The 56,985-nt window shown below is 67.5% G+C and carries 52 protein-coding genes (2 of these 52 only partly in view); 37 read left to right on the top strand and 15 right to left on the bottom strand.

Translation table 11 applies throughout. The features are described 5' to 3' along the window. Positions 1–758, bottom strand: the beginning of a protein-coding gene (locus P5F91_RS14395) for a peptidylprolyl isomerase (RefSeq protein ID WP_277907480.1). The gene continues 1,126 nt to the left of window position 1, outside the view; 758 of the gene's 1,884 nt are visible here — the first part of the coding sequence; its start codon is at positions 756–758; its stop codon lies beyond the left edge, outside the window. A gap of 314 nt (positions 759–1,072) precedes the next feature. Between P5F91_RS14395 and tpiA the strand changes: the two genes are divergently transcribed. The 4 genes from tpiA (at position 1,073) to kdsA (ending at position 5,009) form a co-directional block, all read left to right on the top strand. Next, on the top strand, positions 1,073–1,822 hold the full coding sequence (tpiA, locus tag P5F91_RS14390) for a triose-phosphate isomerase (protein WP_277907478.1): 750 nt from the start codon (positions 1,073–1,075) through the stop codon (positions 1,820–1,822). A 124-nt stretch (positions 1,823–1,946) separates the two neighbouring features. Further along, positions 1,947–2,354 (top strand): preprotein translocase subunit SecG, encoded by a 408-nt coding sequence (gene secG / locus P5F91_RS14385; protein WP_145609307.1) that lies wholly within the window; start codon positions 1,947–1,949, stop codon positions 2,352–2,354. Positions 2,355–2,459: 105 nt separating this feature from the next. Then, positions 2,460–4,091: a CTP synthase gene (locus P5F91_RS14380; RefSeq protein ID WP_145609308.1), complete on the top strand. Its 1,632-nt coding sequence runs from the start codon at positions 2,460–2,462 to the stop codon at positions 4,089–4,091. Positions 4,092–4,169: 78 nt separating this feature from the next. Next, a complete protein-coding gene (kdsA, locus tag P5F91_RS14375) occupies positions 4,170–5,009 on the top strand; it encodes a 3-deoxy-8-phosphooctulonate synthase (protein WP_277907477.1) in 840 nt (279 codons plus the stop codon). A 69-nt stretch (positions 5,010–5,078) separates the two neighbouring features. Here kdsA and P5F91_RS14370 read toward each other — a convergent pair whose 3' ends face one another. Further along, positions 5,079–6,704, bottom strand: coding sequence for a DUF6438 domain-containing protein (locus tag P5F91_RS14370; RefSeq protein ID WP_277907476.1), 1,626 nt, complete (start codon positions 6,702–6,704; stop codon positions 5,079–5,081). 308 nt (positions 6,705–7,012) lie between these two features. Here P5F91_RS14370 and eno point away from each other — a divergent pair, with 308 nt between their 5' ends. From eno to P5F91_RS14315, 11 genes are all read left to right on the top strand, one after another. Continuing rightward, complete coding sequence (gene eno / locus P5F91_RS14365; protein WP_277907475.1) at positions 7,013–8,293, top strand: phosphopyruvate hydratase; 1,281 nt, start codon at positions 7,013–7,015, stop codon at positions 8,291–8,293. Between the two features lie 196 nt (positions 8,294–8,489). Further along, on the top strand, positions 8,490–8,861 hold the full coding sequence (locus P5F91_RS14360; protein ID WP_004272474.1) for an FtsB family cell division protein: 372 nt from the start codon (positions 8,490–8,492) through the stop codon (positions 8,859–8,861). 207 nt (positions 8,862–9,068) lie between these two features. Continuing rightward, positions 9,069–10,082, top strand: a complete 1,014-nt coding sequence (gene pdhA / locus P5F91_RS14355; protein WP_145609313.1) for a pyruvate dehydrogenase (acetyl-transferring) E1 component subunit alpha — start codon at positions 9,069–9,071, stop codon at positions 10,080–10,082. A gap of 22 nt (positions 10,083–10,104) precedes the next feature. After that, on the top strand, positions 10,105–11,517 hold the full coding sequence (locus tag P5F91_RS14350; RefSeq protein ID WP_277907474.1) for a pyruvate dehydrogenase complex E1 component subunit beta: 1,413 nt from the start codon (positions 10,105–10,107) through the stop codon (positions 11,515–11,517). Positions 11,518–11,631: 114 nt separating this feature from the next. Next, positions 11,632–12,960, top strand: coding sequence for a pyruvate dehydrogenase complex dihydrolipoamide acetyltransferase (locus P5F91_RS14345; protein ID WP_277907473.1), 1,329 nt, complete (start codon positions 11,632–11,634; stop codon positions 12,958–12,960). A gap of 120 nt (positions 12,961–13,080) precedes the next feature. Further along, complete coding sequence (gene lpdA, locus P5F91_RS14340; RefSeq protein ID WP_277907472.1) at positions 13,081–14,481, top strand: dihydrolipoyl dehydrogenase; 1,401 nt, start codon at positions 13,081–13,083, stop codon at positions 14,479–14,481. A gap of 237 nt (positions 14,482–14,718) precedes the next feature. After that, the gene (lipA, locus tag P5F91_RS14335) at positions 14,719–15,711 is read left to right on the top strand and encodes a lipoyl synthase (protein WP_277907471.1); all 993 of its coding nucleotides are present in this window, start codon (positions 14,719–14,721) and stop codon (positions 15,709–15,711) included. Positions 15,712–15,716: 5 nt separating this feature from the next. Further along, positions 15,717–16,178, top strand: coding sequence for a type II toxin-antitoxin system RatA family toxin (locus P5F91_RS14330; RefSeq protein ID WP_088871565.1), 462 nt, complete (start codon positions 15,717–15,719; stop codon positions 16,176–16,178). 8 nt (positions 16,179–16,186) lie between these two features. Further along, a complete protein-coding gene (locus P5F91_RS14325; protein WP_145609318.1) occupies positions 16,187–16,432 on the top strand; it encodes a hypothetical protein in 246 nt (81 codons plus the stop codon). A 138-nt stretch (positions 16,433–16,570) separates the two neighbouring features. Beyond that, positions 16,571–18,724, top strand: a complete 2,154-nt coding sequence (locus P5F91_RS14320) for a S9 family peptidase (RefSeq protein WP_277907470.1) — start codon at positions 16,571–16,573, stop codon at positions 18,722–18,724. Positions 18,725–18,830: 106 nt separating this feature from the next. Next, the gene (locus tag P5F91_RS14315; protein WP_277907469.1) at positions 18,831–19,559 is read left to right on the top strand and encodes an SDR family NAD(P)-dependent oxidoreductase; all 729 of its coding nucleotides are present in this window, start codon (positions 18,831–18,833) and stop codon (positions 19,557–19,559) included. A 216-nt stretch (positions 19,560–19,775) separates the two neighbouring features. On the opposite strand, the gene P5F91_RS14310 is transcribed toward P5F91_RS14315, so the two are convergent. Next, complete coding sequence (locus P5F91_RS14310) at positions 19,776–20,438, bottom strand: hypothetical protein (RefSeq protein WP_277907468.1); 663 nt, start codon at positions 20,436–20,438, stop codon at positions 19,776–19,778. Positions 20,439–20,442: 4 nt separating this feature from the next. Continuing rightward, entirely contained in the window at positions 20,443–21,444 is a 1,002-nt protein-coding gene (locus P5F91_RS14305) for an MBL fold metallo-hydrolase (protein ID WP_277907467.1), read from the bottom strand. Between the two features lie 207 nt (positions 21,445–21,651). Here P5F91_RS14305 and P5F91_RS14300 point away from each other — a divergent pair, with 207 nt between their 5' ends. Next, entirely contained in the window at positions 21,652–22,428 is a 777-nt protein-coding gene (locus P5F91_RS14300) for an alpha/beta hydrolase (protein WP_145609321.1), read from the top strand. Between the two features lie 7 nt (positions 22,429–22,435). On the opposite strand, the gene P5F91_RS14295 is transcribed toward P5F91_RS14300, so the two are convergent. Then, a complete protein-coding gene (locus P5F91_RS14295) occupies positions 22,436–22,939 on the bottom strand; it encodes a CinA family protein (protein WP_145609322.1) in 504 nt (167 codons plus the stop codon). Positions 22,940–22,943: 4 nt separating this feature from the next. Beyond that, positions 22,944–24,119, bottom strand: coding sequence for a bifunctional 2-C-methyl-D-erythritol 4-phosphate cytidylyltransferase/2-C-methyl-D-erythritol 2,4-cyclodiphosphate synthase (locus P5F91_RS14290; RefSeq protein ID WP_277907466.1), 1,176 nt, complete (start codon positions 24,117–24,119; stop codon positions 22,944–22,946). Between the two features lie 264 nt (positions 24,120–24,383). On the opposite strand from P5F91_RS14290, the gene dusB reads away from it, so the two are divergent. The 14 genes from dusB to P5F91_RS14220 all read left to right on the top strand — a co-directional run bounded on the left by dusB (position 24,384) and on the right by P5F91_RS14220 (position 42,522). Beyond that, the gene (gene dusB, locus P5F91_RS14285; protein ID WP_277907465.1) at positions 24,384–25,475 is read left to right on the top strand and encodes a tRNA dihydrouridine synthase DusB; all 1,092 of its coding nucleotides are present in this window, start codon (positions 24,384–24,386) and stop codon (positions 25,473–25,475) included. Continuing rightward, positions 25,475–26,599 (top strand): two-component system sensor histidine kinase NtrB, encoded by a 1,125-nt coding sequence (locus P5F91_RS14280; protein WP_277907464.1) that lies wholly within the window; start codon positions 25,475–25,477, stop codon positions 26,597–26,599. The genes dusB and P5F91_RS14280 overlap by 1 nt, the downstream gene beginning before the upstream one ends. 3 nt (positions 26,600–26,602) lie before the next feature. Continuing rightward, on the top strand, positions 26,603–28,057 hold the full coding sequence (gene ntrC, locus P5F91_RS14275; protein ID WP_004271807.1) for a nitrogen regulation protein NR(I): 1,455 nt from the start codon (positions 26,603–26,605) through the stop codon (positions 28,055–28,057). 336 nt (positions 28,058–28,393) lie between these two features. Then, entirely contained in the window at positions 28,394–30,745 is a 2,352-nt protein-coding gene (locus tag P5F91_RS14270; RefSeq protein WP_145609326.1) for a sensor histidine kinase NtrY-like, read from the top strand. 17 nt (positions 30,746–30,762) lie between these two features. After that, the gene (gene ntrX, locus P5F91_RS14265) at positions 30,763–32,166 is read left to right on the top strand and encodes a nitrogen assimilation response regulator NtrX (protein WP_145609327.1); all 1,404 of its coding nucleotides are present in this window, start codon (positions 30,763–30,765) and stop codon (positions 32,164–32,166) included. Positions 32,167–32,230: 64 nt separating this feature from the next. Continuing rightward, complete coding sequence (locus P5F91_RS14260; RefSeq protein WP_277907463.1) at positions 32,231–33,103, top strand: D-amino-acid transaminase; 873 nt, start codon at positions 32,231–32,233, stop codon at positions 33,101–33,103. Positions 33,104–33,105: 2 nt separating this feature from the next. Beyond that, on the top strand, positions 33,106–33,801 hold the full coding sequence (locus tag P5F91_RS14255; RefSeq protein ID WP_277907462.1) for an HAD family hydrolase: 696 nt from the start codon (positions 33,106–33,108) through the stop codon (positions 33,799–33,801). Positions 33,802–33,946: 145 nt separating this feature from the next. Then, the gene (gene hfq / locus P5F91_RS14250; protein WP_040843434.1) at positions 33,947–34,195 is read left to right on the top strand and encodes an RNA chaperone Hfq; all 249 of its coding nucleotides are present in this window, start codon (positions 33,947–33,949) and stop codon (positions 34,193–34,195) included. A gap of 112 nt (positions 34,196–34,307) precedes the next feature. Then, positions 34,308–35,687 carry a GTPase HflX gene (hflX, locus tag P5F91_RS14245; protein ID WP_479684993.1) on the top strand — a complete coding sequence of 460 codons (1,380 nt, stop codon included), beginning with the start codon at positions 34,308–34,310 and terminating at the stop codon, positions 35,685–35,687. Positions 35,688–35,816: 129 nt separating this feature from the next. Further along, positions 35,817–36,104 (top strand): co-chaperone GroES, encoded by a 288-nt coding sequence (locus P5F91_RS14240; protein WP_145609330.1) that lies wholly within the window; start codon positions 35,817–35,819, stop codon positions 36,102–36,104. A gap of 150 nt (positions 36,105–36,254) precedes the next feature. Further along, entirely contained in the window at positions 36,255–37,913 is a 1,659-nt protein-coding gene (groL, locus tag P5F91_RS14235; RefSeq protein WP_145751214.1) for a chaperonin GroEL, read from the top strand. Between the two features lie 166 nt (positions 37,914–38,079). Beyond that, positions 38,080–38,931 carry an inositol monophosphatase family protein gene (locus P5F91_RS14230; protein ID WP_277907460.1) on the top strand — a complete coding sequence of 284 codons (852 nt, stop codon included), beginning with the start codon at positions 38,080–38,082 and terminating at the stop codon, positions 38,929–38,931. A gap of 112 nt (positions 38,932–39,043) precedes the next feature. Next, complete coding sequence (locus P5F91_RS14225; RefSeq protein ID WP_277907459.1) at positions 39,044–40,057, top strand: hypothetical protein; 1,014 nt, start codon at positions 39,044–39,046, stop codon at positions 40,055–40,057. Positions 40,058–40,107: 50 nt separating this feature from the next. After that, a complete protein-coding gene (locus P5F91_RS14220) occupies positions 40,108–42,522 on the top strand; it encodes a S9 family peptidase (RefSeq protein ID WP_277907458.1) in 2,415 nt (804 codons plus the stop codon). Here the strand turns inward: P5F91_RS14220 and P5F91_RS14215 are convergent. Then, on the bottom strand, positions 42,519–43,220 hold the full coding sequence (locus P5F91_RS14215; protein ID WP_277907457.1) for a glycosyltransferase family 32 protein: 702 nt from the start codon (positions 43,218–43,220) through the stop codon (positions 42,519–42,521). The two genes, P5F91_RS14220 and P5F91_RS14215, sit on opposite strands and share 4 nt — an antisense overlap. Positions 43,221–43,223: 3 nt before the next feature. Then, complete coding sequence (locus tag P5F91_RS14210) at positions 43,224–44,024, bottom strand: glycosyltransferase family 2 protein (protein ID WP_277907456.1); 801 nt, start codon at positions 44,022–44,024, stop codon at positions 43,224–43,226. A 373-nt stretch (positions 44,025–44,397) separates the two neighbouring features. Here P5F91_RS14210 and P5F91_RS14200 point away from each other — a divergent pair, with 373 nt between their 5' ends. The 3 genes from P5F91_RS14200 (at position 44,398) to P5F91_RS14195 (ending at position 45,871) form a co-directional block, all read left to right on the top strand. Beyond that, positions 44,398–45,423 (top strand): alpha/beta fold hydrolase, encoded by a 1,026-nt coding sequence (locus P5F91_RS14200; RefSeq protein ID WP_186454591.1) that lies wholly within the window; start codon positions 44,398–44,400, stop codon positions 45,421–45,423. After that, positions 45,420–45,668 (top strand): DUF6265 family protein, encoded by a 249-nt coding sequence (locus P5F91_RS29880; protein ID WP_422394465.1) that lies wholly within the window; start codon positions 45,420–45,422, stop codon positions 45,666–45,668. Before P5F91_RS14200 ends, P5F91_RS29880 begins: the two co-directional genes overlap by 4 nt. A 62-nt stretch (positions 45,669–45,730) precedes the next feature. Beyond that, positions 45,731–45,871, top strand: a complete 141-nt coding sequence (locus tag P5F91_RS14195) for a hypothetical protein (protein WP_186454592.1) — start codon at positions 45,731–45,733, stop codon at positions 45,869–45,871. A gap of 153 nt (positions 45,872–46,024) precedes the next feature. Here P5F91_RS14195 and P5F91_RS14190 read toward each other — a convergent pair whose 3' ends face one another. From P5F91_RS14190 to P5F91_RS14180, 3 genes are all read right to left on the bottom strand, one after another. Beyond that, complete coding sequence (locus P5F91_RS14190; protein WP_277907455.1) at positions 46,025–46,801, bottom strand: SDR family NAD(P)-dependent oxidoreductase; 777 nt, start codon at positions 46,799–46,801, stop codon at positions 46,025–46,027. A 12-nt stretch (positions 46,802–46,813) separates the two neighbouring features. Next, positions 46,814–47,650 (bottom strand): nucleoside triphosphate pyrophosphohydrolase, encoded by an 837-nt coding sequence (gene mazG / locus P5F91_RS14185; protein WP_277907454.1) that lies wholly within the window; start codon positions 47,648–47,650, stop codon positions 46,814–46,816. Positions 47,651–47,743: 93 nt separating this feature from the next. Beyond that, positions 47,744–48,583, bottom strand: a complete 840-nt coding sequence (locus P5F91_RS14180; RefSeq protein WP_040843582.1) for an isopenicillin N synthase family dioxygenase — start codon at positions 48,581–48,583, stop codon at positions 47,744–47,746. A 252-nt stretch (positions 48,584–48,835) separates the two neighbouring features. Between P5F91_RS14180 and P5F91_RS14175 the strand changes: the two genes are divergently transcribed. Next, on the top strand, positions 48,836–49,378 hold the full coding sequence (locus P5F91_RS14175; RefSeq protein ID WP_277907453.1) for a hypothetical protein: 543 nt from the start codon (positions 48,836–48,838) through the stop codon (positions 49,376–49,378). Positions 49,379–49,381: 3 nt separating this feature from the next. Here the strand turns inward: P5F91_RS14175 and P5F91_RS14170 are convergent, their stop codons facing one another. After that, positions 49,382–49,729 carry a TfoX/Sxy family protein gene (locus P5F91_RS14170; protein WP_277907452.1) on the bottom strand — a complete coding sequence of 116 codons (348 nt, stop codon included), beginning with the start codon at positions 49,727–49,729 and terminating at the stop codon, positions 49,382–49,384. A 99-nt stretch (positions 49,730–49,828) separates the two neighbouring features. Here P5F91_RS14170 and P5F91_RS14165 point away from each other — a divergent pair, with 99 nt between their 5' ends. From P5F91_RS14165 to P5F91_RS14155, 3 genes are all read left to right on the top strand, one after another. Next, positions 49,829–50,266: an EamA family transporter gene (locus P5F91_RS14165; RefSeq protein WP_145616364.1), complete on the top strand. Its 438-nt coding sequence runs from the start codon at positions 49,829–49,831 to the stop codon at positions 50,264–50,266. Between the two features lie 78 nt (positions 50,267–50,344). Next, entirely contained in the window at positions 50,345–51,622 is a 1,278-nt protein-coding gene (locus P5F91_RS14160; RefSeq protein WP_277907451.1) for a hypothetical protein, read from the top strand. A 118-nt stretch (positions 51,623–51,740) separates the two neighbouring features. Next, positions 51,741–53,003 carry a hypothetical protein gene (locus P5F91_RS14155; RefSeq protein WP_277907450.1) on the top strand — a complete coding sequence of 421 codons (1,263 nt, stop codon included), beginning with the start codon at positions 51,741–51,743 and terminating at the stop codon, positions 53,001–53,003. Positions 53,004–53,056: 53 nt separating this feature from the next. Here P5F91_RS14155 and P5F91_RS14150 read toward each other — a convergent pair whose 3' ends face one another. The 3 genes in view from P5F91_RS14150 to P5F91_RS14140 are tightly spaced (at most 49 nt apart) and all read right to left on the bottom strand, a layout consistent with a single transcriptional unit that may run on beyond the window. Continuing rightward, complete coding sequence (locus P5F91_RS14150; protein WP_277907449.1) at positions 53,057–53,638, bottom strand: YdeI/OmpD-associated family protein; 582 nt, start codon at positions 53,636–53,638, stop codon at positions 53,057–53,059. Positions 53,639–53,687: 49 nt separating this feature from the next. Beyond that, positions 53,688–54,665: a transglutaminase family protein gene (locus P5F91_RS14145; RefSeq protein ID WP_277907448.1), complete on the bottom strand. Its 978-nt coding sequence runs from the start codon at positions 54,663–54,665 to the stop codon at positions 53,688–53,690. After that, positions 54,643–56,985, bottom strand: the 3' portion of a protein-coding gene (locus P5F91_RS14140) for a circularly permuted type 2 ATP-grasp protein (RefSeq protein WP_277907447.1). It continues 216 nt past the right edge of the window; only the last 2,343 of its 2,559 coding nucleotides appear in the window; the start codon falls outside the window, past its right edge; it ends in the stop codon at positions 54,643–54,645. Before P5F91_RS14140 ends, P5F91_RS14145 begins: the two co-directional genes overlap by 23 nt.

The following is a 56,985-nucleotide window of genomic DNA, read 5'->3' as shown; positions in this document are numbered from 1 at the left end:
TTCAGGTCCTCATCGCTGACCTCCTCGGTCTTGGCGATGGCGTCGGTGGATAGGGTGACCACGGTCAGGGCGCGGTATTCCGGGGCGGTGTAGCGGACGGCCTGGGCCTTGTGGAAGGCCTCCAGCGTCGCCTGGTCGGGCGTGCCCGGGTCCGGCATGGCCTTGTCGGCCACGAACAGCGTCTCCGCCCCGCGCTGCTCGCCGCGATAGCGCACCAGATCGCGGGCCAGGGTCTGGGGCACGCGGATGCCGGCGGCCAGGGCCTCCGTCACCTCGGTGCGGGCCATGTCCTCGCGCACCTCGCCGACGATCTCTTCCTCGGTCAGCTGGTTCTGGCGCAGCAGGGCCCGCATCAGCAGGGGATCGAACTGGCCGGACTTGTCCTTGAACACCGGCATCTCGGCGATCTTCTGCGCCGCCGCCTGTTCCGAGACGCGCAGGCCGAAGTCGTGCGTCGCCTGCTTGATCAGGGCGCGCTGGATCTCGTCCTGCAGCGCCGCGCGCATCAGGCCCATCTGCTTGGCCTGCTCGGCCGTCAGCTCCGGCCCCATGGTCTGGCGCAGCCGGCTCACCTGCTGGCGGAAGGCGCGGTCCACATCCTGCGGGGTGATCTCGGTGTCGCCGACCCGGGCCACAGCTTGGTCACTGACGGTGGTGCCCACCCGGCCCACACCCCAGATCCCGAAACTGATGATCAGGAACACGAACAGGATCTTGGAGAACCACGAGCCCGAGAATTTGCGGATGAACTGAAGCATGTGCCTGCTGCGTCTTGCGAATTGCTTGTCAGTGGGAACGGGGCCTGGGCCCTGGATATCCCACCCTCCCATCAGGGCGCGGCATCATAGAAGCAGGGGGCGGGGGCGGCAATAGATGGTTGGGCGGGCGACGCGCATGGGCCGGACGTGCCGACTCACGGTCTTGTCACGGCCTGAATCATGGAAATGCCGGCCCATGACTGTTACAGCATGACGACAGGGACAACCGTGACAAGGCGGGCCACCCAAACCTAAAAGGCCCCCGCGCGGATGCTTCCCTTTTGAGTGCGTTAAACTCGGGGAGAACAAAGGAAATGCGCCGCAAATTCATTGTCGGTAATTGGAAGATGCACGGCCTGCGGGAAGGGGGGACGGCATTGGCCTCCGACCTTGCCGGCCGCATGCTGGGGGCGGGTGACGTCGCTTTCGACATGCTGCTGTGCCCGCCCGCCACCCTGATCCACACCGTGGTCCAGGCCGTGTCCGACGCGCCGGTCAGCGTCGGCGGCCAGGATTGCCATGGCAAGGATTCGGGGGCCCACACCGGGGACATCGGGGCCCCCATGCTGGCCGACGCCGGCTGCCGGTACGTCATCGTCGGCCATTCCGAGCGGCGGCAGGGCCATGGCGAGCAGAGCGTGGAGGTGAAGGCCAAGGCCGCCGCCGCCCACCGCGCCGGCCTGGTCGCCATCGTCTGCGTGGGTGAGACGGAGGCGGAGCGCGACGCCGGCCGCGCCATGGACGTCATCGCCCGCATGGTGGACGATTCCATGCCCGAAGGCGCCACGGCGGCCAACACCGTGGTGGCCTATGAGCCCGTCTGGGCCATCGGCACGGGGCGCACCCCCACGCCCAAGGACGTGGCAGCCATGCATTCCATGATCAGGCGCCGTCTCGCAACGCTGGTTGATCAGCCGGACGCGGTGCGCATCTTATATGGCGGTTCCGTTAAGCCGGACAACGCGGCCAGCCTGTTGCACATCGATGATGTGGACGGGGCCCTGGTTGGCGGCGCCAGCTTGAAGGCGGACGAATTCTGGGCCATCGCGGAAACTTGCCGCTAGCGCCCCGGGTTCGGACTGGGTAAAGAGATGCGCGAGCAGGTCGGCCGCCCCCGGACGGGGCGGCCGGCTATTTCATGTTTTGCCATAACCATTGTTTGGCCTGCTGGATAGGATTGCTGCTTCGATGTCCACCGTCGTCCTGGTTTTGCACATTCTGATCGGCATCGCGCTGGTCGGTGTCGTCCTGGTCCAGCGCTCTGAGGGCGGCGGGCTGGGCATGGGCGGCGGCACCATGGGTGGCTTCATGACGGCCCGGGGCAGCGCCAACCTGCTGACCCGCACCACCTCCATCCTGTTCGGCGCCTTCCTGGTGACCAGCCTGGTGCTGGCCCTGCTGAACCGTGCGGCCACGCACCACGATTCGGTGTTCGACAAGCTGCCGGCCGCCGCCGCTCCGGCCCCGGCCACGCCTGCGCCCGGTGCCGTGCCCTCCGGCGACCAGCCGGCCGCGCCAGCGGCGCAGCAGCCGGCACCGGCGACCACCTCCCCGGCTCCCACCTCTGGCGAGCCCAAAGTTCCGACCGGCCAGTAAAGGCGGGCGACACTAACGGAGGCGGCGAAAGCCGCCTCTTTCAATTCGGGGGGCCGGCGCATTCGCGTTGGCCCGACATGCGGCCTTTAGCTAAACTAGGCTTCCATGACGCGCTTCATTTTCATCACCGGCGGCGTGGTCTCTTCCTTGGGTAAGGGACTGGCGTCGGCCGCTCTGGGTGCTTTGCTCCAGGCCCGTGGCTACAAGGTCCGCCTGCGCAAGCTCGACCCCTACCTGAACGTCGACCCCGGTACCATGAGCCCCTACCAGCATGGTGAGGTGTTCGTGACCGACGATGGTGCGGAGACCGACCTGGATCTGGGCCATTACGAGCGCTTCACCGGCGTCTCGGCCCGGCAGACGGACAACATCACCACCGGCCGCATCTATTCCAACGTGATCGCCAAGGAGCGCCGCGGCGACTACCTGGGCGCCACCGTGCAGGTGATCCCGCACGTCACCGACGCCATCAAGGAGTTCATCCTGGGCGACGTGAAGGATGAGGACTTCATCCTGTGCGAGATCGGCGGCACCGTCGGCGACATCGAGAGCACCCCGTTCCTGGAGGCCATCCGCCAGCTGGGCAACGATCTGGGGCCGGAGCGGGCGCTGTTCATCCACCTGACCTTGCTGCCCTACATCCCGTCGGCGGGTGAGCTGAAGACCAAGCCCACCCAGCACTCGGTGAAGGAGCTGCTGTCGGTCGGCATCCAGCCGTCCATCCTGCTGTGCCGCTCCGACCGTCCGATTCCGGAGAACGAGCGCCGCAAGATCGCCCTGTTCTGCAACATCCGGCAGGAGCGGGTGATCGCCGCCCTGGACGTGGACACCATCTACCACGTGCCGGTCAGCTATCACGAGCAGGGCTTCGACGAGCAGGTGCTGCGCTACTTCGGCCTGCCGGCCGACGAGGCGCCGGATCTCTCCCGCTGGAAGGAGATCGCCGCCCGCGTCCGCCAGCCGGAGGGTGAGGTCACCATCGCCGTGGTCGGCAAGTACACCAGCCTGCTGGACAGCTACAAGTCGCTGGCCGAGGCCCTGACGCACGGCGGCATCGCCAACAACGTCAAGGTCAAGCTGGATTGGATCGATAGCGAAATCTTCGAGGGCGGCGGCGCCGTGCAGCGGCTGGAAGGGGTGCACGGCATCCTGGTTCCCGGCGGCTTCGGCGAGCGCGGGTCCGAGGGCAAGATCCGCGCGGCCCAGTTCGCGCGTGAGCGCAACGTGCCTTATTTCGGCATCTGCTTCGGCATGCAGATGGCGGTCATCGAGGCCAGCCGCCATCTGGCGGGCCTGGAGGACGCAGGCTCATCCGAGTTCGGGCACAAGTACAAGCATCCCGTGGTCGGCCTGATGACCGAGTGGGTGCGGGGCAATGAGATGGAGAAGCGCGGCGCCGAGGGCGACCTGGGCGGCACCATGCGGCTGGGCGCCTATCCCTGCCAGCTGCTGCCGGGTACCAAGGTTGCGGAGGTCTACGGCGCCAACCATATCGAGGAGCGTCACCGCCACCGGTATGAGGTGAACATCACCTACAAGGACCAGCTGGAGAAGGTGGGCCTGAAGTTCTCCGGCCTGTCGCCCGACGGCGAGCTGCCGGAAATCGTCGAGATCCCGTCGCATCCCTGGTTCATCGGCGTGCAGTTCCACCCCGAACTGAAGTCCAAGCCGTTCGAGCCGCACCCGCTGTTCACCAGCTTCATCAGCGCCGCCATCGCGCAGAGCCGGCTGGTTTAAGCAGCAACGCCCGTAAAAGTCGCGAGGGGCCGCCGCATCACGAGCGGCGGCCCTTTCGCTTTAAAGAGGCACCGAGAGATGACCGATATCCGCACTGTCCGCATCCGTGACCTGGACGTGGCCAACGACAAGCCCTTCATGCTGATCGCCGGCCCCTGCCAGCTGGAAAGCCGCGCGCACGCGCTGGAGATGAGCCAGGCCCTGGTGGAGATCACCGCCAAGCTGGGCATCGGCCTCGTCTACAAGACCAGCTTCGACAAGGCCAACCGCACGTCGGTCAGCACCGCGCGCGGCCTGGGCATGGAAAAGAGCCTGCCCATCCTGGCCGAGGTGCGGGAGACGTTCGGCTGCCCCGTCCTGACCGACGTGCACACGGCGGAGCAGTGCGCCCCCGTGGCCGAGGTGGTGGACGTGCTGCAGATCCCGGCCTTCCTCTGCCGCCAGACCGACCTGCTGCTGGCCGCCGGCGAAACCGGCAAGGTCATCAATGTGAAGAAGGGGCAGTTCCTGGCGCCGTGGGACATGAAGAACGTGGCGGCCAAGATCGCCTCCACCGGCAACGAGAACATCCTGCTGTGCGAGCGCGGCGCCAGCTTCGGCTACAACACCCTGGTCAGCGACATGCGCAGCCTGCCCATCATGGCGCAGACCGGCTACCCGGTGGTTATGGACGCCACCCATTCCGTGCAGCAGCCCGGCGGGCAGGGCACCACCAGCGGCGGCCAGCGCGAGTTCGTGCCGGTCATGGCCCGCGCCGCCTTGGCCGTGGGTGTCGCCGCCGTCTTCATGGAGACGCACGAAAACCCCGACTGCGCCCCCAGCGACGGCCCCAACATGGTCAAGCTGAAGGACCTGCCGGCCCTGCTGGAAACCATGGTCGCCATCGACCGCATCGCCAAGGCCAACCCGATCTTCTGATCGGCGGCTTCGGTTACTGCGTTTGAAGGATGGACACCGGCGGCGGGGCGACCTGCCGCCGGTGTTTTGTCATTGGATGCCGTGCGCCGCCAGCCAGCGGGCGGTGGCGGGCATGTCATAGATTTTGGCGCGCTGGGCCAAGGTGTGCTTCTGAAAATCGCGTCCGCTTGGATCGGCGCCCGCCTTCAGCAGGCGGAGCGCGATGGCGTCCTGGTCCGCATGCAGCACGGGGCTAGTGCCGTACGTATCCCGGACATTGGGGTTGACGCCGGCGGCCAGCAACAGGTTCAGCATCTCCAGGCTCGCCACCTGGAACAGGGCATTCCGATCGATGATGTCCCGGTGGTTGGGATCGGCACCGTGGGCCAGAAGCCGCCTGGCGGTTGCCAGTCGGTCCGCCTCCGTCCTGCAGGTGGCGTATCCTATCCAGGTGAAGCTGGTATTGCCGGCACTATAGTCGATACCAGAGGTCCTGCTGGCGGCATCCACCTTGATTCCGGCAGCAACGGCGGCGTCGACCAGATCCGGGCTACAACCCGCGCTGTTGGAAGCAAATGCCTCTTCGATTTCTTGCGGCGGCAGGCGGGCCAGCCAACCTTCAGCGACCAAGCGCCGAAAGGTGCCCGAGTCCCCCCATTTAAGCGCCTTCCGCAGCAATTCGAGCCCTAGCAGGCTATCCGCTTCGCCGTTCTCGCCTTTGATCACCGAGGCCAGAGGAAGCCCTCGGTCAATCAGCGCCTGCATTGTCGTTGCGTCCGGCGGTTCCGGCATGGCTAGCGCCATGGCTGCGGCGGCTTTGGACTTGAAGTCGAACCCTTGGGCCGTCAGCCATTCCACCAGACCAGCACCGCCACGCACCCAGCGGGCGGTATTGGCGGCACGATCCACCTCATCCTCCAAGGTGGACACCGAGGCTGGCATATGGGCCATGCGGCCATAATACTCAACGACCTGCTTGATCCCGTTGCCAGTGTCTATGGTCAGGGTATAGCCGGGCCCATCTGTGACAGGGGCGGTGTAATCGTCCGCCAAATTGAAGAAATCAGCTGCTTGGAATCGGGCAACCAAAGCCTTCACTGCCGCCGTTGGGATTTGATCCACGTGATGTCCAGGTACAGTCACATTGGTGGACATGGCAGGGCGGCGATGAAGTTCGCCCGATGCCATCGCGTCTGCCTCGCGCGTGGAAAACAGCACCCGCCCCGACCCATCGATATCCACGCGATAGGTTGGGCAATTGCCCAGGCAAGGCCCCCGGGTCAGCGTGATGCGCAGCTTGGCCCAATCGATGGCGGGGAAAGGCGTTTTGTTCTGGTCTGGGCGATAGGGGATGATTGTAAAGCGCATCGGAAATTCGGCGGCGGTCGCTGTGTCCTGGCGCAAGAAGGGAGTGAAGCGGCGGATGAGGGAGGCGCTGACTGCCTGATTGATGTGCTCCCCGCCTGCCGGTGACCCCCAGCCATTCGTTCCAGCGACCGCGCCGGAGGCATCGACCTCCAGGGCGAGATCGACATCAACCGCCGTTTCGACGGTGGTTGAACGGATGATGGTGCTACCGATCAGATGCCGCCGCGCCGTCGCCTCGTCGACTTTAATAAAATCCTGCGCCTGCGCCGGCAGGCCGTGGAGGGCCGATAGCAGAAGGGCGCCCAACGCCCCATACCGTCGGAAGTGGAACGAGGCGACAATGCGCAAGTATCAGGACCTCAGGTTGTTTTCAGCAGGATAGCAACGTGACTGCCTTGCCGGAAGGGTTAGCGTGATTGGCTTCCGTTGTGTGCCGCCAGCCAGCGGGCGAGAATGAATTGTTCCAGTTTCTCTTTTGCGACCGAGGTCGCATCTTTACGGACGACCGATGCACGCCAGCCTCACAACCATAGCCTTCAAATCGTCATAGGCGATACCGCGCCTGCCGGTCTTGCCTGGGGCCGGCCCTAAAGGCTATGACGGGCACCGTCCCGCCACGACGCATTCGCCGTCACGACGCATAAAGGGAAGAACCCATGTCCGCGATCATCGATATTCAGGGCCGCCAGATTCTCGACAGCCGGGGCAACCCGACCGTCGAGGTTGACGTTCGGCTGGAGTCCGGCGCCTTCGGCCGCGCCGCCGTGCCCTCCGGCGCCTCGACCGGCGCCCATGAGGCCGTTGAGCTGCGCGATGGCGACAAGAGCAAGTACCTGGGCAAGGGCGTGCTGAAGGCGGTCGAATCGATCAACAGCGAGATCTTCGACACCATCGGCGGCCTGGAGTCCACCGACCAGGTGGCCATCGACACCGCCATGATCGAGCTGGACGGCACCCCGAACAAGGCCCGCCTGGGCGCCAACGCCATCCTGGGCGTGTCGCTGGCCGTGGCCAAGGCGTCGGCGGCCGAGCTGGACCTGCCGCTGTACCGCTATGTCGGCGGCACCAACGCCCGCATCCTGCCCGTGCCGATGATGAACATCATCAACGGTGGCGCCCACGCCGACAACCCCATCGACATCCAGGAATTCATGGTGATGCCGGTGGGCGCGGAAAGCTGTGCCGACGCCATCCGCATCGGCGCCGAAATTTTCTACGCCCTGAAGAAGAAGCTGAAGGACGCCGGCCACAACACCGCCGTGGGTGACGAGGGCGGCTTCGCTCCCAACCTCGCCTCCACCGACGAAGCCCTGTCCTTCATCATGAAGGCCGTCGAGGCCGCCGGCTACACGCCGGGCGACGACGTGGTGCTGGCGCTGGACGCTGCCTCCACCGAATTCTTCAAGGACGGCAAATACGTGCTGGCCGGCGAGAACAAGACCCTCGATCCGGACGCCATGGTGCGCTACTGGACCGACCTGGTGGGCCGCTACCCCATCGTCAGCATCGAAGACGGCATGGCCGAGGATGACTGGGCCGGCTGGAAGGCCCTGACCGACGCCATCGGGTCCAAGGTGCAGCTGGTGGGCGACGACCTGTTCGTCACCAACCCGGCCCGCCTGACCGATGGCATCAAGAAGGGTGTGGCCAACTCCATCCTGGTGAAGGTCAACCAGATCGGCAGCCTGACCGAGACGCTGGAGGCCGTGCGCATCGCCCAGAGCAACGGTTACACCGCCGTGATGTCGCACCGCTCGGGCGAGACCGAGGACGCCACCATCGCCGACCTGGCCGTGGCCACCAACTGCGGCCAGATCAAGACCGGCTCGCTGTCGCGTTCCGACCGGATCGCCAAGTACAACCAGCTGATTCGGATCGAAGAGGCGCTGGACCTGGCGGCCGTGTTCCCGGGCCGTGGCGCCCTGAAGCGCGGCTGAAACCGGGCATCGTTCCGGTATCGTCCGGAATAGCCGGAAAGTGGGGGTGGAGGCGCTGCTTCCACCCCTTTTTCTTTGTGAAGTCGTGATTCAACGCCGACCGGCGGTTGGTATTCACATGAATTAAATACGGCGCACAGACTAGACGCCGCTTTCCATTTGACGGTTGCGGAACCCTTGTGGAACCATGGCGCCCATGATTGGCGCCCGTTCTTTCCGCACCGCATTGAACCGCGCCCTACGCCAGGTGGTCGCACCGGTGGTGGGGGCGTCCGTTGTCGCATACTTCGCCTACCACACGGTGCAGGGCGAACGCGGGCTGATGGCGCTGACCCAGCTGCAGACCCAGGTGACCCAGGCCAAGGCCCAGCTGGACCAGGTTCGCGCGGAACGCGAGGCCATGGAGCGCCGCGCCCGCCTGCTGCGCCCCGACAATCTGGACCCTGACATGCTGGAGGAAGAGTCCCGCAAGGTGCTCGATTTCTCCCGTCCGGATGACCTCGTGATCCTTCTCCCGGGCAAGCCTGCCCCGCATGAAGATAAGGACGCGCCGGCGAAAACGCCGTAAACCGCTGATAATCCTTCGATTAACCTGAATTCTGTTAATCGTAAATAATCCTTTTGAAGCAATGTTTTGCAGTGCACACTCCTTGCGTTGCGCTGCACTTGTGGTTAGCAGTGATGCCGTGCCGGCCGACCCGGCCCGGAATGCCCCCGGGGCTGCCCCCCAGGGAATTGCGACGCTAAACGCCCACGCTTGAGAAGGGAGACGCCAGTGGCCACGACCACGAGACGCCGTGCCAAGCCCGCTGAGAACGCAGCGCCGGAGCCGACCCAGGAGGAACTCCTCCACTACTACAAGGAGATGTTGCTGATCCGCCGCTTCGAGGAGAAGGCCGGTCAGCTGTACGGCATGGGCCTCATCGGCGGTTTCTGCCACCTCTACATCGGCCAGGAGGCCGTGGTGGTGGGCATGCAGGCGGCGCAGCTGCCGGGCGACAGCGTCATCACCAGCTACCGTGACCACGGCCACATGCTGGCCTGCGGCATGGACGCCAAGGGCGTGATGGCGGAACTGACCGGGCGCGCGGGCGGCTATTCCAAGGGGAAGGGCGGCTCGATGCACATGTTCTCGCGCGAGAAGAACTTCTACGGCGGCCACGGCATCGTCGGCGCCCAGACGCCCATCGGCACGGGCCTGGCCTTCGCCCACAAGTACAAGAAGGACGGCTGCATCGACGTCTGCTACCTGGGTGACGGCGCCGTCAACCAGGGCCAGGTCTATGAGTCCTTCAACATGGCCGCCCTGTGGAAGCTTCCGGTGATCTATGTCATCGAGAACAACAAGTATGCCATGGGCACCTCGCAGCAGCGCGCCTCGGCGGGTGAGCTGTACCTGCGCGGCAGCGCCTACGGCATCCCCGGCAAGCAGGTCAACGGTATGGACGTGCTGGAGGTCAAGAAGGCCGCCGACGAGGCCGTGGCCTACGTCCGTGGCGGCAACGGCCCCATGATCCTGGAGATGAAGACCTACCGCTACCGCGGCCACTCCATGTCCGATCCGGCCAAGTACCGTACCAAGGAAGAGGTCAACAAGATGCGGTCGGAATATGACTGCATCGACCATCTGAAGTCGCTGCTGTTCACTAAGGGCTACGCAGACGAGGAAAGTCTGAAGGTCATCGACCGCGATGTGAAGGCCGTCGTCACCGAGGCCGCCGACTTCGCGACCACCAGCCCCGAGCCCGACGCGTCGGAGCTGTGGACCGATATCCTCGTCGAAGCCTGATCGCTGGCCGGAGAATAAGAAAATGCCCATCGATATCCTGATGCCGGCCCTGTCCCCCACCATGACCGAAGGCAAGCTGGCCAAGTGGGTGAAGAAGGAAGGCGATACGATCAAGGCCGGTGACGTCATCGCCGAGATCGAGACCGACAAGGCCACCATGGAAGTGGAAGCGGTCGACGAAGGTACCCTGGCCAAGATCCTGGTGCCGGAAGGCACCGAGAACGTGGCTGTGAACACCGCCATCGCCCTGCTGGCCGGTGAAGGCGAGAGCGCCAGCGACGTGAGCGCCGCCAAGGGCGCTGCCAACACGCCGTCCGCGCCCAAGACCGAGCCCGCCCAGGGCGAGGCCGCCGTAACCCCGAAGGAGGAGGCGTCCAAGGCCGCCCCCGCCGCCCCGGCGGTGAAGGCCCCGGTGGCCCCGCCGCCGTCGGACGAGGACCGCTTCTTCAAGAACACCCAGACCATGACGGTGCGCGAGGCCCTGCGCGACGCCATGGCCGAGGAAATGCGCAAGGACGGCAGCGTCTTCGTCATGGGCGAGGAAGTGGCCGAGTACCAGGGCGCCTACAAGGTGACCCAGGGCCTGCTGCAGGAGTTCGGCCCCGACCGCGTGATCGACACCCCCATCACCGAGCACGGCTTCGCCGGCCTGGCGGTGGGTGCGGCGTTCGGCGGCCTGCGCCCGGTCGTGGAGTTCATGACCTTCAACTTCTCGATGCAGGCCATCGACCATATCATCAACTCCGCCGCCAAGACGCTGTACATGTCCGGCGGCCAGATGGGCTGCCCCATCGTGTTCCGTGGCCCCAACGGCGCCGCCGCCCGCGTGGCCGCCCAGCACAGCCAGGAATACAGCAGCTGGTACGCTCACATCCCGGGCCTGAAGGTGGTGTCGCCCTATAGCGCCGCCGACGCCAAGGGCCTGCTCAAGGCGGCCATCCGCGACCCGAACCCCGTGGTCTTCCTGGAAAACGAAATCCTGTACGGCCACAGCTTCGAGGTGCCGACCGATCCGGACTTCATCATCCCGATCGGCCGCGCCAAGATCGAGCGCGCCGGCACGGACGTGACCATCACCGCCTTCTCGCTGCAGGTGGGCATGGCCCTGGCCGCCGCCGACAAGCTGGCGGAGCAGGGGATCAGCGCCGAGGTCATCAACCTGCGCAGCATCCGTCCCCTGGACGTCCACACCATCGTGGAAAGCGTGAAGAAGACCAACCGCCTGGTCTCGGTGGAAGAGGGCTGGCCCTTCGCCGGCATCGGCGCGGAAATGTCCGCGGTGATGATGGAACACGCCTTCGACTACCTGGATGCGCCCGTGGTGCGCGTGCACGGCAAGGACGTGCCCATGCCCTACGCCGCCAACCTGGAAAAGCTGGCCCTGCCGCAGGTGGATGACGTCGTCACCGCCGCCAAGGCCGTGCTGTACCGCTGAACCGGCCGGGAAGGCGCCCCGACCCCGTGATGGGAAGGGGCGCCTTCTGCCGCATCCGTCAGAGATTTGGGGCGCCTGGCCTGACGCCACGGCCCCCTGGGGGAGATCAAACCCATGCCGATCGATATCCTGATGCCGGCCCTGTCGCCCACGATGACCGAGGGCAAGCTGGCCAAGTGGGTGAAGAAGGAAGGCGACACGATCAAGGCCGGTGACGTCATCGCCGAGATCGAGACCGACAAGGCCACCATGGAAGTGGAGGCCGTGGACGAGGGCACGCTGGGCAAAATCCTGGTGCCCGAGGGCACCGAGGGCGTGGCGGTGAACGCCAAGATCGCCGTCCTGCTGGAGGAAGGCGAGAGCGCCGACGCCCTGAACGCGGCGCCCAAGCCCGCCGCCGCTCCGGCGCCGGCTCCCGCGCCGGCCAAGACCGAAGCCGCCGCCCCGGCCCCGGCCAAGAGCGAGGCCGCCCCGGCCGCCGCCGCTCCGGCGCATGACGGCAAGCGCGTGTTCGCCAGTCCGCTGGCCCGCCGCATGGCCGCCCAGTCCGGCTTGGACCTGGCCAAGGTTTCCGGCACCGGCCCGTCCGGCCGCATCGTGAAGGCCGACGTGGAGGCCGCCTTGAAGGGTGGTGCTGCCAAGGCCGCCCCGGCCGCCGCCGCTCCCACCGCCGCCGCCGCTCCGGCCGCCGCCGCGCCGGCTCCGGCCGCTGCCGCTGCTCCGAAGGGCATCGACGCCAAGGCTTTGGCCGACAAGCTGGGCATGAAGTACAAGGTCCTGCCCAACAGCGGCATGCGCAAGACCATCGCCAAGCGCCTGACCGAGGCCTGGCAGACCATTCCCCACTTCGGCCTGCAGGTCGATTGCGAGATCGACGCCCTGCTGGCGCTGCGCGCCCAGCTGAACGAGAAGTCGGGCGAGAAGGTGTCGGTCAACGACTTCGTCGTGAAGGCCGTGGCCGTCGCCCTGCGCAAGGTGCCGGAGGCCAACGTCTCCTGGCATGAGGACGGCATCCTGCAGTACGAGGGCGTGGACGTCTCCGTGGCCGTGGCCACCGACGGCGGCCTGATCACCCCCATCGTGAAGAACGCCGACCAGAAGGGCCTGGCCACCATCTCCGCCGAGGTGAAGTCCCTGGCCGCCAAGGCCAAGGAAGGCAAGCTGAAGCCCGAGGAATTCCAGGGCGGCACCTTCAGCGTGTCCAACCTGGGCATGTTCGGGATCAAGAGCTTCACCTCCATCATCAACCCGCCGCAGAGCTGCATCCTGTCCGTGGGTGCCGGTGAGAAGCGGCCGGTGGTGAAGGGCGATGCCCTGGCCGTGGCCACCGTCATGAGCCTGACGCTGACGGTGGACCACCGCTCGGTCGATGGCGCCGTGGGTGCGAAGTACCTGCAGGTCCTGAAGAAGCTGATCGAGGACCCCATCACGCTGATGCTGTGATGCCGCATCCCCGGAAGCGCCCGCCGCTTCCGGGGATTTCTCCTGTCGTTGACCAAAAGCGCAGGGCGAGCGCCCCACGGGTTGGGCGGTCCCGGCGCCTTTTGAAGGGAACAGACCGAAATGGCCGATACCGAATTCGACGTGCTGGTCCTGGGCGCCGGCCCCGGCGGTTATGTCGCCGCCATCCGCGCCGCCCAGCTGGGCCTGAAGGCCGCGGTGGTGGAACGTGAACACCTTGGCGGCATCTGCCTGAACTGGGGCTGCATCCCGACCAAGGCTCTGCTGCGCTCCGCCGAGATCTACGGCTACATGAAGCACGCCGACGCCTACGGCCTGACCGTCAGCGGCGTGGGCTTCGACCTGCCCAAGGTGGTGAAGCGCTCCCGCCAGGTGGCGAACCAGCTGTCGGCCGGCGTGAAGAGCCTGTTGAAGAAGAACAAGGTGCCGGTGTTCGACGGCACCGGCAAGCTGGCCGGCGGCGGCAAGGTCACCGTGACCGCCAAGGACGGGGCCAGCCAGACCCTGGCGGCCAAGCATATCATCATCGCCACCGGCGCCCGCGCCCGCTCCCTGCCGGGCCTGGAGCCGGACGGCAAGTTCGTGTGGTCGTACAAGGAGGCCCTGGTCCCCGATGCCATGCCGAAGTCGCTGCTGGTGGTCGGTTCCGGCGCCATCGGCATCGAATTCGCCAGCTTCTTCCGCACCCTGGGTGCCGAGGTGACGGTGGTGGAGGTCATGGACCGCGTCCTGCCGGTGGAGGATGAGGAAATCTCCGCCTTCGCCCGCAAGCAGTTCGAAAAGCAGGGCATGAAGATCATCACCGGCGGCAAGGTGACCAAGCTGGACAAGGGCGCCACCACGGTCACCGCCCATGTCGAGGTGGGCGGCAAGGTGGAGACCCTGACGGTGGAGCGTGTCATCACCGCCGTCGGCATCCAGGCCAACACCGAGAACATCGGCCTGGAGAACACCAAGGTGAAGCTGGACCGCGGCCACATCGTGACCGACGGCTATCTGCGCACGGACGAGCCGGGCGTCTACGCCATCGGCGACGTGGCCGGCGCCCCCTGGCTGGCGCACAAGGCCAGCCATGAAGGCGTGATCTGCGTGGAGAAGATCGCCGGTGTGAAGGACGTCCACCCGATGGACAAGCTGAACATCCCGGGCTGCACCTACTGCAACCCGCAGGTGGCCAGCGTCGGCCTGACCGAAGCCAAGGCCAAGGCCGCCGGCTATGAGGTCAAGGTCGGCCGCTTCCCCTTCATCGGCAACGGCAAGGCCATCGCCCTGGGCGAGGCCGAGGGCCTGGTGAAGACGGTGTTCGACGCCAAGACCGGCGAGCTGCTGGGCGCCCACATGGTGGGAGCCGAGGTGACGGAGCTGATCCAGGGCTACGTCGTCGGCAAGACCTTGGAAACCACCGAGGCCGAGCTGATGCACACCATCTTCGCCCACCCGACCCTGTCGGAAATGATGCATGAGTCGGTGCTGGCCGCCTACGGCCGCGCGATTCATTACTAAGCGTTCCCTCAGGCGCCGGCGCCCGCGTCCGCGGGCTTGGCTTCCTCGCTGTGCCCTGCGGTACTCGCTGCGGGGCTGGCGGTCGCCAGCCTGGTTAGAGTTGAGGGGTAAGGTGCTGGGGCGATATCGGGGTCGGAACGGAGGAGCGATGCATGCGTGGGGTTCGCCCGGCGCACTTGGCCTTCCGCTCCGGCCCCCTTATGTTTCAGGAACATTCGTTTCAAAGGCTGCACGCCCATGACCGCCGACAAGATCCGCCATCCGGAAAAGCAGAACCGCCCGGACAACCCCATCCAGCGCAAGCCGGAATGGTTGCGGGTGAAGGCCCCGGCTGGCGGCGTGTTCAACGAGACGCGCAACCTGATGCGCGGCCTGAAGCTGAACACGGTATGCGAGGAGGCGGCGTGCCCCAACATCGGGGAATGCTGGAAGCAGCGCCACGCCACCTTCATGATCCTGGGCGCCGTCTGCACCCGCGCCTGCGCCTTCTGCAACGTGGCCACCGGCCGTCCCGACCTGCTGGACCCGCATGAGCCCGACAACGTGGCCGAGGCCGTGGCGCGGCTGAAGCTGCAGCACGTGGTGGTCACCTCCGTCGACCGCGACGACCTGCCCGACGGCGGTGCCGGGCATTTCGCCCGCACCATCCGCGCCATCCGCCGCGAGGCGCCAGAGGCCACCATCGAGGTGCTGACGCCCGACTTCATGAAGAAGCAGGGCGCCATCGAGACGGTGGTGGAGGCCCGCCCCGACGTCTTCAACCATAACCTGGAGACGGTGCCGCGCCTGTACCCGGGCATCCGCCCCGGCGCCCGCTATTTCACCTCGCTGTCCCTGCTGTCGCGGGTGCGTGAGCTGGACCCCAGCATTTTCACCAAGTCCGGCATCATGGTCGGCCTGGGCGAAACCAAGGAGGAGGTGGGCCAGGTCATGGACGACCTGCGCGCGGCGGATGTGGACTTCATCACCATCGGCCAGTACCTGGCGCCCACGCCCAAGCATGCGCCGGTGGACCGTTTCGTTACGCCGGATGAGTTCGCCAGCTATGCAACCATGGCCCGGGGCAAGGGTTTCCTGATGGTGTCCAGCTCCCCGCTGACCCGCAGCAGCCACCATGCCGGCGACGATTTCGTGAAGCTGCGCGAAGCCCGCGAGGCCAAGTTGGCCGGTCGCCCGCTGTCGTCCCAGACGGTTTCGGGGGCGACCGCCGCCGAAGCCGCCGCCGAGTAAGCCTCATGCCCACGCACGCCGAGAAGCGCGTCCTGCCCTACACGCCGGAACAGCTGTTCCAGCTGGTGGCGGACGTGGAGAAGTATCCGGAGTTCCTGCCCTGGGCGGTGGCGGCCCGCATCCGCCGCCGCGAGGGCAACACCTTCTGGGCCGACCTGGTGATCGGCTTCAAGATGGTGCGCGAGCGCTTCACCTCCAAGGTGGTGCTGAGCGAGCCCGGCCGCCGCATCGACGTGGCCTATACCGAGGGCCCGTTCCACTACCTGAACAACCACTGGATCTTCGAGCCGCACGCCGACGGCTGTCTGCTGGACTTCTACGTGGATTTTGAGTTCCGCAACCTCATCCTGCAGAAGATCATCGGCGCCCTGTTCGGCGAAGCCGTGCGCCGCATGGTCGCCGCCTTCGAGGCCCGGGCGCACCAGCTGTACGGCGCGCCCGGCGGCCGGCCGGTGGGAGCGGTGTGAAACCGCCAATGGTCGAGGCCGTGAAGATCCTCTCGGGTTCCAATCCGGCGCGACGCGTTCTGGTCGTCCGGCGCCCCGATGGATTCTACGCGCTGCGTCCGCAATACCACTATCGCAACGTCTGGGAAGGCACCTTGGTGGCGGAAGGGTGGGCTCCGTTACCCGAGCCCAGCAGCCTGTATGAGACGGCGCTGTTGGCTGAGCGGGAGGCCTTCGCCGAGTTTCCTTGGCTGCGGCATCCAGGTGCCCGTTAGGAAAACGGGGCGCGCATCAGTCCATTGCTTCACCGGGTGGCACTGCGGCGTTTAAGCCCGGCTTAAATTTTGATGCCGCCCCACCTCCCTGGTATGGTTACCCCCAACGTGGGGACCATAAATAGGGCAGGGATAGGAATGAGGCATTCTGTGACGCGCGTGCTGGCGGGCGCGCTGTTGGCCGGCTGCGCCTTCACCGCTTTGGACGCCTCGGCCCAGGCGGTCGAGAAAAAGCCCCTGACGCACGAGACCCTGTGGATGATGAAGCGCGTGGGGGCGCCCATCACCAGCCCCAACGGCAAGTGGGTGCTGTTCTCCGTGGTCGAGCCTTCCTATGAGCAGGACAAGTCGGTCACCGACCTGTGGCTGGTGCCGACCGACGGCAGCGCCGCCCCCCGGCGCCTGACCAACACCAAGGGCGGCGAGAACGACCCCGTCTGGTCGCCCGACAGCGGCAACATCGCCTTCGCCGCCAAGCGCGAGGGTGATGAGGTCGAGCAGATCTATGTGCTGGACCTGGCCCAGGGTGGGGAGGCGCGGCGCGTCACCACCGTGTCCACCGGCGCCAGCCACCCGCAATGGCGCCCCGACGGCAAGGCCATCCTGTTCGAGAGCCGCGTCTTCCCCGGCGCCACGGACGATGAGGCCAACAAGAAGATCGCGGCGGAGCGCAAGGCGCGGAAATACAACGTCCGCACCTATGAGCACTTCCCTGTGCGGTACTGGAACGAATGGCTGGATGACCGGCAGCCCACGGTGATGGTGCAGGGGCTGGAGCCGGGTGCGGTGGCCAGGGACATCCTGTCGCCCACGGCCTTCGCCCACACCGACGGCTTCAGCGGCATGCAGGGGGAGAGCAGCGTGTCGCTGTCCCCCATCTGGAGCCCGGACGGCGGCGAGATCGTCTTCGAGGCGACGCAGGCGCGCTGGAACGCCGCTTTCGCCCACGTGCCCTACCATCTCTACCGCATCCCGGCGGCGGGCGGCGCGGAACCGCGGGAGGTCACGGCGGCGCCCGGCGGCTATGGCCACGCGGCCTTCAGCCCGGACGGCAAGAATCTCTACTTCACCTACATGCCGCAGAACGATGAGGTCTACAACCTGCCGCGTCTGTCGCGGGTGGCCTGGCCGGCCGGTGGTGCCGCCACCCTGGTGGCGCGCGACTTCGACCGCCAGCCGACGCAATACGCCCTGTCACCCGACAGCCGCACCGTCTATCTGCTGGCGCCCGACGGCGCGTCGGAAAACCTGTACAGTGTGCCGGCCGAGGGCGGCAAACCTGCCCTGGTGGCGCAGCCCAAGGTCGGCGGCTACACCGCGCTGTCCCTGCCCAAGTCGGGCAAGCTGCAACTGATCGCCCAGTACGGCAGTTCCGTGAACCCGGCGGAGATCGTGAAGATCGATCCCAATGGGAAGGCCAGCGGGACGGAAGGCGTGAAGGGCGGCCACACCAACCTCACTACCATCGACACCGCCGTCGCCGCCGGCATTGATTGGCAGCCGCCGCAGCATTTCACCTTCACCTCGGCCAAGGGGCGGACCATCCACAGCATGATCGTGCTGCCGCCCCATTTCGATCCCAACAAGAAATACCCGCTGTTCGTCTTCATCCACGGCGGGGCGGCCAGCAACAACCCGGACCAGATTGGCCTGCGCTGGAACTATCACCTGCTGGCGGCCAGCGCCGGCGGCACCGTCATCCTGATGACGGACTACATCGGTTCCACCGGCTTCGGCGAGGCCTTCGCCCAGGCCATCAAGCTGGATCCGCTGAAGACCCCGGCCGATGAGATCAACCAGGCGGCGGATGAGGCCATCAAGCGCTTCCCCTTCATCGATGCCAGCCGCCAGTGCGCCGGCGGCGCCAGCTACGGTGGCCACCTGACCAATTGGCTGGAGGCCACCACCACCCGTTACCGCTGTCTGGTCAGCCACGCGGGCGAGGTCGATCTACTGACCCAGTGGGGCGAGAGCGACGGCATCTATAACCGCGAGGTCAACAACGGCGGCCCGCCCTGGGAAGGCAACGCCATCTGGCGCGAGCAGAGCCCCATCACCTATGCCGCCAACTGGAAGACGCCCATGCTGATGAGCATCGGCGAGCGCGACTACCGCGTGCCCCTGGGCAATACGCTGGAGGCCTGGGCGGTGCTGCAACACCAGCACGTGCCCAGCCGCCTGCTGGTCTGGCCCGACGCCTGGCACTGGATCACCAAGCCCGAGGACAGCCGCCACTTCTACCAGGAGGTGGGGGACTGGCTGGCCAAGTACCTCCAGGCGACCTCACCTTAAGGCTAGGGACTGATCCTTTTCGCCGCCTCAGGCGTATCGCCCACCGTCGCCAGTCCATCCAGGATGGCGACGTGGTGGCGTGGTCAGGATGCGTGAGGGTGATGGAATGATGGGCTACAACGGTCTGGCGCCGGACGGATGCGCCGTGGTGGTCGGGGCAGGGGGGCTGGGCCGGGCCCTGGCCGTCGCGTTGGAGGAACGTGGCGCCCATGCTCATGTGATCCTGACCGGCAGGCGGGAGGACCCGCCCTGCGACATCACCGACGAACACGCGGTGGCTGGCTTGGCCCAGCGGGTGTGGGACACGGGCCTGTCCCTGCGCACCGTCATCGTCGCGTCGGGTTTCCTGCACGGGCCGGGGCCGGAGCCGTATCAGGCCTTCGCCCCGGAGAAGACCTGGCGCCAGCTGGACCCCGCCCATCTGGCCCATGCCTTCGCCGTCAACGCCATCGGCCCGGCGCTGCTGGCCAAGCACCTGCTGCCCCTATTCCCAGCCAGCCGGCGCTGCGTCTTCGCCGCCCTGTCCGCCAAGGTCGGCTCCATCACCGACAACAGCGCCGGCGGCTGGTACGCCTACCGCGCCAGCAAGGCCGCGCTGAACCAGATCATCCGCACTGCGGCCATCGAGTTGGCCCGAACCCGCCCCCTGTCGCTCTGCGTTGCCGTCCACCCCGGCACCGTGGACACGCCCCTGTCGGCCCCCTTCGCCAAGACCGGCCTGGAGGTGCGCAAGCCGGACCGGGCGGCATCGCAGATCCTGAACATGCTGGACCGCCTGACCACGGACGACACCGGCCGCTTCTGGGCGTACGACGGGCGGGAACTGCCGTGGTGACGGACTCAGTCCGCCCCCAGGGCCGCCCACTCCAACCCGAACCGTTGCAGATACTTCCGCAGCCGGTCGGCGTCGTTCGATGAGGCGCGGCGGGTGCGCGACGCGCTGAACAGGGTGCGGCCGGCTTCCGACAGGCTGCGGCAGGGGCTGTGCGCTGTCGGTCAGGGCGCGGTGCGCTTTCGGGACTGCCGCTTTCTGGGGCAGGCGGCCTGCTCCTTATTTGCCCACCGTCGTCACCTTGACCGCCTTCTGCGGGCCGGCGGTGATGGTGGTGCCGGTGGCGTCGGGGATGAAGCGGATGGGCACCTCGATCTGCTTGGTGCAGGTGCGCAGGGTCCACACCTCGCGCCAGGGCGGCGACTTGCCGCCGGGGGCGGGGGTGGCCTCGCGGTCCAGAAAGCGGGTGTCAGCCACATACTCGCGGGCGCATCCCTCCTCGGTGGCGCCGGGGGTGATCTTCACCAGCTGATCCACCTGCTGGATGGCGTCGCGCTGCAGCAGCACGTCGGTGTGCGTGCCGCCGGGCAGCAGGGCGCCCATGCCGATGGCCTGGCCCGCCTGCTTCCAGCCGATGACGTTCAAGGTGCGGGTGACGCCGCAGCCGGCCAAGGTCACCTGCTGGCGCCAGATGCCGGTCTGCAATTGGCCGGCGGTGTCGAACACCAAGGGCTGGAACACCGCCACGTCGGTCGACACCGTGGCCTGGGCGCTGGGGCAGGGCTCGTTCATGACCACGGCCGATTGCTGGGCCGTGGCCAGGGTCATCTGCCGCACCCCAGGATCGGCGAACAGCCTGGCTGTGTTGGCCTGGTCATCGGCCAAGGCCGTGCTGGAGGCCAGAAGCAGGGTGAGGGCGGCGGCGATGCCGGTGCGCGTCATGGTCTTATTCCCCCAGGCTGTACTGTGCCGGTTCCCAGACATAGCTCTTGGGATCGGCCTTGCCGTCGGTGGCGTCCTTGGGCCGGACGTGGCCGATGCCGGGGAAGGACAGGTGGGCGGCGGCCACCCAATAGCCGTCCTTGGCGGCCTCGGCATAGGCCTTGGCGCGCTGCTGGTAGGCGGCGGGGCTGTCGCTGTCGAACTGGATGGTGGTGGCCGGGGTGTCGAACTGCACCGCGGCCACGTGCATCAGGTCGCCCCAGAACACCATCTTCTGCCCTTTGCTCTCGGCGGCGTAGGTGGTGTGGCCGGGCGTGTGGCCGTGGGCGGGAAGGGCGGTGATGCCGGGGAACAGCGAGGTAACGCCGTCAAAGGTCTTCAGCTTGCCGGCGGCGGCGTAGACGTCCAGCAGCTTGTGGGCGGCGGCGAAGCCGCCCCGCTTGTCGGCTGGCGCCTTGGCCTCGGCCTCCGCGTTCAGCCAATGGCCCTTCTCCGCCGCGTCGACATAGACGGTGGCGTTGGGGAAGTTCATGTGGCCGTCGGTGGTCAGGCCGCCGATATGGTCGCCGTGCATATGGGTGATCAGCACCGCGTCCACCTGATCGGGCGTGTAGCCGGCGGCCTTGAGGTTCGCCAACAGGTTGCTGGGGGCCTTGGGGCCCAGCAGGCCGTTGGCGCCGGTGTCCACCAAGATCAGTTGCGACCCGGTGTTGATCAGGAAGGCGTTGACCGAGGTCGGGGTCGGGCTGGGCTGGTGGTTGCGCGCCAGGGCGGCCCGCACCTTCTCCGGCGTGGTGTTGGTCATCAGCGTGTCGATGGGCAGCGTGGCCACCGTGTCGTTCAGCGCCGTGATCTCGAAATCGCCCAGCATCAGGCGATAATAGCCCGGCGCCTGGGTCTTCACCTGGGGTGCGGCGGCGCGGGTGGTAGAGGGCAGGGCCACCAGGGACAGCGACAGTGGGGCGGCGGCGAGCGCCAGGGCCAGGCTGAGGGAACGCAAGGACATGAAGGAACTCCGGAAGGCGGGGCCCATAAAGCGGGGCTTTGGGGGCGGCACAGGGCGCCAGACTATGCCCCAGTTTCTCCGGCGCGCAACCCAGGCGGCGCGCCGACACCACTCTTTCCCTGCGGTCAGATGTCCTGGCGCGTTGGTTGACGCGGGTTCCATCCATCCCCCAAGCTGTTGGGTGGGGAAAGCGGGCCGGGGGGCGTTATGCGCGGGCGCGTCGTGGGGGTGTTGGTCTGCCTGCTGCTGTTCAAGACCGTGGTGGCGCGGGCGGACGACCTGGTCCATCTTGCGGCCCGGCCGCAGGTTCCGCCCCCGGTGGCGGGGGGAACCGTCGGGCCTGCGCGCCTGGGTGATGGCATCGTTCTCATTCCCGGTTCCTACCGGCCCGGCCAGCCCTTGCCGCTGCTGGTAATGCTACATGGCGCCAGTCAGCGCGGCGCCGACATGGTGGCCCGCCTGGCGCCGGTGGCGGAGGCCCGTGGGGTGATCATCGCGGCCCCCGACTCCGGGGATTACACTTGGGACATGCTGGCGGCGCGCAAGCATGAGGCGGATGAGCGCTGGGGCCCCCGGTATGGCACCGATCCGGCGCGCATCGATGCCTTCCTGGCCCAGGTCTTCGCCCGCTACGCTGTGGACCCGTCCCGGGTGGCGCTGGCGGGCTTTTCCGATGGGGCGACCTACGCCCTGTCGCTGGGGCCGGAAAACCTGGACCTGTTTACCGCGCTGATTGCCTTTTCCCCTGGGCGCATTGCGCCGCTGCATACCCAAGGGGACCCGCCCGGCGGCGGTCAGACGCGAGTCTTCATCAGCCACGGCAAGGCCGACCGCGTGCTGCCCCTGGAAGAGACCGCGCGCACCACCGCACCGGCGTTCAAGCGGCGGGGTTTCCTGGTGGAACTGCGGGTGTTCGATGGCGGGCATGTCATGCCGCCTGAGGTGGTGGATAGCGCCCTGGACTGGTGGTTGGGACCCGGTTGAGTATGTCCTAGGCCGTTGCGCCACCACCCGCCGCGGCTAGGCCCATCGCCAGCGCCCGCGCCACGGCCGCCAGACGCACCGCCTCGCGGTCGCCGGAGAAGACGTGGCGTTCCACCGCCACCGGGCGGTCCCGGCGGGCGCAGCCCAGGTAGACCAGGCCCACCGGCTTCTCCAAGCTGCCGCCGCCGGGGCCGGCGATGCCGGTGACCGACAGGGCGATGTCGGCGCGGGAGCGGGCCAGCAGCCCCTCCGCCATGGCGTGCGCAACCTCGCGGCTGACGGCGCCGTGCAGGGCGATCAGGCCATCGGGCACGCCCAGCAGGTCGATCTTGGCCTGGTTGCTGTAGGTGACCACGCCCCGGTCGACCACGGCGGAGGAGCCGGCAATGGCGGTCAGGCTGGCGGAGATCAGGCCGCCGGTGCAGGATTCGGCCGTGGCCAGCCACAGGCCGCTGGCCTGGCAGGCGGCCAGCAGGCGTTCGGCCGCGCGTGTGATCTCCGCCGGGAACATGGGGTTAGACCTTCGACGTCGGCCAGGGAAGGCGCACGGTGCAGGTCGCCATGGCGGCGATGCCCTCGCGCCGGCCGGTGAAGCCCAGGCCCTCGGTGGTGGTGGCCTTCACGGAGACACGGTCGGGCGCGATCCCCAGCAGGTCGGCCACGCGGGCCACCATGGCCTCGCGGTGGGGGCCCACCTTGGGGCGCTCGCAGATGACGGTGATGTCGCAATGGGCGATGGCCCCGCCCTTGGCCGTCACCAGGCTGGCGGCGTGCTGCAGGAACTTGCCGCTATCGGCGCCGCGCCAACGCTCGTCCGTGGGCGGGAAGTGGCTGCCGATGTCGCCGGCCCCGATGGCGCCCAGGATGGCGTCGGTCAGGGCGTGCAGGCCCACATCGGCGTCGGAATGGCCTTCCAACTTGTGGGTGTGCGGCACCTTCAGGCCGCAGAGGACGATGTGGTCACCCTCCGTGAACTTGTGCACGTCATAGCCGTGGCCCACGCGGACGTCGCCCAACTCGTTCATGATGATCTTCTCCGCCCGCGCCAGATCCTCGGCATGGGTCACTTTCAGGTTGTCGGGATTGGTGGGCACCAGGCGCACGGGGAAACCGGCCTTCTCCGCTACGGCGGCGTCATCGGTCAGTTCCTGGCCCGCCAGGTCGCGGTGCGCCTTCAGGATGTCGGGGAAGCGGAAGCCCTGAGGGGTCAGTGCCCGCCACAGGGCGGTGCGGTCCACCGTGGCGGCCACGGCGCCCTCCCTGTCCGCACGCTTCAGGGTGTCACTGACGTTGGCCGCCGCCAGGGCGGCCGGCACCTCGGCCAGGGCCCGGATGACGGCGGAGATGCTGGCGGCGTCCACCAGGGGCCGGGCGGCATCGTGGATCAGCACCAGGTCATAGCCGCCGTCGGCCGCCGCCGCCTCCAGCCCGTTGCGCACGCTGTCCTGGCGGGCCGCACCCCCGGCCACGGGCGGGGGCAGGTCCAGGCCGGTGACGGCCGCCTCATAGAGGTCGCGGTGGGCCGGATTGATCACCACCCGCACGGCTGTCACCTCCGGATGGCTCTGGAACGCGGCCACGGTGCGGGCCAGGACGGGCCGGCCGGCCAGGGAGAGATATTGCTTGGGCAGGTCCCCGCCGAAGCGGGAGCCGCTGCCGGCGGCGACGATCAGGGCAAGGCAGGACGGCATTATCCAAGACACCGAAAAAAGCGAAAACCGCGTAACAGATATCCCTTCGGCCAAGTAAGCGATATCTCTTATCCAGCTAAGCAGATATCTCCCCTTAAGACCTTGCCGCTAGGCTTGTTTGTCCGCCGGCGTCCACGATCTGCCATGCCACCGCGCCATACCATAGTCGCATTCGCCGTCTTCGGCGGCGTCGCTTCCCTTTGGCGGGGGCTCATGATAGCTTGAACGCCTAATTTTGTAGCAGTCATGGAAAGCGCCTAGGAAATGGGCAGTAAGTTAGCGCCGATCCAGGTCGGTCCCGTCACCATTCAGGATCCGGTGATCCTGGCACCCATGTCGGGCGTGACCGACACGCCCTTCCGCCGCCTGGTGAAGCGCGCCGGCGCGGGCCTGGTCGTTTCCGAGATGATCGCCAGCCAGGCGATGATCCGCGCCACCCGTGAATCCGAAAAGAAGATCGATCCCAACGCCCAGGAAGGCGTGCTGTCCGTCCAGCTGGCGGGCTGTGAGCCCGAGGTGATGGCGGAGGCGGCGAAGCTGTGCGTGGACCGGGGCGCCTCCATCATCGACATCAACTTCGGCTGCCCGGTGAAAAAAGTGGTGAACGGCTATGCCGGTTCCGCCCTGATGAAGGACGAACCGCTGGCCGGCCGCATCCTGGACGCCGTGGTCAAGGCCGTGTCCGTGCCCGTGACCCTGAAGATGCGCAAGGGCTGGGATGAGCGGAACCTGAACGCGCCGCGCCTGGCCAAGATCGCGGAGGGGTGCGGCATCCGCATGATCACCGTGCACGGCCGCACCCGCAACCAGATGTACAACGGCGTCGCCGACTGGGCCTTCATCCGCCAGGTGAAGGACGCCGTGTCGCTGCCGGTCATCGCCAACGGCGACATCGTGGACTTCCCCGACGTCACCCGCTGCCTGGAAGAGAGCGGCGCCGACGGTGTCATGATCGGCCGGGGCACCTATGGCCGTCCGTGGTTCGTCAATCAGGTCATCCAGATGCTGCGCACCGGTGCCGCCCCGGCCGAGCCCACGCTGGTGGAACAGCGCGACCTGGTGCTGGAGCATTACGACGCCATCCTGGAGCATTACGGCACCGACGCGGGCCTGAAGATCGGGCGCAAGCACATCGCCTGGTATTCCAAGGGCCTGCCCGGTTCCGCCGAGTACCGCGCCAAGGTCAACACCATCGAAAAGGCGGAGCTGGTGCAGGACTTCGTGCGCGGCTGGTACCAGGATCTGCTGGACCGGGGCATCGTGGGGCGCGACCTGTCCGGTCGGGGCCTGACCGCCGAGGCCGGTTGCGACGTTGAGGACGATGACACCGCCGGCGAGAAGAAGGTGGCGGCCTGATGGGGCGGACGGCGGCCCTGCCTGCTCCGGTGAACGGCATGGTCGATCCCACGGCCATCCTGTCCGCCCTGCCGGAACCCATCCTGGTCATCGACCGGCAGCGCCGTGTCCATTTCGCCAACCTGCAGGCGGAGGAATTCTTCGACGCCAGTGCCGCCCTGCTGGTGGGCAGCCAGCTGGACACGCTGATCCCGGGCGACAGCCCCGTCCACTCCCTGATCGACCAGGCGCGGATGACGGGCGGCAGCGTGTCGGACTACAGCATCATGCTGGAGACGCCGCGCATCGGCCTGCATTTCCTGACGGCCAAGGCGGCCCCCCTGTCCGACCCGCCGGACCTGGTGGTGCTGTCGCTGCATGAGCGGTCCATCGCCCGCAAGATCGACAACCAGCTGACCCACCGGGGGGCCGCCCGGTCCGTCGTCGCCATGGCGGCCATGCTGGCACACGAGGTGAAGAACCCGCTGTCCGGCATCCGGGGGGCGGCCCAGCTGCTGGAAGAGAACGCGTCCGAAGGGGACCGCATGCTGACCCGCCTCATCTGCGATGAGGCTGACCGCATCGTGGCCCTGGTGGACCGCATGGAGGTCTTCACCGATGGCCGGCCGCTGGAAAAGACGGCGGTGAACATCCATGGCGTGCTGGAGCACGTGCGCCGCGTGGCGCAAAGCGGCTTCGGCCGCGCCATCCGCTTCATTGAGCGCTACGACCCGTCGCTGCCGCCCGTGCTGGGCAATCGCGATCAGCTGATCCAGGTCTTCCTGAACCTGGTGAAGAACGCGGCCGAGGCCTGTCCGGAAAAGGGCGGGGAAATCGTCCTGTCCACCGCCTACCAGCATGGGGTGCGCCTGGCGGTGCCGGGGTCCGACAGCCGGGTGCACCTGCCGCTGCTGATCAGCGTGCAGGACAATGGCGACGGCATTCCGGAGGACCTGCGGGCCAACCTGTTCGATCCCTTCGTCACCACGAAGATGAACGGGACTGGCCTGGGCCTGGCGCTCGTCGCCAAGATCATCGGCGACCATGGCGGGGTCATCGATTTCGACAGCGTGCCGCGCCGCACGATCTTCAAGGTGTCGCTGCCGGTCGCCCCTGGGCGCACGGCGTCAGAGGGGGGCGTTTAATCCATGGGTCCATCCACCATCCTTGTCGCTGACGACGACAGGGCCATCCGTACCGTTCTGAACCAGGCCCTGTTGCGCCTGGGCCATGACGTGCGGGTCACCGGCAATGCCGCGACCTTGTGGCGCTGGGTCCAGGATGGGGAGGGGGACCTGGTCATCACCGACGTGGTGATGCCGGATGAGAACGGCCTGGACCTGCTGCCGCGCATCAAGAAGCTGCGCCCCGAACTGCGCGTCATCGTCATGAGCGCGCAGAACACTCTGCTGACCGCCGTGAAGGCGGCGGAGCGCGGCGCCTTCGACTATCTGCCCAAGCCCTTCGACCTGAAGGACCTGATGGGCATGGTGGAGCGCGCGCTGTCCACGCCCCAGCCGGCCCCGCCGGCGGCCGCCGGCGCCGCGGCGGCCCAGGCCGAAGAGGAGGCGCTGCCCCTCATCGGCCGGTCGGCGGCGATGCAGGAGATCTACCGCGTCCTGGCCCGCCTGATGGGCACGGATCTGACGGTCATGATCACCGGCGAGTCGGGCACCGGCAAGGAACTGGTGGCCCGCGCCTTGCACGACTACGGCAAGCGGCGCAACGGTCCCTTCCTGGCGGTCAACATGGCCGCCATCCCACGCGAACTGATCGAGTCCGAGCTGTTCGGCCATGAGAAGGGGGCTTTCACCGGCGCCACTGTGCGCTCCACCGGCCGGTTCGAGCAGGCGCAGGGCGGCACCCTGTTCCTGGACGAGATCGGCGACATGCCGCTGGACGCCCAGACCCGCCTGCTGCGCGTGCTGCAGGAGGGGGAGTACACCACGGTCGGCGGCCGCACCCCCATCAAGACCGACGTGCGCATCGTGGCCGCCACCCACCGCGACCTGCGCACCCTGATCCGCCAGGGCCAGTTCCGCGAGGATCTGTTCTATCGCCTGAACGTGGTGCCCATACGCCTGCCGCCGCTGCGGGAGCGGACGGAGGACATTCCGGCGCTGGTCCGCCATTTCTTCGGGCTGGTGAACCAGCAGGGCCTGCCGCTGAAAAGCATGGACAACGCCGCCCTGGACCGCCTGCGCCGCCATCGCTGGCCCGGCAACGTGCGTGAACTGGAGAACATGGTGCGGCGTCTGGCCGCGCTGTACACCCAGGAAGTCATCACCATCGATGTCATCGAGCAGGAACTGGCGGATTTCGCGCCCGCCGCCGCACCGGCGGAGGAGCCGCAGAACGAAGGCTTGGGGGCCGCGGTGGAGCGGCACCTGAAGGATTATTTCGCCGCCCATAAGGACGGCGTGCCGGCCGCCGGCCTCTATGATCGTGTGTTGCGCGAGGTGGAACGGCCCCTGCTGTCGCTGTCGCTGATCGCCACCCGTGGCAACCAGATCAAGGCCGCGCATATGCTGGGCCTGAACCGCAATACTCTGCGCAAGAAGATCCGCGACCTGGACATCCAGGTGGTCCGTGGCCTGAAGTAACAGGGGGCACCTCTACCAACGGGCGTAAGACGGACGGCTGGAAACACGCGTTGCATTCTGGTAACAGAGGTGGGCGCCCGGGCAACAGCAGCCCCTGCCGGGCGATACCCTTCCGGCTTTGGCCGAACGGGCGTCGCCTGACGGATGTTGTCCGCACCACCTCCGCGCCGGGGGTGGCGTTTGCGCCGTGCAAACCACCGGCCTGGCAGGAACCGTGCTTCGTTTCGCCTTTCAAGCGGTATCATCCCCCGTCGTAGCGACGCCCACCTTGGCGCCGGCCTTGATCTTCGCGCCTCTGACGGTGTCCGGGGCGGCGGTGGTCCGGATGTCTTTGCCATGACCGAGGTTCCTCCGGCGCTGATCACACCGCCCAGCTCCCCGGTTCCGCCGCAAGTCCCCCCCAAAAGCGACAGCTGGTGGCGGCGTCTGTCCGTCTGGTCGGCCCGCCTGGGCCTGGGCAACAAGCTGGCGGTGGCCTTGGCCTTCGCCGCTGTGTTGTCGGGCTTCGCGACATATGCGGCGCTGACTCAGCAGCCGCCCTTCGGCAACAGCCCCAACACGGTCAGCCTGCTGCTGACGCTGGACGGCGCGCTGCTGCTGATGCTGCTGGCGCTCATGGCCCGGCGCATCGTCGGCCTGTGGATCGAGCGGCGCCGGGGCCTGGCCGGGTCGCGGCTGCACGTGCGGCTGGTGGCGGTATTCAGCCTGCTGGCGGTGCTGCCCGCCATCGTCATGGCCGCCTTCTCCGCCTTTTTCTTTTACCTGGGCCTGCAGTCCTGGTTCAGCGACCGGGTGCGCACGGCGGTGAATGAAAGCCTGGTGGTGGCCCAGGCCTATCTGGACGAACACCAGATCGCCATCCGCAACGACGCCTCGTGGGTGGCGAACGACCTGCTGGCCGCGCGCCAGGGGCCGCTGGTCACGCTGGACCCGCTGTTCATCTACGCCTTCCTGCGTAACGAATCCTTCCAGCGCTCCTTCACCGAGGCGGTGATCTTCGACGGGCAGGGGCGGCAGTACGGCAGCTACACCCTGGGCTCCGTCTTCCAGCCCGATGTCATGCCCAAGGAACGGCTGGAGCGGGCGCGCAAGGGCGAGGTGGACTTCGAATTCAATGAGAAGGAGAAGCGCGTCACCGCCCTGATCCGCCTGGATCCGGACTTCGACATCTTCCTGCTGCTGGGCCGCCCGGTGGAAGCCAAGGTGATGGAGCACCTGAACGCCGCCCAGACGGCGGTGCGGGAATATACCGAGCTGGAGGGCCAGCGCTTCGGCCTGCAGACCAAGATGACGCTGATCTTCATCATCGTCTCGCTGCTGCTGCTGCTGGTGGCCATCTGGGCGGGCCTGAACTTCGCCAACACCCTCATCACGCCCATCAGCGCGCTGATCATCGCGGCGGAGCGCATCCGCACCGGCGATCTGACGGCGCGCGTGCCGGAGACCCTGCCGGGACCGGAGGATGAGCTGACCTCGCTCAGCCGCGCCTTCAACCGCATGACCAGCCAGCTGTCGTCGCAGCGCAGCGACCTGGTGGAGGCCAACCGCCAGCTGGACCTGCGCCGGCGCTTCACCGAGGCGGTGTTGGCCGGCGTGTCGGCCGGCGTTATCGGCTTGGACGAGCAGGGCTTCATCAACCTGCCCAACCAGTCGGCAGCCCAGCTGCTGGACATCCCCGACGTGCACGAGATGATGGGGCGCGACATCCTGGCGGTGGTGCCGGAGCTGGAGGAGCTGATGTCCGCCATCCGCCGGCGCCCGTCGCGCCTGGTGGAGGGGCAGGTGCAGATCCGCCGCGGCAACACCCAGCGCACCCTGCTGGTGCGGGTGGCAGCGGACACCAGCGGCAACGGCATCCGCGGCTTCGTCATCACCTTCGACGACGTGTCGGAACTCTTGTCGGCGCAGCGCAAGGCCGCCTGGGCCGACGTCGCCCGCCGCATCGCGCATGAGATCAAGAACCCGCTGACCCCCATTCAGCTGTCGGCCGAGCGCCTGCGGCGCAAGTATCTGAAGGAAATCCAGAGCGATCCGGAAACCTTCAAGGCCATGACCGACACCATCGTCCGCCACGTGGACGACATCGGCCGCATGGTGGACGAGTTCTCCGCCTTCGCCCGCATGCCCACGCCGGTGATGAAGCCGCAGAACATCCAGGAGCTGTGCCGCCAGGCCGTGTTTCTGCAGGCCACCGCCCAGTCCGGCATCAAGTTCGACAGCATTCTGCCGCCTGAGCGGGTGGAGGTGGAGTGCGACGGCCGCCAGATCTCGCAGGCCCTGACCAACCTGCTGAAGAACGCGGTGGAAGCCATCGAGGGACGGATGGAGGAGGATGCGGCTGAGGGCCACGACTCCCCGCCGGGCCATATCTCCCTGAAGGTGGAGGCCCTGGACGACCACATCGTTCTGACCATCGCCGACAACGGCAGGGGGCTGCCGGCCGAGGGCCGGGACCGGCTGACGGAACCCTATGTCACCACCCGGGCCAAGGGCACCGGCCTGGGCTTGGCCATCGTGAAGAAGATCCTGGAAGACCATGGCGGCACCCTGGGGCTGGACGACAACCCCGGTGGCGGCGCCCGCGTCACCCTGATCCTACCGCTTGTGCAAGCGGCCGCCCCGCAGGACGCGGAAACGGCCGCCACCCCGGCCCTGGTGGCCGGGACCAGTGCCTCCAAAGGCGTTTGACCCAAAGGCGTTGACCCATGGCGCATGATATTCTGATCGTCGATGACGAGGCCGACATCCGGATGCTGATCTCCGGCATCCTGGAAGATGAAGGCATGAAGACCCGCGAGGCGGCGGACGCCGACCAGGCGCTGGCCGCCGTCGCCGCCCGCCGGCCCAGCCTGATCATCCTGGACATCTGGCTGCAGGGCAGCCGCCTGGACGGCCTGCAGATCCTGGATGAGATGAAGCGCGATCATCCCGACGTGCCGGTGGTCATGATCAGCGGCCACGGCACCATCGAGACGGCGGTGGCGGCCCTGAAGAAGGGCGCCTACGACTTCATCGAGAAGCCGTTCAAGTCCGACCGCCTGCTGCTGCTGGTGGAGCGCGCCATCGAGGCGGCCCGCCTGCGCCGCGAGAACCGCGAGCTGCGCCTGCGGGCCGGCGGCGAGGTTGAGCTGATCGGCCGCTCGCTGATGATCAACCAGCTGCGCCAGTCGCTGGACAAGGTGGCGCCCACGGGCAGCCGCGTCCTGGTCAGCGGCCCGCCGGGCAGCGGCAAGGAGATCGTGGCCCGCATCATCCATGAACACTCCCGCCGCGCCGACGGCCCCTTCGTGGCGCTGAACTGCGCGACCATGCGGCCCGACCGGCTGGAGGTGGAGCTGTTCGGGACGGAGCATCCCATCGACGGGGCGGGCCGCAAGGTCGGCACCTTCGAGCAGGCGCACGGCGGCACCCTGTTCCTGGACGAGGTGGCGGACATGCCGCTGGAGACCCAGGGCAAGATCGTGCGCGTGCTGCAGGAGCAGACGTTCGAGCGCGTGGGCGGCAGCACCCGGGTGGAAGTGGATGTCCGAGTCATCGCCAGCACCAACCGCGACCTGGCGGCGGAGATCGAGGCGGGGCAGTTCCGCCAGGACCTGTACTATCGCCTGGCGGTGGTGCCGCTGAAGGTGCCGTCGCTGCGGGAACGCCGGGAGGACATCCCCCTGCTGGCGCGCTATTTCCTGCAGCGCTCAGCCACCGCGTCGGGTCTGCCGCAGCGTGTCCTGGGCGAGGACGCCATGGCCGCCCTGCAGGCCTATGAATGGCCGGGCAACGTGCGCCAGCTGCGCAACGTCATGGACTGGCTGCTGATCATGGTGCCGGGCGACCCGGATGAGCCCATCCGCGCCGACATGCTGCCGCCGGAGATCGGCTCCATCACCCCGACGGTGCTGCGCTGGGAAAAGGGCGGGGAGATCATGTCCTTGCCGCTGCGCGACGCCCGCGAGGTGTTCGAGCGTGAATATTTGCTGGCCCAGGTCACCCGCTTCGGCGGCAACATCTCCCGCACCGCGTCCTTCGTGGGCATGGAGCGTTCGGCCCTGCACCGCAAGCTGAAGTCCCTGGGCGTGCATGGCAACGAGCGCGGCGAGGGGAAGGGTGAGGAATGAGCGGCAATCAGCTGATAAATCAGTGAATTTTGCCGCATCTTGAGACTTTAGGTGAGGTTCATCCATGCCGCGGACAGCCTATGTCAACGGTCGCTACGTGGCCCATGGCGACGCCCATGTCCATATCGAGGACCGGGGTTTCCAGTTCGCCGACGGTGTCTATGAAGTGGTGTCGGTGGTCGATGGCGTCTTCGCCGACGAGGACGGCCACCTGGCCCGCCTGTCCCGCTCCTTGAACGAGCTGGATCTGCCCTGGCCCATGCACCCCATGAGCCTGCGCTTCGTGATGCGCGAGGTGGCGCGCCGCAATCGGGTGCGCAACGGACTGGTCTATGTCCAGATCACCCGGGGTGAGGCGCCCCGCGACTTCCGTTTCCCGGTGGACCCGGCGCCGACGCTGGTGGTCACCTGCCGTTCCACCAAGTTCAGCGCGCCGCAGCAGCTGGAAAAGGGCGTCTCGGTCATCACCATCCCCGACATCCGCTGGGCACGGCGCGACATCAAGTCGGTCGCGCTGCTGCCCCAGGTGCTGGGCAAGCAGCGTGCGGCCGAGGCCGGCGCCTTTGAGGCGTGGCAGGTCGACCCCGACGGCACGGTGACGGAGGGCTGCTCCAGCAACGCCTGGATCGTCACCAATGAGGGCGTGCTGGTCACCCGCGCCGCCAGCACCCGCATCCTGAACGGCATCACCCGCTTGTCGCTGCTGGCCGAGGCCGAGGCGGCGGGTATCCCGTTCGAGGAGAGGGCGTTCACGGTGGAAGAGGCGTACGCTGCGCGGGAGGCCTTGATCTCCAGCGCCAGCACCTTCTGCGTGCCGGTCACCCGCATCGACGGCAAGCCGGTGGGCGATGGGGTGCCAGGTCCCCTGGGGCGGCGTTTGCGCCAGGCTTACCTGGCGCATGTGGGGGTGGATGACCCTGTGGTGACCAAGCTGTGACCGTGAGCGCTAGCGATATCCTGGAAGCCCCCGCCTTGGCTCTGCCGCCCCTGACGTTACCAAGGGCGGTGCTGTTCGATTGGGACAACACCCTGATCACCAACTGGCGCTGCGTCCATGCCGCCACCAACGCGGCGCTGGAGGCTTTCGGCATGCCTGCTTGGACGCTGGAGGAGAGCTACACCCGCGTACGCCAGAGCCTGCGCGACGCCTTTCCGGTGCTGTTCGGGGACGGGTGGGAGCGGGCGCGGGACATCTTCTACGCCCACTTCGAGACCCACCACCTGGACTACCTCGATCCGCTGGCGGGGGCGGGGCAGTTGCTGGAGGCGCTGTCCGTGCGCGGCGTTTATGTCGGCGTGGTCAGCAACAAGACCGGCCGTTTCCTGCGCACCGAGGCCAGGGCCCTGGGCTGGGACCGCTGGTGCGGCGCCCTGGTTGGGGCCGGTGACGCCGAGGCCGACAAGCCGCATCCGGCGCCGGTGCATCTGGCGCTGCAGCCGGCGGGCTTGGCCCCGGGGCCGGATGTGTGGTTCGTGGGCGACGCCGACGTTGATATGGAAGTCGCCCACCGCACGGGCTGCGTACCCCTGATGGTGGGGGCCACCCCGCATGGGGAAGGGACGCTGAGCATTTACCCGCCGCATCGCCGCTTTGCCGGCTGTGACGAACTTTGCACCTTGGTGGATGGGCTCTAGCACCCCATATCACTTCCTGTGCTAGGATGGCGGACGCCTTGGGATGTGCCCGGGGCCGCCGGCACTTTCACGCACGGCTCCATAACCGCCGGAAAGGCAACCCCGGGCGCTCCATAGAGGGCCCCAATAAAGAGCGAGGCATGCAATGTCCGAAAAGTCGCAAAACGTTCAGGACGTGTTTCTGAACCACGTGCGGAAGAACAAGACCCCTGTGACGGTCTTCCTCGTCAACGGCGTGAAGCTGCAAGGCATCATCACCTGGTTCGACAATTTCTCGGTGCTGCTGCGCCGCGACGCCCATTCGCAGCTGGTCTACAAGCATGCGATCTCGACCGTGATGCCGGCCCACCCCATCCAGTTGTTCGAATCGGCCAAGGAAGGCGACCACGATTGATGAGTGTAAACAGTCGGCGGCCCCCCGTCAGGGGATGGTCCGGCCGGTTGACGGGAAGGATGGCGGCGCTGTGACGGATCGTCCGGCGGATGAGCCCGCCCTGCTTACTTCCCTGAATCCCGAAGGGTCGCCGGAGGCGCCGCCGGCGGAGAAATCCGCCCGGCGCGCCCTGGTGATCCACCCCATCCTGCGCGAAGAACTCGATGACAAACGTCCACCGGAGTCGCGGCTGGAAGAGGCCGTTGGCCTGACCGCCGCGATCGAGTTGGACGTGGTGGCGGCGGAGTGCGTGCGCGTCACCCGGCCCAAGCCCGCCACCCTGCTGGGCGGCGGCTACCTGGAAGAGGCGGCCAAGCGCGTCGCCGATCTGGGTATCGGCCTCGTCGTCGTCGACCACGCGCTGTCGCCTGTGCAACAGCGCAACCTCGAACGCGACCTTAAGACCAAGGTCATCGACCGCACCGGCCTGATCCTGGAGATTTTCGGGGCGCGTGCGCGTACCCGTGAAGGCCAGCTGCAGGTGGAACTGGCGGCGCTGACCTACCAGCGCTCGCGCCTGGTGCGGTCCTGGACCCATCTGGAACGCCAGCGCGGCGGCTTCGGCTTCCTGGGCGGCCCTGGTGAAAGCCAGCTGGAAATGGATCGCCGCCTCATCGGCGACCGCATCATCAAGCTGAAGGCGGAGCTGGAGGAGGTGCGGCGCACCCGCGGCCTGCACCGCAAGGCGCGCGAGCGCGTGCCTTATCCGGTGGTGGCGCTGGTCGGCTACACCAACGCCGGCAAGTCCACGCTGTTCAACCGCATGGCGCGGGCTGACGTGTTCGCCAAGGACCTGCTGTTCGCCACGCTGGACCCCACCATGCGGTCCATCGTGCTGCCGTCGGGGCGCAAGATCATCCTGTCGGACACGGTGGGCTTCATCTCCGACCTGCCGCACCATCTGGTGGAGGCGTTCCGCGCCACCCTGGAGGAGGTGCTGGCGGCCGACATCATCCTGCACGTGCGTGACGCCGCCCATCCGGACAGCGAGGCGCAGAAGCGGGACGTGGAGACGGTGCTGGCCGAATTGGGCATTGAGGCGGAGACCGACCCCCGGGTGGTCGAGGTTCTGAACAAGATCGACAAGCTGCCGCCCCTGGACCGCGAGACCCTGATGCGCCAGAGCCGCCGGCCGGATGGCCTGGTGGCCGTGTCGGCCCTGACCGGCGACGGGCTGGAAAGCCTGTTCAACGTCCTGGACCGCCGCATGGTGGCGGGCCGCGACGTGGTCAAGGTCAGCGTGCCGGTCAGCGACGGCGCCGCCATGGCCTGGCTCTACGCCAAGGGCGAGGTGACGGAGCGCGAGGACGACGACGACAACGCCCACCTGACGGTGGCGCTGGAGCCGGCGGACGTGGCCCGTTTCCGCGATCGTTTCCCTGCTTGTACTGTGACGGAAACGCCACCGCTTGCCGAACGGATTGCCCCGGACAGGCAGGCCCAGGCGTCCTGACCCCCACCATTCGTACCGCGCCCGCGCATCTGCGCTTCCGGCCGCCGCGGCGGCTGGGGTAAGGTGCCGGCCACCCGACGCCGGTCCGCTTCAAGAGAAGGGGCCGGCGCCCATTCCTGGAGGTTCCAAATGAGTTTCAGGCCCCTGCACGACCGTGTGGTGATCCGGCCCATCGAGCAGGATCAGAAGACCGCCGGCGGCATCATCATCCCCGACACCGTCAAGGAAAAGCCCCAGCAGGGTGAAGTCCTGGCCGTGGGCAGCGGCGCCCGCAACGACAAGGGCGAGATCGTCGCCCTGTCCGTGAAGGCCGGCGACAAGGTGCTGTACGGCAAGTGGTCCGGCACCGAGGCCAAGATCGACGGCAAGGACGTGCTGATCATGCGCGAGTCCGACCTGCTCGGCATCCTCGAGTAAAATCATCGGCATGGGAAACCCCATGCCGTAGCCCGCGACTGCGGGCGCCGGAGGTTTTCGGGAAGCGTCAGCGGACGGGAAACCGAGGATAAGCCAAGCGGCCGGATGGCCGCGCCCGGCGCCTGAGGGAAAACGATAAAGGAACTAAAAATGGCTGCCAAGGACGTGAAGTTCAACACGGATGCCCGCGATCGCATGCTGCGCGGCGTGGACATCCTGGCCGACGCGGTGAAGGTGACCCTGGGCCCCAAGGGCCGCAACGTGGTCCTGGACAAGAGCTACGGCGCTCCGCGCATCACCAAGGACGGCGTCAGCGTCGCCAAGGAAATCGAGCTGGCCGACAAGTTCGAGAACATGGGCGCCCAGATGGTGCGCGAAGTGGCCTCGAAGACCAACGACGTCGCTGGTGACGGCACCACCACCGCCACCGTGCTGGCCCAGGCCATCGTGCGCGAAGGCGTGAAGGCCGTTGCCGCCGGCATGAACCCGATGGACGTGAAGCGCGGCATCGACCTGGCGGTGACCGCCATCGTCGACGACCTGAAGGGCCAGTCGCGCAAGGTCTCCACCTCCGGTGAGATCGCCCAGGTCGGCACCATCTCCGCCAACGGCGAGGCCGAGATCGGCGAGATGATCGCCAAGGCCATGGACAAGGTGGGCAACGAGGGCGTCATCACGGTGGAAGAGGCCAAGAGCTTCGACACCGAACTGGAAGTCGTCGAGGGCATGCAGTTCGACCGCGGCTACCTGTCGCCCTACTTCGTGACCAACGCGGAGAAGATGACGGCTGAGCTGGAAAGCCCCTACATCCTGCTGCACGAGAAGAAGCTGGGCAGCCTGCAGCCCCTGCTGCCGGTGCTGGAAGCCGTCGTGCAGAGCAGCCGTCCGCTGCTGATCGTGTCGGAAGACGTGGAAGGCGAGGCGCTGGCCACCCTGGTGGTGAACAAGCTGCGCGGCGGCCTGAAGATCGCCGCGGTGAAGGCCCCGGGCTTCGGCGACCGCCGCAAGGCGATGCTGGAGGACATGGCCATCCTGACCGGCGGCCAGGTCATCTCCGAAGACCTGGGCATCAAGCTTGAGAACGTGTCGCTGGACATGCTGGGCACCGCCAAGAAGGTGGTGATCACGAAGGACGCGACCACGATCGTGGACGGCGTCGGCGCCAAGGCCGACATCGAGGCCCGTATCGGCCAGATCAAGGCGCAGATCGAGGAGACCACCTCGGACTACGACCGTGAGAAGCTGCAGGAGCGTCTGGCGAAGCTGGCGGGCGGCGTTGCCGTCATCCGCGTCGGCGGCGCCACCGAGGTCGAGGTGAAGGAGCGCAAGGACCGCGTTGACGACGCCATGCATGCCACCCGCGCCGCGGTGGAAGAGGGCGTGGTGGCCGGTGGCGGCACCGCCCTGCTGCGCGCCACCCGGTCGCTGGCCAATGTGAAGCCGGTGAACGACGACCAGCGCGTGGGCGTGGACATCATCCGCAAGGCCCTGCAGTCGCCGGTCCGTCAGATCGCCTTCAACGCCGGCACCGACGGTTCCATCGTTGTCGGCAAGCTGCTGGACAACAACGACGCGGCCTTCGGCTACAACGCCCAGACCGGTGAGTTCGGTGACATGTTCGCCTTCGGCGTCATCGACCCGACGAAGGTGGTCCGCACCGCCCTGCAGCACGCGGCCTCCGTCTCCGGCCTGCTGATCACCACCGAGGCGATGGTCGCCGAGAAGCCCGAGCCCAAGTCGGCCCTGCCGGAAGGTGGCATGGGCGGCGGTATGGGTGGCATGGGCGGCATGGGTGGCATGGGCTTCTAAGCCCTTGCGTCATCCCGACGCCCGGCTTTCCAGCCTGGTTTGAAGGAGGGGATCGCCTGCTGGTTCGTCCAGGGGGCGGTCCCTTTCTTTTTGGGGCTTTATGGTTTGGCCTATCGATTCTATTCCTAGGGGGCACCACCGCCGCCGCCAACCATAGATGTCCCCCATGACCGCGCCCCTGCCTGCGACCGACATCCCCGCCATTGATGTGGCCGTTGTCGACGCCCTCATTCGTTCCGTGGCCGAAACGGAAATACTGCCCCGCTTCCAGCACCTGGACGGCGGCGATATCCGGGAGAAGGGACCGGGCGACTTGGTGACCGTGGCGGATGAGGCCTCGGAACGGGCGCTGACCACCCGGCTGACGGCGCTTTTGCCCGGCAGCACCGTGGTGGGGGAAGAGGCCGTTTCGGCTGACCCCGCCGTGCTGGATCGCCTGCTGGGCGCTGATCCCGTCTGGATCGTCGACCCCATCGACGGCACCGCCAACTTTGTGGCCGGCAAGCCGCGCTTCGGCGTCATCGTCGCCCTGGCCGCCCATGGTCGCACCGTGGCCGGTTGGATCCACGACCCCGTGGGCCGACGCACCGTGCGCGGCCGGCTGGGGCAGGGCGCCAGGCTGGTGGGGGCCGACGCCGGCGAGGCCGGCACACGCTGCGTCGCCCTGCCGCCCGTGGCGGTGGAACAGATGCGCGGCATCGCCAACATCCGCTTCTTCGATAGCGACATGCGCCGCCAGCTGACCCAGCGGCGGGAGCGGGTGGCGGAGGCCTACACCCAGCGCTGCTCCGCCCACGACTACCTGGACCTGCTGACCGGCCAGGCGCACTTCAGCCTGAACAACATGATCAAGCCCTGGGACCACGCGGCGGGCGCGTTCCTGTTTGCCGAGGCCGGCGGCCACGCGGCCAAGCTGGACGCCAGCCCGTACAATCCCACCGATCGTACCGGCGGCCTGCTGATGGGCCCCGACCCTGCCAGCTGGCAGGCGTTGTATTCGGCGCTGTTCGACGCGTGATCGCTGGGCCGGATGTCCCAGCCGCAGCCACGGTCATCCACCAGGCCCCCCGGCCCGGCATGTCAACCATGATATCCTGAGCTGGATATTCCGACTGGAAGGCCCTGTGATCATGACGTCCCGAGCCCTCTTTCCGGCGGTCGCCCCGTTTCTGCGGCTGGCGCCCCTTCCTATCATCGCCGTGGCCTTGCTGGCCATTCGCACACCGTGGGCGGCAGCGCACGCCGGCCTGGCGGCCCTGCTGTTCCTGTGGATCACGGCGGACAGCCTGGCCACCGGCTTGATCGTGGCGGAGCGGATGCGTTTAGGCCGGCCGCCGGCGGTGCGGGTGGTGCTGGCCGCCATCGCCCTCGGCTTGGTCGTTGGGGTGCTGGGCCTCACACCGCTCTTGCGGTCAGCCCTGGCGGACATGCCCTGGGCCGTCGCCGTGGTGGCGGCCTTGGTTGGCGGGCACCTTCTCTATGGGGTGGCCGGGGCCTGGGCCGTGCTGCGCCGGCCCGGTGTGGCGAAGTTGGAGGCCGCCGTCGCCTGCCTTGTTCCACCACCGCTCGCCCAGCTTGTGGCCAAGGAATTGGCGTTGCTGCATCTGGCCTTGTTTCGCTGGCGCTCGCCGCCGGACGTGCCGCCGGGCTGCCAAGCCTACAGCTACCATCGGGACCTGACGCCCCTGATGGGGGGCCTGCTGGCGGCCCAGGTCATGGAAATCGTGGTGGTGGATGTGGCGCTGGGCATCCATCACCGCACGGCGGCGCTGATTCTATTCGCCGTGGGGGATATCGGCTTCATCTATCTGCTGGGGCTGACGAAGTCCCTTCGCCTGCATCCCGTATTGCTGACACCGCAGGGCGTTCGCATACGCTTCGGCCTTCTGGCCGACCGGCTGATCCCCTATGACGCCATCGCGCACATCGGTGCCGCCGACGGTCTGGAACGGCGCGGGTCGGAGAACCTCAGCCGGCTGGTTGCCCCTAATGTGGCGCTGACCCTGGCGGTGCCGGAGGCGCGCCGTCGCTTCCTGCGGTCCGCCCTGACCGTGAGCAGGCTGGCCTTCGCCGTCGACGAGCCCCGGGAATTCATTGGCGCTGTGCGCGACAGACTAGCCGACACTCAAAAATCCCTTGAATAGGATATTGTATAAATTCTTAAATGGCTTCTTCGATCATGGGGGAGCCTTTCATGCGCCGTCGTTCGTTTATCGCCGCCCTGCCTGTCGCGGCCGCGGCGGCCCATGCCCTGGGTGCCCGCGCGGCAGCGGAAGCGGCTGGGGCGGCCGCGCCACTTCCCACGGGCGCAGCGCCGGCTGCCGGGCCGGTGCCGACGGAGGCGGACTACGAGCGCGCGCTCTCCTTACGCGACCGCTGGATCGGCCTGACGGAGAATGTGGCCTGGCCCGCGCGCTGGGTGGGCAAGAGCGAACGCCTGCTGTACCGCAAGACCGTGCCGGGCGGTTTTCAGTTCACAATGGTCGATGCCGCCACCTTGCGGAAGGAGCCGGCCTTTGACCACGACCGGCTGGCGGCGGAGTTCGGCAAGGCGGCTGGTCAAAGCTTTACCGGCCTGCATCTGCCGTTCGAGCGCGCGCATTTCAGCGAGGACGGCCAGACCCTGACCTTCGAGTGGGAGGAGGCCGAATGGTCCTGCCGGCTGTCGGACTATGCCTGCAAGCGGGAGCCGGAGGAGGGCGGCCGCCGGCCCCGGGGGTTCGGCGTGGTGCGCGACCTGACCCAGCCGGGCGACAATGGCCCCAAGGCCTCGCCCGACGGACGGTGGGAGGCGTTGATCCTGAACCAGAACCTGGCGCTGCGCGAGGTCGCCACCGGTACCGTGACGCCGCTGAGCACCGATGGCAGCGAGGGCGATTTCTATGATGGCGAGACCATCGCCTGGTCGCCGGACTCGCGGAAGCTGGCGATTTATCGCGTACGTCCTGGATTCCGGCGGGACGTGCACAAGGTGGAATCCTCGCCCAAGGACCAGATCGAGCCCAAGCTGCACACCCAGCTCTACCCCAAGCCGGGTGACGCCGTGGACCAGGAGCAGCCGGTGCTGTTCCATGTGCCCCGCACCGGTGCGCCGGGCCGGAAGCTGGACATCGATGCCGCCCTGTTCCCCAACCCCTACCTGATGACGGATTTCGAGTGGCGGGCCGACAGCGCCACCGTGGTCTTCGAATACACCCGCCGGGGCCATCAGATGGTGCGGGTGATCGAGATCGACGCCACCACCGGCACTCCGCGCGCCGTGGTGACGGAGACGGCCGCCACCTTCGTGAACAACGAGCGCCGCTTCCGCCATGACGTGAAGAAGGACGGCGCGGAGGTCATCTGGCTGTCGGAACGGGATGGCTGGAGCCACCTCTATCTCATCGACGGCCGCACGGGGAAGGTGAAGACCCAGATCACCAAGGGCGACTGGGTGGTGCGCCACGTGACCAAGGTGGACGATGAGCGCCGCCAGATCTACTTCGCCGCCAGCGGCATGCGCCCGGGCGAAGATCCCTACCTGCAGCATTTCTACCGCGTAGATTTCGACGGCCGGAACCTGGTGCCGCTGACCACCGCCGATGCCTATCACGACGTCAGCCTGTCCGATGACATGGCCTACTATGTCGACACCTATTCCCGCGTCGACATGGCCCCGGTCATGGAGTTGCGCCGCACGGCCGACCGGTCGCTGGTGGCGGAGATCGAGCGTGGCGACATCAGCCGCCTGCTGGCCGCCGGTTTCCGCCCGCCGGAGGTGTTCAAGGCCAAGGGCCGCGATGGCAAGACGGACATCTGGGGCGTCATCGTCCGTCCCCTGGCCTTCGACCCCGCGCGGCGCTATCCGGTCATCGAGAACATCTACGCGGGCCCGCACGACAGCTTCGTGCCCAAGACCTTCTGGCCCTTCGGCTTCCATTCCGGGGGCGACAAGGTCATCGGCATGCAGGCGCAAGCGGAGATGGGCTTCGTCGTGGCCCAAATCGACGGCATGGGCACCATGAACCGGTCCAAGGCCTTCCACGACGTGTGCTGGAAGAACCTGAAGGACTCCGGCTTCCCCGACCGCATCAAATGGTGGCAGGCCGCCGCCGCGCAGTACCCGCAACTGGACATTGCCCGCGTGGGCATCTACGGCGGTTCCGCCGGCGGGCAGAGTTCCCTGGCCGCCCTGCTGTTCTTCGGCGATTTCTACAAAGCCGCCTTCTGCTACGCCGGCTGCCATGACAACCGCATGGATAAGATCAGCTGGAATGAGCAGTGGATGGGCTGGCCGGTGGATGAGAGCTACGCCCAGTCGTCCAACGTCGACAACGCCCACCGGCTGACGGGCCAGGTGGCCCTGGTGGTGGGCGAGTTGGACGACAATGTCGATCCGTCGTCCACGATGCAGGTGGTGAACGCCCTCATCAAGGCGGACAAGACCTTCGATTTGCTGGTGGTGCCGGGCGAGGGACATTCCGCCGGGCGCTCCACCGGGCCCATCCGCTATGCCTTGCGCAAGCAGTACGGATTTTTCCTGAAGGCGCTGGGCGGCGCCGACGCGCCCGATTGGAACGCCCGCACCAGCACGGCGGCGGTCGTGCCGCCAGCCAGCGGTAACGGCTAGCGGTAACGGATGAAGCTGGGCTGGAGCGGCGCCTGCAGGATCTGCCCCCGGAACTCATAGACCAGGGGGTGGAAGATGTCGCCCAGCAGCTCCGTCCATTTCAGCGGGTAGGGTGACGGTGTGCCGTCCGGCAGCAGAATGCCCTGGCGGTCCAGCGGGTGGATGGCGGGATGGCGCCGCAGATCCGGCAGCTTCCGGTCCAGCAACGCCTCCGTCCGCTGCAACCAGGCGGCTGTCAGGGGCGTGCCCCGGCGGAAGATGAAGGCGCAGAGGCCGATGAGGTCGGTGTAGGACCGGCGCAACTCGTCGCCCAGCGGCCCCTCGACAGGGGCAACGCCGTTGGCCAGCTCCTGATAGCCCAGGGCCAGCTTGTCCGACCGTGCCAACTGGTCGAAGAACGGGCCCCAGGCCTTGGCCGTGGGCTTGATGTCGGTGTAGCCGCCACCGTAGTGGTGCATGAGATAGCAGCGCAGATAGTCCGCCTTGTGCGTGGCGCTGAGGTAGGGCCAGGCGGGGTGCAGCGGATGCGCCGGCTTCACCCAGTCGCCCAGCGTCTCCCGGTTCAGGAAGGCGACGGCGCAGCCGGTGGTGCGGAAGATGGTCCACAGCGCCCGCAGGCGGTCGTCCGACATCGCCTCAGGTCCCGTCCACAGGCAGAACAGGGTGCGGTTCTCCAGCGCATCCAGGTCGTGCGGCACGGGTCACACCATCTCGGGCGTGACAGGGATGTTGAAACTGTTCAGCAGGGCGGCGCGCCGCTGGCCCAACTCGGCGTCGGGAGCCTTGTGGCGGCGGTAGACGTAGAGATAGTCGAACACGGCGTTGTAGTCGTGGGACTGCTGGCTGATGCCGCGACGCTCGGATTCCGCCCCGCTGTCCTTGAAGATGCGGGCGCCGATGACCGGCACGTGCTGGGCCTTCTGCCGGGCATAGACCGCCAGCATGAATTCCCAATCCTCGTACGCCCGCATGTGCACGTCGAACTTCAGCCCGGCCAGCAGGGCACGGGGAAAGGCGAAGCAGCAGACCGGGATCTGGTTCTTCAGGTAAATCTCATCGGTCAGGCGGCCTGCCATATCGACGCCCCCCTCCGACAGGATGGCGGCGTCGGCACCCCGGCGTTCATTCACGATGGCGCAGTTGAAATAGACGGGCAGGCCCTGGCGCACCGCCGGCTGGTCCTTCAAGGCGGCCAGGAAGCCCTCGTACCAGGCATCGTCATCATCCAGGAAGAGGATGTAACTGCCCTTGGCCAGGCTCAGCCCCATGTTGCGGCTGGCGGACGGGCCAGGCGCCCCGTTGCGGCGGACATACATGTCGGCGGGGGTCAGCAGCTCGGCGCAGACGGCGTCGGTATCGCCATCGGTAGCGTCGGAGACCACCAGGATCTCTACCCCGCCCACGCCCTCGCGCTGGGCATTTATGGATGTCAGCGACCGGCGCAGCAGCGACGCCCGCTTGTGCGTGGGCACGATGACGGAAAAGAACGGCAGCTCGGCCATCAGGCCCCCCAAGTTCCGAAAGGACACACCTGGAATGAAAACGGCCCGCCCCGGACCCTGGCGCCAGTTTCTCAGACTGGCGTTGGGATGCCAAGGCGGGCCTGATCGCTTATCGATTTAGGCCGTGAACTCATAAATCCGCTTGGCTTTGGTCTATTGACGCAGGAACCCGGTGGAAGGGATCTTCAACCGGATCAAAACAGTTGCGTGGCATCGCAACGCCCTACGATAAACGATCCGAAAACTTCCTGGCTGCCGTTAAGCCCGGCGCGGCCAGAATTTGGTGCCAGTGTTTATGAGTCCAGGCCCAGGCTTTACATGCGGCGTCTGGGCAGTTCTCGCTTTGATGCCCTGCAACGCTTCAGGAGGAAGCATGAAAGCTATTGTTGGCGCCGCCATAGGACTGGGTCTCGCTGGCCTTACGGTCAATGCGCGCGCGCAAGTCATCAAGGATGTACCGGTGGTCGAGGCGATGGCCGACTATGTCGCGCCCGAGGGCCTGGTTCCTGTCGACGGCGCGCGGCGTGTCCATCTCCGGTGCCTAGGACAGGGCTCGCCCACCGTGGTGTTCACGGCGGGCCTGGGCGGGTGGTCGGCCACCTGGGCCAAGGTGCAGCCCGAGGTCGCCAAGGTGACGCGCGCCTGCGCCTGGGATCGTGCGGGCTTCGGGCTCAGCGACGCCGACGCCAAGGCACCGCAGACCGTCGGCCAGACCACCGACGATCTTGAGCGCGCCTTGAAGGTCGCGGATGTGAAGGGGCCGTTTGTGCTGGTTGGCCATTCAGCCGGAGCGCACGAGGTCCTGACCTTTACCGATCGTCATCCGCGCGATGTCGTCGGGATCGTCCTGGTCGATCCGGTGCGGCCTCACGATCTCGCGCGTGAAGCCGGCGTCGGCCCCAAGGCCGCCGCCGCGGATCGGGCCTATCTCGCCGGCGAGGCTCAGCGACTGCGCGATTGCGCGAGCGGCGTGGAGAGCGGACGCGTCAAGACCGGCGCGCCGGCGCCGCCGTGCTTTATCTATTTCCCGGAAATTCCGGAAAAGGCGCAGTCGGTTCTGGCCCGTCTCGATGCCGATCCCGCACGGCTACGCACCCAAGCTTCGGCTTTCGAGGAGTATGAGCCCAATGGAGAACGCGTCGTGAAGAATGACAGGACCTATGGCGATCTGCCCCTGATCGTGGTCAGCGCGGGTGAACCAGGCCTGTGGGCCCCGGAAGCCAAGGAGGAATATCCGGCGCTGCAGGCGGACTGGACTGACAGCCACAAGGCGCTTGCTGCGCTTTCCCGGCGTGGAGAGCGGCGCGTGGCCGACGGTTCGGGACATCTGGTCCAGCTGAACCAGCCCCAGGCTGTTATCGACGCGGTTCTCGACGTTGTTCGCGCGGTGTCGAAGTGAGGGCGCCCCTCATCGCCGCGGTCGCCGCGTTGCTAGCTTCGCCCGCGCTTGCGCAGGACACTGATCCGCTGGCCTGGTTCAATGGCCGCTGGTGCACGGAGGCGGGTAAGCCGGAGCAGACCTGTGAAGTCTGGGGACCCGCGCTTGGCGGGGTCAAGGTCGGGACCTCGCAGACCGTTCATGATGGCAAAAGCCGCACGATCGAACTTGTCACGATCGCGGTGGACGGGCCCAAAGCCAGGTGAACGTTTTCGTGAATGGCCGCGCACCGGTCCCATTTACCGAGACTGCCCGCGAACCCTCGGGCATGACGTTCGAAAACCCCGCGAACAGCTATCCTCAGCGCATCCACTATTGGCGCGTCGGCGACGTCATCCATGTCGAGATCATGAAGATCGATGGCAGCGCGCTCGATCAATGGAGCTATCGCCTTCAGCAAGACCGCTAGGCTGCCGCTCCAGCACTGGAACAGCGGTATGAGATTTTTCTCATACCGCTGTAGGACGCGACCGCGTCCGCCGGACCTTTCCGCAGAACGTGGTGCAGCGGAAAGGAATGAGGCCCAGCCCGCGGAAGCGGGCGCCCGGCGCTTGAGGGAACGTTATTTCTTGAACCGGTGGACAGCCAGGCCGGCGGGCGCCTGCACCGTGGGCATGATTTCCACGCGGTTGACGTTGAAGTGCGGGGGCAGGGTGGCGGCCCAGGTCACCGACTCCGCCACGTCTTCCGCCGTCAGCGGCGTGGTGTCGGCATAGACCTTGGCGGCCTTCTCGGCGTCGCCCTTGAAGCGCACCAGGCTGAAGCTGGTCTCCACCATGCCCGGCTCCACCGAGGTGACGCGCACGCCGGTGCCCAGCAGGTCCGCCCGCAGGCTGAGGCTGAACTGGGTGACGAAGGCCTTGGAGGCGCAATAGACATGGCCGCCGGGGTAGGGGTAGCTGCCGGCGGTGGAACTGAGGTTGATGATATGGCCGCGCCCCCGCTCCACCATGCCCGGCAGGATCAGGCCGGTCATGATCGCCAACGCCTTGTCGTTGGTGTCGACCATGATCTCCCAGTCGTCCAGGTTGGCCTTCTGCGCGGGTTCCATCCCCAGGGCCAGGCCGGCGTTGTTGATCAGCAGGTCGATGGCGGCGAAGTCCGCCGGAATGCTGGCCACCGCCGCCTCCATGGCTTTGCGGTCGCGTACGTCGAAGGCCAGGGTGTGCGTGGGCACGTCCAGGCTGCCGGCCAGCGCCTTCAGCTTCTCCGTATTGCGGCCGGTCAGGATGAGCCGGCTGCCCAGGGCCGCGAAGCGGCGGGCGAAGGCGGTGCCAAAATCACCGGTGGCCCCGGAGATCAGGACGATGGCGGGGATGTGGGGCGGGGCGTAACTCATCAGACTGCCTCCTTATGTGCTTTGGCGTTCCAGGCCCTTGGCCTTCTGCCACAGGGCCTCCATCTCTTCCAAGGTCGCGTCGCTGGGGCCCCGGCCGCCCTCGGCCAGCCAGGCTTCGATCTGACGGAAGCGCCGCTCGAACTTGGCATTGGTGCCGCGCAGGGCGGTTTCGGGGTCCACGTCGATATGGCGGGCCAGGTTGGCCAGCGCGAACACCAGGTCGCCCAGCTCATCCTGCATGCGGGCCTTCTCCGGGACCGCGTGCTCCATCTCCGCCCGCAGCTCGCCGATCTCTTCCTCGATCTTGTCCAGGATCTCCTTGGCCTGGGTCCAGTCGAAACCCACGCGGGCGGCGCGTTTCTGCAGCTTCACCGCCCGGGTCAGGGCCGGCAGGCCGCCGATGACGCCGTCGAGGGCGGAGGCCTTGGCGCCGCTGGCGGCGGCCTTGGCCGCGCGCTCCCCCGCCTTCTGGGCTTCCCAATTCTTCACCTGGTCGGTGGCGTCGGCCACGGCGCCGACCTCTTCACCGAACACATGGGGGTGGCGGCGCACCATCTTGTCGCTCAGCGCCGTGGTGATGTCGTTGAAATCCCACAGGCCCCGCTCGCTCGCCATCTGCGCGTAGAACACCACCTGGAACAGCAGGTCGCCCAATTCCTCCTTCAGCGCCGCCATGTCGCCCTGCTCGATGGCGTCGGCCACCTCATACGCCTCCTCGATGGTGTGCGGGGCGATGGTGGGGAAGTCCTGTTCCAGATCCCAGGGGCAGCCGCCGTCGGGATCGCGCAGCTTGGCCATGATGGCGAGCAGGCGGTCGATGGGGGCGGTCGCGGACGGGCGGTCGGTCATGGGCTGGTCCCGGAAAGGCGAAAGGGGAGCCGGATGGCCCCCCTTCCTACACCGAACCATGCGCCCGAGGCCACCGGCCCGGCGGCATGAGCATCACTTCTTGAGGCCGATCTCGCGCAGCCGCTGGTCCAGGTACTCACCCGCGGTGTAGGCGTCGCTGAGGCGCACGTCCGGCCGGGGGTGCAGGAACATGGGCATGGAATAGCGGGAGACGTTGTGCTCCGGCGGCGGGTTCACCACGCGGTGGGTGGTCGCCGGGAAGTAGCCGCCGGACGCCTCCTTCAGCATGTCGCCGCCGTTGACGGCGATCATGCCGGCGTCGCAGGGCACGTCGTGCCAGTTGCCGGCGGTATCCTTGGCCTGCAGGCCCGGCTCGCTGCCCGTGACCAGCAGGGTGATGAGGTTGATGTCCTCATGCGCGGCGGCGCGCACGGCGCCCGGCTCGAAGCCATCCGCCAGGGGCGGATAGTGCAGCACGCGGAACAGGCTCTGCGTGCTGCCCACCATCATGTCCGGCAAGGCGACGGAGAACTTGGCCTTCACCGCATCCGGGGTGTGCTGCTGCAGCCAGCCCAACAGGTCGGCGCCCAACTGGGTCAGGGCGGCGTACATGGCCTCGGTCGCTTCCTTCACGCCCGCCGGCAGGGGCCGGTTGGGATAGACGTGATAGAATTCCTTCAGGTCCTTGATGGGGCTGTCCTTGGCGTTTTCCGAGCGGAAGGGAAAATAGCCGTCCTGCGTCTCGGGCGAGAACAGGTGGTCCATCTTGGACTCCGACGCGAAGAACGCCGCCCATTCCTTGTACAGGCGGTCGATCAGCGCCGGATCGATGGGGTGGTTGCGCAGCACAGCGAAGCCGGTCTCGTGCATGGAACGCACGAACTCGGCCGGGGCCGTGGACTCGGTGCAATCAACACTGGCGATATCGAACATGGGTGTTCCCTGAAGGCGCCCGTCCGCCCCGCCTTCGCGGGTAAGGGGTGGCACGCGGACGCCGTTACATCCGCCCCCGGGCCGCGGGCCAGGGACTGTTTTAAGGATCAAGGCCGGCCGCGGGCAGCCATGTCGAATTTCGGCGACTATCAGCAGGCCGGCGGCCCGCCGTCAACCACCCAGATGTTGGAGAGTGTTTCCGTTTTTTGCAGGGGTATGGTGAAGTTGCGGTGCCCTGTCCGGAGGTCCCTCATGCGTCTGTTCCCGGTCGCCGCGCTGATGCTGGCCTCCACCGCCGCCCTGGCGCAGCAGAACCCGCCCAGCCCCAACCCGCCCACCTTGGCGCCCGCCCTGGCGCCGCTGGGCTTTCTGCTGGGCGACTGGAGCGGCGGGGGCAAGACGGCGGATGGCGGCACGGCGCGCGGCACCTCCACCATCCGGGCTGTTGCCGGCGGCGGTGGGCTGCTCCGCCAGGACCACACCGACCTGATGGGCAAGGATGGCAAGCCGGTGCCGGGCGCCGGTTTCGACCAGATCATGCTGATCTATCCGCAGGACGGCACCCTGCATGCCGATTATCTGGATGGCCAGCACACCATCCACTACACCAGCGCCCAGGTGACGGCCGGGGAAAGCGTGACCTTCCTGGCGGACGCCACGCCCGCCACACCGGGCTTCCGCCTGGGCTATACCAGGCGGGACGCGGGCACCCTGCACGTGAAGTTCGAGATGCTGCCCCCCGGCGCCCCCGGCTATATGATTGTGGCCGAGGGCGACGTGACGCGGCGCAAATAAGCCTCAGGCCGTCTTCTTCCGGGCCGGTGCCTTGGCCGCCTGCGCCGCCGCCTTGTGCACCCAGTCGCGCAAGGTCGGTGCATCGGCCAGCAGGCCGTCGGGCACCACGACGTAGGTCTTGCTGACCGGCTGGTCCGGCCCATACTGCAACGGCTTGGCGCCCGGCAGGCCCAGCAGCGCCGTTTGGTCCGCCCCCGACAGCTTCAGCGCCAGCCCAACGTCGGAGAGCGAGGCGACGGGCTTGCCCCCGGCATAGGCCAGGATGCCACCGAACATGGGTTTGTAGGTCAGTTCCAGGTCCGGCGCCGCCGCTGCCATGACGGCCTGAAGTTTCTTTGGGTCGTGTGCCATAAGGGTCCCTGCCGTTAGGTTTGTAACGGGGAATTTAGCATCCCGGGCGTGACAGGTGCTGGCAGGATGGTGGCCCCATTCCGGCGAAGGTCCAGCCCCATGAACTCTCCCCAACTGACCTGGCAATTCTGGGCCGTGCTGTCGGCCCTGTTCGCGGCGCTGACCGCCATCCTGGCCAAGGTGGGGGTGGAGGGCGTGAACTCCGACTTCGCCACCTTGGTTCGCACGGCGGTGATCCTGCTGGTCATCGCCGCCCTGCTGCCCATCACCGGGCAGTGGCAGCCGCCGGGCAGCGTGTCCGCCCGCAGCTATCTGTTCCTGGTGCTGTCAGGCCTCGCCACCGGCGGGTCCTGGCTCTGCTATTTCCGGGCGCTGAAGCTGGGCGAGGCGGCGCGGGTGGCCCCCATCGACAAGATGAGCGTGGTGCTGGTGGCGCTGTTCGGCGTGCTGTTCCTGGGCGAAAGGCTCAGCCTGCCCAATTGGCTGGGCGTGGCCTTCATCGCCCTGGGCGCCGTGCTGGTGGCCTGGCGCGGCTGAGGTGGATAAGGGTTTCTTAACGGTTTCCACACCATTCTATGGCGACAAAAATAAAGAATTTTCAACGGGGGGTGTTTTGTGGATGGCTTGGAACTGGAACCGTCGAGCGAACAGTTTCTACAGGCCGCGCCCAAGCTGCGCGCCATTTTCCGCGCGCAGAACCAAGCCTGTGCCGGCAGCCTGCACATGGTCGGGCTGGACAGCCTGCGCGAGCGGTTGGGGAACCGCTGGCCACGAGTGGCGGACCGCGTGCACATGTTGGCGGAGCGCCTGCTGGGGCAATTGCTGACGCCCAAGGATACCTGGTTCCGCCATGGGGAGGAGGGCTACATCGTCGTCTTCGCCCAGCTGGGCCAGCGCGAGGCCGGCTTGGTGTGTGGCAAGGTGGTGGAGCAATTGCAGCGCCTGCTGCTGGGGGATGTTGATACCGCCGCTGTGCGCGTCCATTCCGCCGTTCATCAGGTGGGCCGCGAATTGGTGTTCCAAAGCAACAGCCTGAGCGAAATGCTGGTGGGCGCCGCGGCGCAGGCGGCGCAGTCCACGGCGGACGCGACGGCGGTGGAAACCGGCAAGGCCAGCGCTTGGTGGACCCATGCCGCCTTGCAGGAACAGCCGGCGCAGGTGGTCTATCGGCCCATCTGGGATGTGCGCAAGGAGGCGCTGTCGATCTACATGGCGCGCATCATGCGGCCGCGCCGGGGGCGGCAGCCCTTATGGGGATATGACTGCATCAACGATTCCCGGGACATGCAGCAGATACTGGCGCTGGATCTTGAGGTGCTGCGGCAGACCATGGACGTGTACGGGGAGCTGTATGCGAACCAGTTCCGCTGCTTCCTCTCGGTGCCGGTTCATTTCGAAACGCTAGCCAGCGTGGGACGGCGGCGGGAATATCTGGCCGCCCTTCAGGGCATTCACCGGGAGCTGCTTGCCTTCCTCGCCTTCCACCTGGTCGGCCTCCCCCAGGGCATTCCATCCAGCCGCGCGGCCGAGATGGTCGGTGTCCTGAAACAGTTCAGCCGGGTGGTGACGGCCGTGGTGGAGAGCGGCTCCCAGGATTTGCCGGCCTTGGCGGCGGCGGGCGTCCACATCGCCATCATCCTGCTGCCGCCCGGTGCCTCGCCCAAGCATTGGGGAACCGAACTCAAGCGCTTCTCGCACGAGGCCACCCGTCTGGGCCTGCGCGCAGGCGTCGAGGGGGTGGATACCGCCATCATGGCCTCTTATGCCGATGAGGCCGGCTTTCAATACATGGCCGGCGATTTTATCGGCCCCTGGTCCGAAGTTCCGGAAAACGCCCTGCGGTTCACCCGCACCGACCTGAAGGCCCGCATGGACGCGAGCCGGGGACCGTGATGCTGACACGATCAATTTTTGGTTGCCTGGCCGCAGCTGATGCTGGCGGCAACCCCTTCTTAACCACCCGGCCGGCAATCTGAAGCCCTAGGGATGGGGAGTTTTGGGATTGCCGGTCATGGATGGTTTGGTTCAGCGGGAACAGACAGGACAGTTCACGGAGGCGGCGCCCAAGCTGCGTGCCATTTTCCAGGCCCAGACTCAGGCCGCCGCCGGCAGCCTGCACATGGTGGGGCTGGACAGTCTGCGCGCGCGGCTGGGGAACCGCTGGCCGCGGGTGGCGGACCGGGTGCACATGCTGGCGGAACGCCTGTTGCGGCAGCTGTTGAATCCCAGGGACGCCTGGTTCCGTCATGGGGAGGAGGGCTATATCGTCGTCTTCCACCAGCTGGGCCGGACAGAGGCGGGCCTGGTCTGCGCCAAGGTGGTGGAGCAGCTGCAGCGCCTGTTGCTGGGCGATGTCGACACCGCCGCCGTGCGCGTCCATTCCGCCGTGCATGAGATGGATGGGGAGTTGCTGTTCCAGAGCAGCAGCCTGCATGACATGCTGGCCAGCGCCGCCTCGCTGGCGGGGGCCGCGGTCGCGGCGGAGACCAGCGCCGACAAGGCCAATCCCTGGTGGGCCCACGCCGCCCCGCAGGAAGAGCCGCTGCAGGTCGTCTACCGCCCCATCTGGGACGTGCGCAAGGAGGTGCTGTCCATTTACCTCGCCCGGGCCATGCGGCCCCGCCGGGGGCGTCTGCCGCTCTGGGGCTACGACTGTGCCGCCGACCCGCAGGACATGCAGCAGATCCTGGGCCTGGACCTGGATGTGCTGCGCCAGACGATGGAGGTCTACGGCGAACTGTATCGCAACCAGTTCCGCTGTTTCCTGTCCGTGCCCGTGCATTTCGAGACGCTGGCCGGCATAGCCCGGCGGCGCGAATACCTGGCGGCCTTGCAGGCCATTCCCAAGGAACTGGTGGCGTTCCTGGCCTTCCATGTCGTGGGCTTCCCCCAAGGGGTGCCGGTCAGCCGGGCGACCGAGATGGTGGCGTTCCTGAAACAGTTCAGCCGGGTGGTCATCGCCGTGGTGGAAAGCGGCTGCCAGGACCTGCCGGCCTTGGCGGCGGCCGGCGTCTACATCGTCACCATGCTGCTGCCGCCCGGCGCCTCGCCCAAGCGCTGGGGACCGGAGCTGTCACGCTTCTCGCACGAGGCGTTGCGCCTGCGCGTGCATGCAGGCGTGGAGGGCGTGGACACCAGCCTGATGGCCTCCTACGCCGACGGCGCCGGCTTTCACTATATGGCCGGTGACTTCATCGGCCCGTGGTCGGAGGTGCCGGAGAACGCGCTGCGCTTCACCCACGCCGACCTGCGCGCCCGCATCGTCGCGGACTGATTTCGATTGTCGCGTGCTTCACGGTTCAGGTGATGCCACCTGAACCGACCACGCTAGTCGTCCAGTCCCTTGCCGGCCAGGATCAGGGGCGCGCATTTCTCGATGCGCGCCAACCGGGTCTTGGCCTGCTTGGCGGAGGAGAGGTGCAGCAGGTAGCCCCGCTGCCGGCCGGGCGTCAGGGCGTCGAACGCCGCCTTCAGCGTGGCATCACTGTCCAGCCGGCTTTGGAATTCCTCGGGCACGGCGAATTCCCTGGTCGGCTTGAAGTCCACCTTCAGGCCCGCCTTTTCCACGGCGATGGCTTCCAGGATGTAGGCCTTCAGCGTTGGCGCCAACTGGGCGATCTCACCGCTGTTGGTGAAGCGGATCTGGCGGCCGGCCTGCACATTCTCCGTCTGCTGGATCAGGATGCCGTTTGGGTCCGTCATGAGCGCGCCCTTGAAGAACAGCAGGGCGCAATACTCCTTGAAGCCGTGGATCAGGACGATGTTGGCGCCGTCTGAGGTATAGCAGGGGTGCCCCCACTTGAAGTCCTCCACCAGCGGGCAATCCAGCGCGATGGCCCGCAGCTTGGTGACTTCCTCGCGCCATTTGCCGGCCTTTTCCACATAGGCGTCGATCTTGGGATGGGTCATGCGGTCCTCCCGACCGTTTATCTTTGATTATCTTTCTTTATTGTACGGGTCAGAGCGTCTGTGACTGGCTTTGGCCCTGGCCATCCTGGATTTGCGCCTGCCGCACGGCGGGCGGTTCATCCCCCATCTCTTCGACGTCCACGCTGACATACAGGGCGTGGGTGTCGCCGCCCAATATGACGCCGCGCAGGGGGCAGACATCGTCATAGTCGCGGCCATAGGCCAAGGTGATGTGGTTGCGGTCGATCAGCGTGTCGTTGGTGGGGTCCATGTCGATCCAGCCGGCGTCGGGCCCGCACCATACCTGCACCCAGGCGTGACTGGCGTCGGCCCCTTGCAGGCGCGGCTGGCCGGGTGGCGGCAGGGTGCGCAGATAGCCGCTGACGTAGCGGGCGGGCAGGCCCAGGGCGCGCAGGGCGCCGATCATGACATGGGCGAAGTCCTGGCAGACTCCGCGCTTGAGCGCCAGCGCCTCCAGCACGGGCGTGGTCACGCTGGTGGCAGCGGCATCGAAGGCGAAGCCATCGTGAATGCGGCGGGCCAGGTCTCGGGCGCCGGCGCCGACCGGCCTGCCGGCCGGGAAGCTGTCGGCGGCGAAGGCGGCCAGATCCGGGCTGGGTTGGGGCAGGCGGGGGGAGGCCTCGATGAACTCCGCCACCGCCAGCCGGCGGGTCGCCTCGGCCGCGATCGCCTCCCACGCCGGTGTCGCTTCCAAGTCCGGGACCGGCCGCGGCGACAGGATGACGTCCAGTTCCACCGTCATGGACAGGTCCAGGTGGGGCGTGTCGATGGCGACATAGCTGGTGGGGTTGCCCAGCCAATCCAGGCGGTCCGCCACCACGGCGGGCTCGGGCTCCACCGTCAGCGCCACCACCCGCGCCCGCTGGCCGGCCACGTCGCGCGGCCCCAGGTGGGCGATCAACTGGGAGGAGACGACCTGCACCGTGTAGCTGTAACGCGTGGTGTGGCGGCAGCGGTAGCGGACGGGCGCTGGGCGGGGCTGGTCAGGCGGCACGGGCGCGGACATGGCTGAAATAGGCTTGTGACAACAGATTGGACATGTCGGGCAGCGCCCAGCCCAGTTGGAACAGGGTGGCGCTCAACAGCCCCATGTCCCGGGTCAGCGCCAGATCCTGCACGCGATAGCTGGCCTGCGCCACCAGGTCCGCCAGGCGCATCAGCGGATCCGCGCCGCCGGCGGCGCCGAAGGCGGGCAGGGAGGGCAGGCGGGAAACCTGGCGGCGGATGGTCTCCAGCTGGAACAGCAGGGAATGCGGGTGTTCCGGATCGGTCAGCAGCAAGCTCAGCGCCGCCTCGCGCTGCACCCCCACCGGGAAGCGCTCACGGTAGGCGGGTCCGGCCTCCGCCAGTTCCAGCAGCACCTCCTGCGTGGCGGCGTCCGGCCGCTCATGGGCGATGCCGCTGGCTTGCAGCCGCTCCACCGCGTCGATGGCGCGCTCCAGCCGGCGGCCCAGCACCAGGAAACGCCAACCGGCGCCGCGGGGCATGCTGTCCAGCTCCAGCCCCGTCTGCGCCGCCAGCACCTGGCTGAAGTCGCCCAGCAGCACGGCCAGCGCCGCGCGGTCCGCCTTGGCCAGGCGGGTGCCCAGCACGTCCAGGCGGCCTAGGATCTGGCGGCTGTCCAGGGGCAAGCGATCGCGCACGCTGCCCATGGCGCGGCGCAGCCGGCCGGTGGTGGCCACCAGACTGCCCGGGTTGGCGGGATCGACCGCGATTTCCAGCGCCTGGCGCATGCCGCGCACGGCGTCGCTGTCGGGCAGCTGCGCGATTTCCTGCGGGATCAAGGTGGCGCGGCCCATCAGGCGCAACAGGGGCGACAGTTCCTCCCGCGCGGCCGGCCGGCTGTCGTCGGACAGGCGCAGGGTGGCACCGCGCAGCAGGCGCACGGCCGACGCCGCGCGCTCGGCGTATCGGCCCACCCAGAACAGGTGGTCGGCCGCGCGGCTGGGCAGGTTGCCGGGCACGGGGCTGGGCTCGCGCGCGCCATCGGGGGTGCTGATCAGACGGCGGATCATGCCCGGTGGCTCCGCCCCGACAATCCAGAGATCCTTGGAGCCGGCGCCCTCCTGCAGGGAAACGGCGGCATGGCGCGCGTCGGCGCTGATGCGCACCAGGCCGCCCGGCATGACCGTCCAGCCGCCGTCGCCGCTGGCACAGAGGAAGGCGCGCACGACCAGGGGCCGCGGCTCCACCCGGCCGTCCCGCCACAGCGGCGCGGTGGAGGGCGCGACCGGCAGCTGGCCCGCCCAGTCCTGCGGTCGCGCGCGGATGCGCGCGGCCAGGTCCCCGCGCGCGGCCTCATCCAGGTCCGGCCCATTGGCGACGTGGCCGGGCAGGCTGGAGAAGGCCGGCCGCATCACCATGCGGTTCAGCTGCGCCAGCAGCGCCTCTCGCTGTTCCGTATCCCCGCCCCAATACGTCGGCACGTTGGGCAGCAGCAGATCCTCGCCCAGCAGGCGCCGGCTCAGCGCCGGCATATGGGACAGCAATGCCATGCTTTCCGCCATGCCGGACCCAAGGGCGTTGACCACGGCGACGGATCCGGCGCGCACCGCCTGCAGCAGGCCGGGGACGCCCAGCGCGCTGTCCACGCGCAATTCCAGCGGGTCGCAGAAGGCGTCGTCCACGCGGTGCAGGATGACGTCCACCCGTTCCAGGCCCGCCAGGGTCTTCAGGTAGACGGCCTGGTCGCGCACCACCATGTCCGCCCCCTCCGCCAGGGTCATGCGCAGATGGCGGGCGAGGTAGGCGTGCTCGAAATAGGCCTCGTTGAAGGGGCCGGGGGTCAGCAGCACGGCGCGGGGATGGCCATCCACCCCGGAATGCTGGGGCGCGGCGCGGGCGACGGCCGCGCGCAGGGCCTCGAAGAAGGGCGACAGCCGCTCCACATTGCAGGCGCGGAACGGGTCGGCCAGGGTCTGGCTCAGCACCGCCCGGTTCTCCAGGGCATAGCCCACGCCGGTGGGCGCCTCCGTCCGGCAGGTCAGCACCCGCCACTGGCCGTCGCCGTCGCGCACCAGGTCGGCGGCGAACAGCACAAGGCGCCGGCCGCCCGGCACCTCCATGCCCTGACAGGCGCGCAGGTAGCCAGGATCGGCATAGAGCAGGCTGGGAGGGATGGCGCCGTCGGACAGCAGGGTCTGGGGACCGTAAAAGTCCTCCAGCACCTTTTCGACCAGCGTGGCCCGTTGCACCAGCCCGGCGCTGATCGCCTGCCATTCCCGGGCCGAGAGCAGCAGGGGCACGGGATCCAGCGGCCAAGGCCGTTCCGTCCCCTGCGGATCACGGTAGGAGTTGAAGGTGACGCCGTTCAGGAACAGGCGCTG

The sequence above is a fragment of the Nitrospirillum amazonense genome, from assembly GCF_029594735.1.
Classification (GTDB): domain Bacteria; phylum Pseudomonadota; class Alphaproteobacteria; order Azospirillales; family Azospirillaceae; genus Nitrospirillum; species Nitrospirillum amazonense.
The sequence above is the reverse complement of the archived record's forward strand: the minus strand, read 5'-3'. Positions and strand labels throughout refer to the sequence as shown.

Bases quoted from the DNA above. Each gene is read 5' to 3' on its own strand.
- P5F91_RS14305 (WP_277907467.1), bottom strand. From the start codon at position 21,444: ATGTCCTTGCGTTCCCTCAGCCTGGCCCTGGCGCTCGCCGCCGCCCCA.
- P5F91_RS14225 (WP_277907459.1), top strand. From the start codon at position 39,044: ATGACGTCCCGAGCCCTCTTTCCGGCGGTCGCCCCGTTTCTGCGGCTG.
- ntrC (WP_004271807.1), top strand. From the start codon at position 26,603: ATGGGTCCATCCACCATCCTTGTCGCTGACGACGACAGGGCCATCCGT.
- P5F91_RS14145 (WP_277907448.1), bottom strand. From the start codon at position 54,665: ATGTCCGCGCCCGTGCCGCCTGACCAGCCCCGCCCAGCGCCCGTCCGC.
- P5F91_RS14165 (WP_145616364.1), top strand. From the start codon at position 49,829: ATGAACTCTCCCCAACTGACCTGGCAATTCTGGGCCGTGCTGTCGGCC.
- P5F91_RS14190 (WP_277907455.1), bottom strand. From the start codon at position 46,801: ATGAGTTACGCCCCGCCCCACATCCCCGCCATCGTCCTGATCTCCGGG.
- P5F91_RS14320 (WP_277907470.1), top strand. From the start codon at position 16,571: ATGAGGCATTCTGTGACGCGCGTGCTGGCGGGCGCGCTGTTGGCCGGC.
- P5F91_RS14260 (WP_277907463.1), top strand. From the start codon at position 32,231: ATGCCGCGGACAGCCTATGTCAACGGTCGCTACGTGGCCCATGGCGAC.
- P5F91_RS14350 (WP_277907474.1), top strand. From the start codon at position 10,105: ATGCCCATCGATATCCTGATGCCGGCCCTGTCCCCCACCATGACCGAA.
- P5F91_RS14170 (WP_277907452.1), bottom strand. From the start codon at position 49,729: ATGGCACACGACCCAAAGAAACTTCAGGCCGTCATGGCAGCGGCGGCG.
- P5F91_RS14150 (WP_277907449.1), bottom strand. From the start codon at position 53,638: ATGACCCATCCCAAGATCGACGCCTATGTGGAAAAGGCCGGCAAATGG.
- eno (WP_277907475.1), top strand. From the start codon at position 7,013: ATGTCCGCGATCATCGATATTCAGGGCCGCCAGATTCTCGACAGCCGG.
- P5F91_RS14195 (WP_186454592.1), top strand. From the start codon at position 45,731: ATGACGTTCGAAAACCCCGCGAACAGCTATCCTCAGCGCATCCACTAT.
- lpdA (WP_277907472.1), top strand. From the start codon at position 13,081: ATGGCCGATACCGAATTCGACGTGCTGGTCCTGGGCGCCGGCCCCGGC.
- P5F91_RS14380 (WP_145609308.1), top strand. From the start codon at position 2,460: ATGACGCGCTTCATTTTCATCACCGGCGGCGTGGTCTCTTCCTTGGGT.
- P5F91_RS14345 (WP_277907473.1), top strand. From the start codon at position 11,632: ATGCCGATCGATATCCTGATGCCGGCCCTGTCGCCCACGATGACCGAG.
- P5F91_RS14220 (WP_277907458.1), top strand. From the start codon at position 40,108: ATGCGCCGTCGTTCGTTTATCGCCGCCCTGCCTGTCGCGGCCGCGGCG.
- P5F91_RS14300 (WP_145609321.1), top strand. From the start codon at position 21,652: ATGCGCGGGCGCGTCGTGGGGGTGTTGGTCTGCCTGCTGCTGTTCAAG.
- hfq (WP_040843434.1), top strand. From the start codon at position 33,947: ATGTCCGAAAAGTCGCAAAACGTTCAGGACGTGTTTCTGAACCACGTG.
- P5F91_RS14295 (WP_145609322.1), bottom strand. From the start codon at position 22,939: ATGTTCCCGGCGGAGATCACACGCGCGGCCGAACGCCTGCTGGCCGCC.
- dusB (WP_277907465.1), top strand. From the start codon at position 24,384: ATGGGCAGTAAGTTAGCGCCGATCCAGGTCGGTCCCGTCACCATTCAG.
- P5F91_RS14290 (WP_277907466.1), bottom strand. From the start codon at position 24,119: ATGCCGTCCTGCCTTGCCCTGATCGTCGCCGCCGGCAGCGGCTCCCGC.
- P5F91_RS14315 (WP_277907469.1), top strand. From the start codon at position 18,831: ATGATGGGCTACAACGGTCTGGCGCCGGACGGATGCGCCGTGGTGGTC.
- P5F91_RS14330 (WP_088871565.1), top strand. From the start codon at position 15,717: ATGCCCACGCACGCCGAGAAGCGCGTCCTGCCCTACACGCCGGAACAG.
- P5F91_RS14310 (WP_277907468.1), bottom strand. From the start codon at position 20,438: ATGACGCGCACCGGCATCGCCGCCGCCCTCACCCTGCTTCTGGCCTCC.
- tpiA (WP_277907478.1), top strand. From the start codon at position 1,073: ATGCGCCGCAAATTCATTGTCGGTAATTGGAAGATGCACGGCCTGCGG.
- P5F91_RS14325 (WP_145609318.1), top strand. From the start codon at position 16,187: ATGGTCGAGGCCGTGAAGATCCTCTCGGGTTCCAATCCGGCGCGACGC.
- P5F91_RS14360 (WP_004272474.1), top strand. From the start codon at position 8,490: ATGATTGGCGCCCGTTCTTTCCGCACCGCATTGAACCGCGCCCTACGC.
- P5F91_RS14280 (WP_277907464.1), top strand. From the start codon at position 25,475: ATGGGGCGGACGGCGGCCCTGCCTGCTCCGGTGAACGGCATGGTCGAT.
- P5F91_RS14155 (WP_277907450.1), top strand. From the start codon at position 51,741: ATGGATGGTTTGGTTCAGCGGGAACAGACAGGACAGTTCACGGAGGCG.
- kdsA (WP_277907477.1), top strand. From the start codon at position 4,170: ATGACCGATATCCGCACTGTCCGCATCCGTGACCTGGACGTGGCCAAC.
- P5F91_RS14180 (WP_040843582.1), bottom strand. From the start codon at position 48,583: ATGTTCGATATCGCCAGTGTTGATTGCACCGAGTCCACGGCCCCGGCC.
- groL (WP_145751214.1), top strand. From the start codon at position 36,255: ATGGCTGCCAAGGACGTGAAGTTCAACACGGATGCCCGCGATCGCATG.
- P5F91_RS14210 (WP_277907456.1), bottom strand. From the start codon at position 44,024: ATGGCCGAGCTGCCGTTCTTTTCCGTCATCGTGCCCACGCACAAGCGG.
- mazG (WP_277907454.1), bottom strand. From the start codon at position 47,650: ATGACCGACCGCCCGTCCGCGACCGCCCCCATCGACCGCCTGCTCGCC.
- ntrX (WP_145609327.1), top strand. From the start codon at position 30,763: ATGGCGCATGATATTCTGATCGTCGATGACGAGGCCGACATCCGGATG.
- P5F91_RS14240 (WP_145609330.1), top strand. From the start codon at position 35,817: ATGAGTTTCAGGCCCCTGCACGACCGTGTGGTGATCCGGCCCATCGAG.
- P5F91_RS14230 (WP_277907460.1), top strand. From the start codon at position 38,080: ATGACCGCGCCCCTGCCTGCGACCGACATCCCCGCCATTGATGTGGCC.
- secG (WP_145609307.1), top strand. From the start codon at position 1,947: ATGTCCACCGTCGTCCTGGTTTTGCACATTCTGATCGGCATCGCGCTG.
- P5F91_RS14175 (WP_277907453.1), top strand. From the start codon at position 48,836: ATGCGTCTGTTCCCGGTCGCCGCGCTGATGCTGGCCTCCACCGCCGCC.
- P5F91_RS14270 (WP_145609326.1), top strand. From the start codon at position 28,394: ATGACCGAGGTTCCTCCGGCGCTGATCACACCGCCCAGCTCCCCGGTT.
- lipA (WP_277907471.1), top strand. From the start codon at position 14,719: ATGACCGCCGACAAGATCCGCCATCCGGAAAAGCAGAACCGCCCGGAC.
- P5F91_RS14200 (WP_186454591.1), top strand. From the start codon at position 44,398: ATGAAAGCTATTGTTGGCGCCGCCATAGGACTGGGTCTCGCTGGCCTT.